A 44043-nucleotide genomic window follows, 5' to 3' on the forward strand; every position below is an offset into this window, starting at 1 on the left:
CCCCCAAAGATCTTCTCCACCACTAATACCTTCTTCATCTCTGCTCTGGTCAATGTCACTGTCTCCTGTCCCATAGTGACATTATCTCAGAACAGTTATAGGGTGACATTATCACAGCACAACAACATGGGAAATGAGCACCTTGACTGACATCTAAATTTCGGGTACATTAAGGATAGTTTTACCCGACAACCGAATAGATTTTGCCATCTTATCAAGAGCAGGCGGAGGGACTAGCCCTATGAAGCCCGGCAACCGACGTATTTATGATACGCACGGTGCTAAATCTTGCGGAAACGGTATCGTTTCTGACAGATGAGAGGGGCGCGCGTACGATTTATTACACGACCCTATCTCATTTGGGGTCGTTTTTTGTTGTACAATTCACTGCATTCGAGGAGGAATGAACATGCCGATCAAAGTGCCTGATCATTTGCCGGCTAAGGAAGTATTGGCGGGGGAAAATATTTTCGTGATGGACGAAAGCGTCGCTTACCATCAGGATATTCGCCCGCTGCGCATTGCGATCTTAAATTTAATGCCAACCAAAGAAACAACGGAAACCCAACTTCTCCGGTTAATCGGGAACACGCCGCTGCAATTGGAAGCGGTGCTGCTTCATCCGAAAACACATCTGTCCAAAAACACTTCCGCCGAGCATTTGGAAAGCTTCTATAAAACGTTCGAAGACATCAAGGAACAGAAATACGATGGGTTTATTATTACCGGCGCCCCGGTTGAACATCTTCCGTTCGAGGAAGTGACCTATTGGGACGAATTGAAGGAAATCATGGATTGGACAGTCGATAACGTAACCTCGACTCTTCATATATGCTGGGGAGCCCAAGCAGGATTGTACCATCATTACGGAGTGCCGAAATATCAGCTCGAGGAAAAGATGTTCGGAGTATACCCGCATGGCATTTCCAAGCCGAACACGAAGCTTCTCCGGGGCTTCGACGAAATGTTCTATGTCCCTCAGTCCCGCCATACCGAAGTGTTGCGGGAAGACATTGAGAAGATTGAAGGACTGGATATATTATCGGAATCCGAGGAAGCCGGCGTATATATCGCGGCATCTTCCGATGGCAAGCAGATTTTTGTCACCGGTCATTCCGAGTACGACCCTCAGTCGCTGAAATGGGAGTACGACCGCGATAAAGCGAAGGGGCTGCGAATCGATGTACCTAAAAATTATTTTCCGAACAACGATCCCGCGAAATTTCCCGTTTCCACCTGGAGGGCCCATGCCAACCTGCTTTTCTCTAACTGGTTGAACTATTACGTGTATCAAGCAACACCTTTCGAATTAGGCAAAGCAAATCAGTATTCGTTGCGATAGGGAGGCAATTCAACATTATGAACATCGAAAGCCGTTTGGCCCAAATCGGGTCGCAAAATGATCCGGATACCGGAGCGGTAAGCTTTCCAATCTACCAAGCGACCGCATTCCGCCATCCCCGTCTTGGTCAAAGCACGGGATTCGATTACGCGCGCACTAAGAGCCCGACACGGGCTGTTCTTGAAGCCGCGGCAGCAGATCTAGAGAGCGGCGACGCAGGCTTCGCATGCAGTTCTGGCATGGCCGCGCTGCAAACGATCTTCGCTCTGTTCAGCCAAGGGGATCATTTGCTCGTTTCCCTTGACCTCTACGGAGGTACATATCGGCTGCTGGAGCAAGTTATGTCCCGCTTTGGCATTACCGCATCCTATGTGGATACGAATGACATGGATGGATTGGAATCCCTCCGGAAGCCGAATACGAAAGCCGTGTTGATCGAGACGCCTACGAATCCGCTGATGATGGTTACGGATTTGGCAAAGGTATCGGCTTGGGCAAAACAAAAAAAGCTTCTAACCATCGTTGATAATACACTGTTGACGCCTTTTTTCCAACGTCCGATCGAGCTTGGGGCGGATATCGTCATTCATAGCGCGACCAAGTATTTAGGCGGCCATAACGATGTTCTCGCAGGGCTTATTGTATCCAAAGGAGAACAGCTTTCCAAGGATATCGCATTCCTTCACAACTCTATAGGAGCCGTTCTCGGACCGCAGGATTCCTGGCTGCTTATGAGGGGAATGAAGACGCTGGCGCTTCGTATGGAGCGTCATCAATATAACGCGACGAGGCTGGCAGCCTGGCTTAAGATCCATCCTGCCGTCGAAGAGGTTTATTATCCCGCGCTTCCGCACCATCCGGGGCATGATATTCAGAACTCGCAATCTTCGGGCAATACGGGGATATTCTCCTTTAAGATGAAGGACGCCCGGACGATCGAGCCGATTCTTCGACACATTCAACTGATCGCGTTCGCGGAAAGCTTGGGCGGAGCGGAGTCTCTGATGACGTATCCCGCAGTCCAAACGCATGCCGATATCCCGGAGGAAATTCGCCGCGCCATCGGAGTCGACGACCGCTTATTGCGGTTTTCCGTAGGAATCGAGCATGTTGACGATATTATGAACGACTTAAAGCAAGCGATCGAAGCCGCGGAGCGGGAAATTAACGGTTAACAGGTTGGAGGGAATGCAGCTATGAAGTATGATTTCGACAAACGGATAGATCGAACAGGCACGGCTTCTTATAAATGGGACCAATCGGAGAAACTGTTCGGTCGGTCGGACATTTTGCCGTTGTGGGTTGCGGATATGGATTTCGAAGCGCCTAAAGAGGTCGTTGAAGCGATTACCCGCAGAGCCGAGCAAGGGATTTACGGCTATACGATCCGTACCCAATCGTTTTACGATGCGATTATCGGGTGGCTGTCTAGGCGCCATGGATGGAATATCGAGCAACAATGGATTAGCTCGAGTCCCGGAGTCGTCCCAGCGTTAAGCCTTATTGTTCTCGCGTTTACGGAACCGGGCGATGGCATTATTTTGCAATCGCCGGTTTATTACCCTTTCTATGACGTGATCAAGATGAACGGGCGTACCGTGGTTGACAATCCATTGATTCTGGAAAACGGTCGCTATTCGATTAACTTCGAGGAGCTTGAGCGGCAGGCGAAGGACGGCGCAAAGATGCTGCTCCTGTGTTCGCCGCACAATCCGGGAGGTCGTGTTTGGAAACGGGAAGAATTGGAGCGTATCGGTGAGATTTGCATGAAATACAACGTATTAGTCGTCGCCGACGAAATTCATCACGATCTCGTATTTTCCGGCCATAAGCATGTGCCTTACGCTTCCTTATCGGACGCTTTCGCTCAAAGTTCCATTACATGCATCGCCCCGAGTAAAACATTTAACTTAGCCGGATTGCAAGCGGCATCGGTCATTATTCCGAATGACGAAATCCGACGTAAGTACAATGCTTTGCTCAAAACATTGTCGCTGCACATGGAAAGCTATTTCGGTCTAACGGCTATCGAAAGCAGCTATACGCACGGAGAAGAATGGCTCGATCAGCTGCTTCCGTATTTGGAAGGGAATTTGGATTATTTGCTCGAATTCGCGAACGATCATCTTCCCGACGTGAAGGTCATCAAGCCGGATGGAACCTACTTGGTGTGGATCGACTGCACGGCGATTTCCGATAAGCCGGAAGAGCTTAAGCGGCTTATGTTCGATAAGGCGGGCGTCGCGTTCAGCGAAGGCTCCGTATTCGGGAAACAAGGAGTTGGATACTTGCGAATTAATCTAGCGTGTCCTCGTTCCATACTGATCGAAGCTCTTGAAAAATTCGCCTCGGCAGTGAATTCAGCTATAAAATACAATAAGTAGTCGATACAACCGCGAGAATATTCAGAATTCTTGCGGGTTTTTGGTAAAATCGTCTATTGCGGCTTCTAGAATCGTGCTACAATGATTGAAACCTGCCCTTGACAAGGATGATGGAATCCCGTGAATTTTCAAACGCTGATCGATCGGTTTTCTCTGGCTTTAAAGATGTTATTGCCGGATCGTTCTTTGAAATATTTTCCTCCGGATTTTACGATTCGGCGTCCGATTGTTTCTTTGCTGAACAACCGCATTACTAGGGGCGTCGAGTGTTATTTGACGATATATCGGTTGGATTTCTCGCAGCTGCAGCAAGAGGTTCCAGAGGAAGTATGGGCACGATTGCAGGAAAGCAGCCGAAGGCACCTGCGTTTGTCCACGGTTAATACCATTGGTGAACATCAGATCATATTCATCGATCAATTTGCCAAGATGGATTTCGTGCTGTTGGTCGAAGGACAATTTCCTAAGGAACCAGGTTTAATGATTTCCGCCGAGTTGAAGCATCAGTTCGATAAAATCCGTTCGGATTTGGAAATCGGATTAGCCGGAAGTTTACCCGAATGGAGAAGTTGCTTGCGGGTTATAACCGCATCGGTACCAATAGCTGCCACGAAAACCGTTCATACAGAGCAATTGCTAATGGAAAGCTACCAATCCGCATTAGCAATGGCGACGGGGCTTATTACTCCGCAGATGGAAGCTTTGCGCGGCCAGATGGAACATTTGTTGGATAAAGGATCAATTTCGGTATTGGCACAGCCGATCATGAATTTAACGAGCGGTGACATATACGGTTGGGAAATTTTGACGCGCGGGCCCGAGGGTACTGTTCTGCATTTGCCGGATGAGCTGTTCCAATTCGCATCGCAGACACGGTTGCTGAGCCGATTGGAATTTCTTGTGGCGAAGCGAGCATTAGAGGAGATCGCCTCTCGAAAAATTCGGGAGCCCATATTTCTGAACGTAACGGCCATTACGCTGTCGCACCCGTTGTTTTTGTCCCATGTGCTGCAATGTCTGGAGCGGCATCCGCCGCTAAGTCCGCAGCAAATCTACTTTGAAATTACGGAGCGTCACCAAATTGCCGACATGGGCGCGATGATTGAAATATTGCAAACTTACCGCAAGCACGGATTCCGTTTCGCGGTGGATGACGCGGGCTCAGGTTATTCCGGTTTGCATTGGATCGGAGAGCTCGTTCCCGAGCTGATCAAGATTGATCGGTCCGTCATTCAGCACGTGGATCGAATTGCGATTAAGGAAACGCTGCTTCGCGCTATCGTCACCGCAGCGCGCGAGATGAAATGCGAACTCGTAGCTGAAGGCGTCGAACGCGAAGAAGAAGCGGACGTATTATTCCGGCTTGATGTCGGGATGGGACAAGGGTTTTATTTTGCCAGACCAAACGTTCTGCTGCATGAACATGAAAGAGATATGTTCGAGGAAACGAAAGTACGGATACAAAACCGCCGCGGACTTGTCGCCTCTTAGGTGACTACCGCGGTAATTTTATGTTACGATGGGATAAGCGATATAGAGGACTAAAGTCACGTAATAAGGAGGGTCCAGAGATGAGTCAAGTGGACCGGATTTTAGAAGGAGCGTTGCAAGGAAAACGACTGCAGTTAGAAGATGTCGTTGCCTTGTATGAAAGCGATGAGATAGAAAAGCTAGGTCACACGGCGAATTTGCTAATGTTAAAGAAACATCCTGAGCCGATTACGACGTTCGTAGTAGGGCGTAATATAAACTATACGAACGTGTGCGACGTGTATTGCCGGTTTTGCGCCTTTTACCGTGCGCCCGGATCCAAAGAAGGATATGTCCTTCCCGACGAAGTCATTTTCCAGAAAATTCAGGAAACGATCGACGTGGGCGGTACGGAAATTTTGATGCAGGGTGGAACAAATCCGGACTTGCCTTTTAGTTATTATTTGGATCTACTGAGAGCAATCAAAGCCAGATTTCCAGAAATTACGATGCATTCCTTCTCCCCGGCCGAAATTCGCAAGATGCAGGTTGTCGCAGGCAATATTCCGATCGAAGACGTCGTTCGTCAGCTTCACGAAGCCGGTTTGGATTCGCTGCCGGGCGGTGGAGCGGAAATATTGGATGATCGAACCCGGAAGACGATCAGCCGTCTGAAGGGCACGTGGCGCGACTGGATGGACGTCATGACGACCGCGCACAAGGCGGGGATGAACACGACCGCGACGATGGTTATCGGTTTTGGCGAAACGATGGAAGAAAGAGCGCTGCATTTGCTGCGCGTTCGGGATGCGCAAGATGAATGCATAAACAATAATTATCCTTCTCCAGGTTTCCTGGCCTTTATTCCTTGGACGTTTCAACCGGAAAATACGAATATGAAGCGAGTTAAGGCAACGCCTGAAGAGTACTTGAAGACGCTGGCGATTAGTCGGATCACGCTCGATAATATCGACAATTTCCAATCCTCGTGGGTTACGATGGGTCCGGATGTCGGCAAAATGTCGCTTTCCTACGGCTGCAACGACTTCGGAAGCACGATGATCGAAGAGAATGTCGTATCCGCCGCCGGAACGACGCACAAGGTCAATATCGAGCTTATACTTAAGCTCATTCGAGAAACAGGAAAGATTCCCGCTCAGCGCAATACGAAGTACCAAACGATCAAAGTTTATCATGAGAACGACACAGTTACTAAAGATTATGTGATGCAGAATTAATTCTTTTACGTAAAAGCTCCGCCCGGGATTCCGAGGCGGAGCTTTATTTTATTTACCAGTGGAAACAGCCCCCCCTAAACAAGGCTGCCTATTTTTCCAGTAATGGAGGGGGCTAGTACGGTGCGGTTTTTGCCCGAGCGTTTCGCTTCGTACAGTGCGGAGTCGGCACCTTGGAACAGCGTTTCCTTGCCCATGCCGGGAGTGTATTGATTTAGGCCGATACTTACGGTTACCGGCAATCCTTGCAGAGCTTCATGGTTCGTTGAAGCGATGGATTTTCGAATCTCTTCCACGAGATCATAAACCACCTGAAAGCTTTTGTCCGTGAACAGCAAAGCGAACTCTTCTCCGCCATATCGAGCAACGATATCATTGCTTCCCGTCTTCGAACGGGCAATCGTGGCTACCGTGCGAAGGACGACATCGCCAGCTTTATGTCCATAGGTGTCGTTAACCGACTTGAAATTGTCGATGTCTAGTAAGGCCAAATAAAGCGATATACGGCCATTGTCCGCTTGTTCGACGAGATTGTCCTTAAATTCGTGATAAGCCATATGATTGTAAGTATCGGTGAGCGCATCTGTCTTGGCCAGCTTGTCCATGAGGATCGTTCGAACGAGAAGCTCTTGGTTGGATTCATAAGAAGTGCGAAGATGCATGAGAACTTCCCTGCCCCGGGCTAATACGCCGAAAGCAATTCCGCTATAAACAAGAAGGATGCTTGTCATTGCGAGGAGGCCAACTGGGGGGAGGGCATCATGTATTTCGTTATCGTAGGTATGCAAGGTGAACAAAGCGATGCCCGTATTCAAGATGGCATACAGCAGTTTCTTGTACTGGAAATAAAATATGCTGATCATGATGGGGAAAAAGAGAAAGAATAGGAGATACTCCAATGAGGAATGAATGGCGGTTATCGTAATGGCGAGCAATGTTGCCGAAGTGATAAGCACGTAATCGTGGTGCTTAGGCAGCCAACGGACACCGCTTTCAGCCAGCAAAACGATAAAAGCCATAATGATGGTCGGTCTAATTATGTACAAGTTGACGAATTCATTCGCGGGAAGTTTGGTTACGAGTAGAAATGTGCATTCCACGATAATAGACAATACGAATACGGCCCAGAAACTTTGCAAAAGCAGGCGATTCCAACGTTCCTGATTTAATCCTAATGAAGGTAAAGACATAGTGACTTCCTTTCTAGATCAAACTTCATAAAATATACCATAACTAATAACCCATCGTATATCCCTTTTTAGGCCACCATATAGTAAGTATCAAGCTTAAAAGATGGAGGTGAGGATTTGAAGAAGGTACAATTCGTTGTGGAATACTTGCAGGATCATCCCTCGTTGGAACGACTGGCGGGAATGTTGAATCGAACGCTCGTAGGTACGGAAAACCCGGTGGATAGCGTTCAATGGGAATTATCCCGGGAGGATGGTTTTATCCGCTGTCAATTTCCGCTGGGGCCGGGTCCTCAAGATAAAAAAATCTATTGCGATCGCGTAGGGCGAGTGCTCGCGGAATATACGCTATCGGATCAGGAGCCTTCATTGCTCCGAAACCTATTTCAAATTCGGTTCGGCCTTAAGGACGCCGTTGAGACCGACGCTCTCATCGCGGAAGCCGTATCTTTATTAGACGGGGAGCCTGAAATGGGTGAATCTTGGATGGGCCGCGGAAGAGAACGTCGTTTGCAGAAGTTGGCTTCGCGATTTTCCCTGTACTTAGAAGATCATGAACATTTGCACTTGGACGGCTTTCTGCGATTCCGCTTAAGCGACTACCGCGCAGAAGTTCAGGAAGCCGCCGAAACCGCGATTGAGGAGAGGCTGATGGAGCGGCAATACCAAGAGTTCATGACCTTGCTTAAATCGATGGTGGAGTGGCAAGAGACTAGGACATCGGCCGTGCATGTCTTGCATTCGGGAGGGCACGCATTTCGATTGTTGGATGAGGAAATGCGCCCGCTTGAACAGGACTTCATGGATACCGACGATACCGACGACAAGGAAGTTTTTAAAGCCGAAGAGGAACAAGAAGAGGAAAGCCGGGTCGTGAGCAGGTTATTGGCGGCTTCCCCCAGGCAGTTGTACATTCACACCCCTGAGCCGGAATCGCAAGTGATTCGGACGATCATAGGAATATTCGGCGACAGGGCGGAGTTGTATCCCGATTTACCGGCTCATTGAGTCCGACACATTGAGTCTAACAGCTTGACTACAAACCTTTAAGACAGGTATAATGTACGATATTAATCCACATTCAGAAGCGATGAGAAAGACACCGATGCCCGACCTGGACGGAACAGAGAGAGGAACCTTGGCTGCAAGTTCCTTACGACCCCAACTGGCATTGACCCCTTTCGAGCTGCCGGGCCCAATTCGTGAGATCAGCTCTTGTGATACACGTTAGTATGCTCTGCCGGGTCATGACCGTTATCCATGCCAGAGAGCCGGTTGTTAGCTATTGCCGGTTGATGGAGGGTGGAACCACGGGCCGCATACAGAGCACCCGTCCCTTTCGGGACGAGGTGTTTTTTTGTTTCCCAAAAACTCAAGGAGGTATACGAAATGTCCGTTCAAGTTAAATTGCCCGATGGAGCGATCCGGACTTACGATGCTGGCGTAACGGTCGAAGACATTGCTTTTTCGATCAGTCCAGGAATCAAGAAAGTCGCGGTTGCCGGTAAAGTAGATGGGAAGGTTGTAGACGTAAGCACGCCTATATCCAGTGACGCATCGCTTGAAATTCTTACTTTGGATTCTGCCGATGGGTTGGAAGTTATGCGCCATAGCACCGCTCACTTGCTAGCGCAAGCTATTAAAAGGATTTATGGCGCTGACAAAGTGAAGCTTGGCATCGGACCGGTCATCGAGGACGGCTTCTACTATGATATCGATCTGGAACAGTCCATTACGCCGGAGGATTTAGCGATTATCGAGAAAGAAATGGACAAAATCGTCAAGGAAAATTTGCCGATCGTAAGGCGGGAAGTAAGCCGGGAAGAAGCCTTGCGGATTTTCGAAGAGATTGCCGATCCGTTAAAGCTTGAGCTGATCCGGGATTTGCCGGACGGCGTGGCGATTACCCTGTATGATCAAGGCGAATTTTTCGACTTGTGTCGCGGCCCGCATCTGCCTTCAACCAGCAGAATCAAGTCGTTTAAGCTGCTTAGCGTTGCCGGAGCGTATTGGCGCGGGGACAGCAAGAACAAGATGCTTCAACGGATTTACGGCACCGCGTTCGCGAAAAAAACGGAGCTGGACGAGCACCTTCATTTTCTGGAGGAAGCGAAGAAACGGGACCACCGCAAATTGGGCCGCGAGCTGAAAATGTTTACCTTCTCTCGCGAGGTCGGACAGGGATTGCCGCTCTGGTTGCCCTATGGCGCGAAAGTTCGTCAAACTTTGGAACGCTACATTGTCGATCTCGAGGAAAAACTCGGATACACTCATGTTTATACTCCTGTACTTGCCAACGTTGAACTATACAAAACTTCCGGGCACTGGGAGCACTATCAGGAAGACATGTTCCCTAAGATGACTTTGGATAACGAAGAACTGGTTCTTCGTCCAATGAACTGTCCGCATCACATGATGATTTACAAAAGCGACATGCGCAGCTATCGCGATCTTCCGGTCCGGATTGCCGAGCTAGGTACGATGCATCGTTATGAGATGTCAGGAGCTTTGACAGGTTTGCATCGGGTGCGGGCAATGACGCTTAACGACGCTCATATCTTCTGCCGTCTCGACCAAATCAAGGAAGAATTTACTCGCGTCGTTAATTTAATTCGTCAGGTGTACGAAGACTTCGGCATTAAAGATTATCGTTTCCGTTTATCTTACAGGGATCCTAAGGATACGGAGAAATATTGGCCGGACGACGAGATGTGGGAAACGTCGCAGCGGATGCTTCGCGAAGTCGTAGAAGAGCTTAACTTGCCTTTCTTCGAGGCTGAAGGAGAAGCGGCATTCTACGGTCCGAAACTCGACGTTCAAATTAAGACGGCGTTGGGCAAAGAAGAAACGTTGTCGACTGCCCAGCTTGACGTTCTGCTTCCTGAGCGGTTTCAACTGGAATACACCGGGGATGACGGCAAGAAGCATCGCCCCGTCGTCATTCATCGCGGAATCATCAGTACGATGGAGCGTATGACCGCATTTTTGCTGGAAAATTTTGCGGGTGCGTTGCCGCTTTGGTTATCTCCCGTACAGGCTAAACTCATTCCCGTTAATCCTATTTATGAGCCTTATGTTAAAGAGGTCGCGGAGAAGCTGCAAAGAGCCGGCGTGCGGATTGAATCGGACTTGCGCAACGAAAAACTCGGATACAAAATTCGTGAAGCTCAGTTGGAAAAAGTCCCATACATGCTCGTTATCGGAGAGAACGAATCGTTAAACGGAACCGTATCGGTGCGTCGCCGCGGCGAAGGTGATCTGGGTGCACAATCCGTTGACGAATTTATTGCTCGCATCACGGAAGAAATCACCTCTAAACGAGTCGATTAAATCTGCTGCTCCTTAAGCCGCCAAACTTAAGGAGCATTTTTTGCAAAAGCCAGCTTTCAATAACTTTGTCGCTTATTTCCTATTAAATGTAAAATATTCTCTTTTTCTCGCGTTTATGATAGAATAGGGTTACTTATAATAAGCATCCGTTTAGGAGTGGCTGGTACATGAACTTCCTCCGTGATTCTGATTATCCGGAAACATTCCGGTCAGAAGATGAAGTATTAGGCGAGCTTTATTCCCAGATGCTTAAAGTCGTTCGCCACAAGCTTTGGCACAAGAACGATGCGGGTGATGTCGTGCAAGAGGCTTGGGTGCGTATATTAGAGAAGAAGTCTACGTTGCGGCATAAGGATAAGCTCATACCTTGGGCAAAAGCCATTGCCTCGAACTTAGCTTCGAATGCTAATCGTGCAAGGCGCCACGAGAGGATCTACGACCATCTGGAAGACGAGTTCGCTGGATTAACGTCTGTATTCGAGCCGGAATCAATGATGGAACTGTCTGATTTGTTGGGGCGGTTGGATCCTGTTACAAGAACGCTCTTATTGTACAAGTTCTATTACGGGTTAAAAGACAACGAAATCGCAACGGCTTTGCAGTTGCCGGTCGGAACGGTCAAAGCCCGGATTCACCGCGGCAAAGCGAAGTTAAAAACGCAAGTCAAAGACGAAGAGCAACATACATAATCCAAAACCCCTCTGTCCATGCTATGTTATGGAGGTGAGGGAAGCAGTGGCAAAAAACAAAAAACAGAAACAGGGTAATGCAAACGCTTATCAAACCGAGTTTGCATCGGAATCGAACGTCAGTAACAGTACAGCTAATAAAGCTGCGCAGAAGAATTCTAATCCGTCCAATCGTTAGTCTCCATTAGTTAAAGATGTGCCATGTACATGTGAGATTTTCGGGTGAATAAAGGCTTTTTTAGAGGAGGACCCGTTAGGGTCCTCTTCCTTTTTGTCAAAACACGTTATATAATGTTAGGAAAAGTAACGTAATCGACAATCGATTTGTTGGAGTGATGAGAGATGGCGCAGTGGAGACGGTGGTTCATTTCTAAACCTGATAAATCAAGCGTTGTCTCACAAATTCCAGTCGCCTCAGTAAATGAAAATCCAGAAGCGCTCCGCCATATGGTAGAGGAAGCGGTCGTCATTTCGGATCGCCTTCAAGCTGCGGTGTCTGAAGTGGACTCAAGCATGAGTCAGCTAGATGCCATCGCCGACAGATCGGCCGATCAGGAAGAGAAGCTTCGCCACATTAGCAAGACAGCCATGGTTCGTTTAGAAGAAGCGTTCTCCTCTTTGCAAGAAGTATCGGCCGCTTCCCAAGAAATTCGTGGAGTTACCGAAGAGTTGAACTCGCAAAGCCAGAAGACCAGAGATGTCGTCATAGAGGTTTGCCGCTCGCTGAATCATACCGATGAAGTGATGAACGACCTATCCAGAAATCACGGCTCGATGGAAGAACGTGTGAATGACTTAATTGCCCAGGCGTCGAAGATCGGTGAAATCAACGAGTTGATCCAAGAGATCGTCACGCAAACGTCTCTTCTGGCGTTGAATGCCGCAATCGAAGCGGCCCACGCAGGGGAGCATGGACGCGGGTTTTCCATTGTCGCTCAAGAAATAAAGAAGCTAGCCGAGCAAAGCGGGGAAGCCGTTAAACGCTCGACGAGCATCGTTCAGAATATTGAGTCCGGCATTCGCCAAGTCGTTAGCTCCGTGGATCGCGAGAAAAATTCAGTATCTCTCGGTTTGGTTGAAATGAACAAAACGCGAGAAAAGATGGATATCATCTTTAATTCGTTCTTGAAGGTTGACCAGCATGTAAGTAAAACGTTGGAATTCGCCGTGGAGCAAGCGGATCGAACGACTGCCACCAGTTCCCTGTTGGAAGAGGTCGTGGAGTCCGTTAGCTTAACCATAAACAGCGTTGATGATACGTTAGCTCAGAATAAAAGGCAAAGAACGGAAATCAACAATTTAGGCCGTGTTTCCGAAGAGTTGAAGGAGTCCGCGGACGAATTAATTGCTGCGGTTCAAACTGCCGGAGGCAGAGATTGGGAAGGCGCGATCGCAGCGGATACGGCGCGTTGGTCAGATTTACTGCGTACGCTGGCTTCTGATCCGGCACTTGCGGGGATGGAGGAAGAGGCGCATCGCGAAGTGTTGGGGGGCTGGCTTAAACGTACTACGGGGATGGAAGCGATTTGGTCCAATCGAAGCGACGGCTCGTTCGTATTCTCGGAGCCTGAAGCTGGATTGTTAAATGCAAGGGGACGCGAATGGTGGAAGAGGGCTATGACTGGGGAGACATTCATCTCTGAAGTTTATATCTCGGCTATTACGAAACGGCCTTGTATGACGGTATCGATGCCGCTGCGAAGAATTGATGGCGCCGCTTTTGGCGTAATCGGCATCGATATTGTGGTTTCTTGACAAATTTATTCCCATAACCCGTTCTCAAAACGATAAAAATCCGGTATTATATAGTTAATGTAATAAAAGTTCACAAGAATTAGGCAGGTGATCTATCATGACGGAGCCTTGGGTTTCAAATTCGACTACAGCCGCTCCCCGACGCAAGACGGCAGAGGTTCACTCCCTCCTAGAGGCGCTTATCTCTAAACGAGAGCAGGAAATAACGGACATCGAACAGATGGTTGAGCGTTATGAACGGCGTATCCGATTTGAAGAGCAAGCTTATCGGTCGATGTCGACGCTTCGCCGCATGTTAACGGGCAAAAAGCCCGATCATCATTTAGCCGTTGAATACATTCATTACGTCAAGAAGCCGATGGAGAAAGTTCGTTCGCTGCGCCTCGAGGTTTCCAATTACCAAGCGATGCTCGAAGGTACCGTTCCCGCGGTTATTCCTGAAATACTATCATGACTTAAATTGATATCCATAAAGAGAAAGGTTGAGCAGCCACCCTGCCCAACCTTTTCTTTATGGATAAGTTTATTCCGATGGAAACCGAAGCTGCTCCATATCGAGGAAGTCGTGGTCCTGGCTATACGCGGGAACGCCATGTATGCCTACGTCAAGCCCGATCAGCTCCTCGTCCCGTGATACGCGCACCGGTTTGAATCGTTGAATCAACTTCAGTACGAACCATGTTAAGAAGAATCCCCAAATCGCCACGACGACTAGTCCGAGAGCCTGAATCCCAAGTAAATACCAACCGCCGCCATAGAACAATCCGGAATGTGCGGCCGCCCCCGGCATGGCGAATAGCCCGACCGCCAGCGTTCCGATGCTGCCGCTAATGCCGTGAACGGCGAATGCGCCCACGGGATCGTCGACTTTTCGTTTCTCAAGCCATTCGCTTGCAAGCACCATGACGATTCCCGATACCGCACCGATAAGGATAGCGGCAGCGTCGGATACGAAAGCGCAGCCTGCCGTAATCCCGACTAGTCCTGCCAATGCGCCGTTAATGACCATTGGAGGATCCGCTTTCTGGTAGCGCAACATAGTGAACAATATACAGGCCGCGCATCCCGCGGCGGAAGCGAGCATCGTCGTAACCGCAATATGCCCAATGCTCTCGTTAGTAGCGCTTAACGTGCTTCCGGAGTTAAAGCCGAACCATCCGAACCAAAGGATGAAGGCACCGACGGAAGCGAGCGGAAGGTTGGAGGGGGAGACAATGTTGATTTTACCGTCAGCCCCGAACCGCCCGATTCTCGGACCGATGAATATAGCGGCAGCAAGGGCTGCGAATCCTCCCAAGGCATGAATGGCCGCGGAACCGGCGAAGTCGATCATTCCTAATTTGGCCAACCAGCCGCTAGGCGACCATATCCAATGCCCTGAAATCGGATAAATAAGACCTGTCATGAATATCGTATAGATAATGTAAGCGCGAAAATGGATGCGTTCGGCAACCGCGCCGGACACGATCGATATAACGGCGATTACGAAGGCGCATTGGAACAACCAATAGGTATCGTGAGAAATATTCAAGACTAGATGTGTCAGATCGCCTCCCATGAAGAATCCGGTGAGACCTATCCATCCGCCTGCATCTTTACCGTACATAAATGCGAAGCCGATGGCATAGAACACAAGGGCGCCAAAAGCGATGTCGACGAATACTTTCATAATAATGCTGACAGCGTTTTTCTGACGGACGAATCCGGCTTCAAGAAGCGCGAACCCGCCTTCCATCAGTAAAATCATAGCAGCGGTTAGGACGACCCAAATCGTGTCCAAGCCTCTCGACAGTTGTGCAATATCCATTCTCTCAACCCCTAATGATGTTGTGAATATCTAACATATTAAGCGGAAATCCGACCTCATTATATAGTGGAGAGTTACCTAAGTCAACGAATAATGTAAAGATAGATAACATTAAATATGATCCAACTTTGTTTTATCAAGGTCATGGACGCGCCGCCTCGGTCTGCAGACTGAGGCAAACTTACAACCCGCGCCGCTGTTGTTCCCTGTTCAGGATTCGGTATACTGAGTACAGATAGAATTCAGCGTTAGTAATGGAGGATAGGGCTATGCATTCATCGATCGCGCACCGATTGCTATGGGGACTCGTAATCGTGACAATAGGAGTTGTTTTTCTATTAAATCAAACCGGAATTATAACCATTAGTATTGGGGATCTTTTCTCGCATTATTGGCCGGTGCTTATGATTGTATTCGGACTGCAGGGCTTATTGCTGCAAAGCGGAGGAGCCTACTGGTGGAACCTGCTGGTAGTTATCATCGGGTTTATGTTCCTGGGACGGAACATGGGGTGGATGGAGTGGGATTTCTCGGATATTATCCGTCTCATTGGCCCGATTGCCATCATTCTCATCGGGATCAACATGATTTTCAGAGGCAATCGTCCCCGTAAAAGGGATAAGCATGAGAATGGCGAACAGTGGAATCCGATTACGCCGCCGATACCGCCGGTTCCTCCAATGCCGCCTGGACCGCCGCCTGCACCGCCAGAATGGGATGAATTCGAACGCGAACTCTCCGGTGCCGCGAATAAACAAATAGATCCGGCTGCTGAGTCTACATCGGCCAACTCCACTTTTGAACAACAGTCGTCGCCTAGGACGAACGCTCAATTTTATGGGTGGAAACAGCGTCATGAACATAAAGACTGGTGGAAAGCGCACGACTGGAGCAATCCCAATCGGGACAATCATAGTCGTTTCATCGGGGATGTCCAGCTTGGCAAAGATTATTGGGAGTTGCGCCCTATGAGCATTTCTCATTTTATCGGGGATACGACTTTGGATTTAACTAAAGCGCAAATTCCTATCGGCGAGACGAGAATCTATGTATCTTCCTTCATAGGAGACGTTAAAGTCTATGTACCCAATGATCTTGGCGTAGGCATTCAGGTCATATCGAGCTGCTTGATTGGCGACGTAAAGGTGCTGGATCAAAAGCGGGGAGGCATATTCAACCAAATGTCAGTGGAGACACCGAGTTATTCGGATGCCGATAAACGCGTGGTGTTAGTCGTTAGCAGCTTTATCGGCGACGTTCGCGTAACGAAGGTAGGCTAACGGGATGATGAGACGGGTTCGAACGAGCAAATGGGAATCTTCCATTTATTCCGGTCTGACGACGCTTGCTCTAATGATACTGCTTTACTATGGATGGGTATCCCTTGCGGATAACGCTCCGAGCTTGAAATCCTGGATGAGCTGGACAAGCGTTCTTGTGCTCGGTCAGATGGCTATCTCTTATCGATTCGCGCAACGGACGCAGCGCAAGCTTGATCAGTTGCAGGTTGTGATGAAACAAGCTTCAGCGGGCAACTGGGATTCGCGATTGCCTGAAATCGAAGGGGATGCCTTTTCGGGGGTCAACCGGGAGTTTAACGTCATGCTCGGTCAATTGGAGTCTAGACTCAAGCTGCTTCAGCAGCTAGGCGAGCGAGACGTGATGGAAGAAGTGTCCTCCCAGGAAGCCGCGGTATTAGAAGAAAGAAAACGACTTGCGCGCGATTTGCACGACACGGTGAGCCAGCAATTATTCGCGTTGCATATGTCCGCATCCTCTTTGCCAAAACTGCTCGAACGCGATTCGGAGCATGCGCAGAAGGTCATGGAACAGTTAATCGCAATGTCATCCTCGGCGCAACGTCAAATGCGGGGTTTGATCGCCCAGCTTAGACCTATGGAATTGCAAGGACGAACGCTCGAAGAGGCGCTTGAGCGATGGTTCCCTGATTATTGCCGGCAGAATGGGATACAGGGAACGCTTGAAATTCAGATCAAAGGTTTAATATCGGATGCCAAAGAGCATCAGCTGTTCCTGATTATCCAAGAGGCAATGGCTAATGTGGTCAAACATGCGGATGCCCAGAGCGTCCGGCTGTTTCTTGGCGAGACCGATCGTCAAATCTCCTTGTTGATAGAAGATAACGGTTTAGGTTTTCGCGGGGAGCAAGTTAGAGCGGGCGCCTACGGTTTGTCTACAATGCGCGAGCGTGCCCAGAAACTGGGCGGCGAAGCTGAGATCGTTACGAAGCCGGGCTCGGGTACCCGGGTGCGGGTTTGGTTTCCGAAATTCGAAGAGATGAAAGCTTAGGAGCGGATGGTTATGACGGAGCCGGCAGGTTCTCCTTGGAAAGTGTTAATCGTAGATGATCACGAGATGGTTCGAATGGGTTTGCGTACTTATCTAATGCTGGATTCGAGGTTTGAAGTCATAGGTGAAGCCGCTAGCGGAAAAGAGGCTATTGAGACGCTCTCGAACGGCGGTTATCAAGGGAAGATGCCGCAGCTCGTTCTGATGGATCTAATGATGCCGGATATGAACGGAGTAGACACGACCCGTGCGCTGCTTAGTCAATATCCGGAGCTTAGAATTATTATTTTAACAAGTTTTCTCGAAGACGAGAAAGTCGTGGAAGCGATCGAAGCCGGTGCTGTCAGCTACATCATGAAGACCGTGTCCGCTGATGAGCTTATTTATGCGATGCAAGGGGCCATCAAGAACATGCCCGTCATGAGCAGCGATGTGTCCCAGGCGCTTACCCGCGGACTTCGCAAACGTTCCGCAAGCCACGAAGTGGAAGGGCTGACCGAGCGGGAACGCGAGGTACTGCTGCTGATCGCCGAAGGCAGATCCAACAAAGACATTGGCGATGAACTGCACATCAGCATTAAAACGGTAAAAACGCACGTGAGCAATCTCCTAATGAAATGCGATTTGGAGGATCGAACGCAGCTCGCCATCTACGCGCACCGAAAAGGGTGGGTCAAAGAAGCATAATTTACGATCCGAGGGATACTCTAGTAAGAAAAAAAGGGGGCATCCCCAAGATGTATTCCATTCCATCCTCATTAACTTCGCAGGTACAAGATTATTCGCTAACGAACAATGCATTATCGGAACATGGTTTTACTTTAGGCGGTAATTGGGACTATGATCATGGCTCCTTCGATTGCGCTTTGGACGAAGCGAACAAAGTGTGGCTGCGCTTGCCGTTCGATGTAACGGTCGGCAACTTGGACAGCGGGTCGCAAGAGAGCGATCTCAAGATTCAGTTCGGCCAGCCTTACGTACTGAAGCATGTTTATAATGATGGCTTGGATAAAGAAGCTCAACCTCGAGCTATGGGTGCTTTGATGGACCAGTTTTCCGATCCGGTCGATCCGGACGATGAAATCGAATCGCATTGGATAGAGCGAGCGAAGCAGAAGCTGAATAAGGTCGAATCGATGTATCCGGCTTGAATGGAGCGGCACGCAAGTGCCGCTCGCTTTATTTTGTTTAACAGCCATTTTTGCTAGGCTTTTACTTCGTCTTCATTTCCGTTTAAGATTGTTTTAAGGTAACGGGTTTAATATACAGATAAGAAATACAGAACGGCGCCAACCTAAATCGGCGCGAGGAGGCTAATTACATGGATGATCAAAACAAAAAGCCGGAAGAACAGCAAGGTTTCACGTATGATCAGGAGAAAAGGGACGATCCCTATGCGGACGTCCGCAGGGAATCCGAGCCATATACGTTCGGTCCATTCGGACCTAGTCAATCTTTCGGAGCGGGTGAGCAATCGAATTTGGAGCCGCATAGAACGGAAGTTATTCCTTCCAGCCCTCCCCGAGAGTATCGGCCCTTTACCGTATCCGGCGGCGCAGCGCGCAGCGATTGGGGGGCGAAACCTCCGCGCCGAGCTTCGTTTAGAGCTATGTTCGCGGCATTCTTGGTCGGAGTTGTTGCGGTAGGGGGATTGATGTTCGCGGCCGACCGGCAAAATTGGTTCTCTTCCGAAATGCTCGGAGGAAATTCGCAAGTACAGGATACTTCGGTCAAGCCCGCAAGCAACCCTGTTAACAATACGAGCGACACGGTCCGTCCGAACAATATCGCCAAAATTTTCGAGCTATCATCTCCTGCGGTCGTTAAGATCGAAACCTACGCGAGTGCTCAGCAACAAGATAACGGCAGCGGCATTCTAGGAGATGATTTTTTCCGTCAATTTTTCGGGGATGACTTCGGCGGGAACGGCGGCAATGGTGGTAATGGCGGCAATGGGGGTTCCGGAGGCGGAAGCGATCTACAGCCAAGCGGAATGGGGTCTGGGTTTATTTTCGACTCGACGGGCTACATTCTAACTAATCAACACGTTATTGCCGGCGCTAGCGAGATTAAAGTGACCATAGAAGGCCACGAAAAACCGTTTACGGCGAAATTGCTAGGCTCGAGTTTTGAATTGGATTTAGCCGTTCTGAAAATAGAAGGCAGCAACTTCCCGACTTTGAAGCTTGGTGATTCCAGCAGTCTGAACATGGGAGATTGGGTTGTCGCAATCGGAAATCCCTATGGCTTTGAGCATACGGTTACGGTTGGCGTCCTTAGCTCTAACGAACGTAAAATAAGTATTCCGGATTCGAACGGAACGCGCAACTACGAGCATCTGCTGCAAACCGACGCGTCGATTAACCCGGGCAACTCCGGAGGACCGCTTCTGAATCTGCAAGGCGAGGTTATCGGGATCAATACGGCCGTTAGTTCACAAGCTCAAGGCATCGGGTTTGCGATACCGGCCAGCACGATTACGGATGTGCTTCAGAACTTGAAGAGCAACACGAAGATTCCGCAAAAACCGGTACCGTTCATTGGCGCAACCTTGATGGATATGTCAGCAGACATCGCCAAACGTCTAGGCATCGATGAGACGATCAAAGGCGCTTTCGTAAGGGAAGTGCTGTTCAATACTCCGGCTTACAAAGCTGACTTGCGTCAATATGATGTTATCACAGGTATGGACGGTACAAACTATAAGACGAAAGAGGATCTAATAGCGGCTATCCAGAAAAAAGCGGTAGGCGATAAAGTTTCCTTGGACATCCTGCGCGGAGACAAGAAGATCCAAGTGTCCGTCGAAATAGGCGACCGCAACGAATATCAGACACAGACCAAATAATGCAAAGAGTAAAGCCGATATAATAGAAAACAAGACGGAGCGGGAAACCGGATACAGGTTGTCCCGCTCTTCGTTGCATGAGGAGGACGTTCTCTTTGAGGCCCCATATCGCGGTTATAGACGATGATGAGAAAATTACAGCCCTTCTGCGGCGCAGCTTGGCATTCGAAGGTTATGAAATTTCCACCGCGCCGGATGGAGCGGAAGGATTAAAGCTGCTAAGCCAAAGGCAAACCGATTTGGTTATATTGGATGTCATGATGCCGAAGATGGATGGCTGGGAAGTGTGCAGGCGGCTTCGGGAGGCGGGAATAACTTCCCCGATTCTACTGCTGACGGCAAAGGACGACGTAACGGACAGGGTTAAAGGTCTGGATTTAGGTGCGGATGATTACCTGGTGAAGCCTTTTGCGCTTGAAGAGCTTATGGCGCGCGTCCGCGCACTTCTTCGCAGGCGTCCTGATAAGACGGACGAAGCTGGGCACTTCCGTTACGAGGATCTTCTGCTCGACGTGGATGGACGGGAAACTTTGCGGGGAGACCGGCGTATCGATCTTACGGCCAAGGAATTCGATTTACTGCATCTGTTCATGCAAAATCCGAAGAGGGTACTTTCGCGTGATCTCATAATGGAGCGAATATGGGGGTACGATTACAGCGGGGAATCGAACGTGCTCGAAGTTTACGTTGCCATGCTCCGCCAGAAACTGGAGGAAAGCGGAGAGAAGCGTTTGATCCAGACGGTTAGAGGAGCAGGATACGTTCTGAAGGGAGAAGGCTAGCATGTCTATCCGGCTACGATTAACCTTGTGGTATTCGGGGCTATTCGCTGTTGCTTTCGTTGCTTTCGGGTTAATCGTATATAACATCATTTACCATAATACGATGAACGAACTAAAGAATCGAATAACGCAGGTGGCTGCGAGAGTAGAAGCAACGAGAACGGGATTTTCCAATGAATTTAATCTGAATTCCTCTGATCCGGGTTTTAATGCTGCGATCATCGGAATTCAACTCATAAACTACACAGAAGACCCTAAAGGGAATGTTGCGGGAAAATCGAATAATTTAGTCCGTGGCAATACTACATTTCCATTTCCTGAATATAACGAAGTTCATAGGCGGTTTGTCTTACAGAAGGTAGAGGACGTCCCTTTTTACATTTATGAACAGCCGATCAAAGCGCAAGGCAATACAATTGCGTTATTGCAAGTCGGTGTGCTTACGGAACGGGAAATGAATTTATTTTCTCAGTTAAGAACCATCTTGTGGATTTCCGGCATCGCTGGCGTTATAGCGGCGTTTTTCCTGGGAATGTTTCTATCCCGCAAAGCTTTGATGCCGATTAACCGGGTGACGGAAGCGGCGGAACGAATTCAGAGCGGTTCTGGGCTAGGCTTAAGAATCCCGAGGGAGAAGTCGAATGACGAGATCGGGCGACTGACCGACACTTTGAACGGTATGTTGTCCGGATTGGAACGTGCTTACAAGAATTTGGAGGATTCCAATATTGCTCAACGACGGTTTGTGTCCGATGCTTCGCATGAGTTGCGAACGCCGCTAACGACGATACGCGGGAATGTGGACTTACTGGAGAAAATATGGCTGGATGACAAACGAAGTAACGGCAGCGAGGAGTTAAAGGGTCACAGCGAACACGAGCCTAACGCATTGTCGGTCATCGATAAGCAGCAAATGTCATTGGAGTCGATCCGGGACATTGCCGACGAAGCGCGCAGGATGAGCGGGCTTGTCAATGATTTATTAGCCTTGGCGAGAGCGGATGCAGGATATTCCATCGATATGGAAACAGTGTCTTTGCGGCCGCTAACGGAAGAGGCGGCACGTCGCGCCTCGTTCCTTCCCCGGAAAGCGGAGTGGGCGGTAGGCCCTCTTGATGCGCTTGAAGGAATAGAGGTACGAGGGAATCGAGACTACTTGCTGCAGTTATTGTTCATTCTCATTGAGAACGGGTTTAAGTATACCCCTTCCGGCGTTGTTCGGCTTTATGCGATGCGGTCGGGAGAGTTTATCGGCTTGACGGTTGCGGATACCGGTATCGGTATAAGCGCTGAGGAAGTGCCTCATATTTTCGAAAGATTTTATCGCGTAGACGTTTCGCGCGGTGAAACCTCGGGAACAGGGCTCGGACTCTCGATTGCCAAATGGATTGCCGATATGCACCACGCCAGATTCGATGTGAGAACCCAGCTTGGAGAAGGCACGGCGTTTACCGTATGGCTTCCCATCGCAACTAAGACGTATACAGCAGGTTAACCTTTCTTTTGGGCGACCGGATCACTTTCTTAACAAGTGGATCGGTCGCCTCTGTGTTCGTGCCGCCTTTTCCCGTTAGGGTTAATACGCTATAATAGAATGAGAATCGGCACGCCCAAGATCTTCATGGAGAAAAGTGTTCCTATACCGGGCGAGAAAGCAGGTGCGTATCATGGAAGTCGTTAAAATATCCCCTAGGGGTTACTGCTATGGCGTGGTGGATGCGATGGTGCTCGCGTTGCAGACGGCGCGCAATCTGGATCTTCCGCGCCCTATCTATATATTGGGCATGATTGTTCATAATAGCCATGTAACGGAAGCCTTTAAGGATGAAGGGATCATTACGCTGGATGGTAATGACCGGCTGGAAATATTGGAACAGATCGAACAAGGAACCGTTATTTTCACCGCTCACGGGGTCTCTCCCGAAGTTCGCAGAAGAGCTAAGGAGAAGGGATTAACGGTAGTGGATGCGACTTGTCCCGACGTAACCAAAACCCATGATCTTATCCGCGAGAAAGTGGCAGAAGGATACGAAGTCATCTATATCGGCAAGAAAAATCACCCTGAACCGGAGGGGGCAATCGGAATTGCGTCCGGCCATGTCCATCTGGTGGAACGGGAAGAGGATATCGTGAAACTGGAGCTTGCCACAGAACGTATTATAATAACGAATCAAACGACGATGTCTCAATGGGATATCAAGCATCTCATGAAGCTGCTGCTAGCGGCATTTCCGACTGCAGAAATTCATAATGAAATATGCCTTGCGACTCAGGTTCGCCAAGAAGCGGTCGCGGATCAAGCGGGAGAAGCCCAGTTGTGCATCGTGGTTGGCGATCCGCGGAGCAATAACTCCAATCGGCTGGCGCAAGTATCGCAGGAAATCGCGGGCGTTCCGGCATACCGGGTAGCGGATGTTTCCGAGATCCAGCAACAATGGCTGCACGGTCTTGAGCGAGTGGCGGTGACGTCCGGAGCCTCAACGCCTACCGCGCTGACCAAAGAAGTCATTGCTTATTTGGAGCAATATGATTCGAATCAACCTCACACATGGCAGATTAAGAGAACAGTTAATCCGAATAAACTGTTGCCTAATGTGAAAATAAAAGCGGCAGAAGCCAGTAGTTAATTGCTTGCGTCATCCAGTGGAAGGAGCAACACATGCATCGGATTCGATTGTTACGCCGTTGGCTGAAATATAAATATATGTTGTTGATCCGTGCCAAGGGCGGAGCTTCAATGGTAGCAATGGGGTTTGCTATCGGCCTTGCGATCGAGATGTTCACGTTGCCGACTTTGGGATTTGCTTTCGTACTCATCTTTCCGCTCTGTTATATGTTAAGAGGCAATTTGCCTGCTGCACTAATTGGTTTCGTAGTCGGTAAAATCATCTATATTCCCATGATGTATCCCAATTCCAAAGTGGGCGGTTGGATTCTTCCGAAGCATCTGAGATTCCATTTGCCCGTCGTTCCGGAATGGTTCGATCATCTCTTGGTCGCTAACCTCAAGCTGATCGTCGGAGGGATGGTGGATGGAGTCATTCTAGGTTTGCTTTGTTATTTTCCAATTAAACTTAGCATCAATGCCTATAAAGCGAAGCGTAAGGATAAACGGAAGTTAAACCGTGCGCCAGCGGAAATGTAATGGTTGCTGGCTGATGAGTGACAGAATAGTAGAAACGAACTTTAATCAAAGCGAAAAGACCATCAAGGCAATTGCCTTGATGGTCTTTGTGTATGTAAGGGCAATATTAAATTTGAACAAATGATAATTCCATAGGTTTACAATTTATTGAAAAGTATAACAAGAAAATGGAGTTTTGTTTGTTGATCGTTAAGTAACTGTTAAATGCGAGTAAAATAGCGAATAGAATTGTTATTTTTATGTTATGTATTCTGTCTTTTTGCATGCAATGAACCCGGGCGCTTGGTTTACAGCATCTGTTTCGTCCGTTATATTGAAAATGTGATTTTACATTTGATAATTCAAAAGTTTACAAAATGTAATATTATTCTAACGAGTATTAGAAATTATGTTCAGAAACCCTTGGAGGGAAGTGAAAATCTGACAAAACGAAAGCCGCTATCAGCTGGCTTTGGCGGGCACACTGATAGACGGCTTGAGGGCTTCTTTAACTATGGGCTTTGGTCCCATTAATCGAGAAACCTTATTTAATGTACCACATTTTGGATTCATACGAAATAATATTCATTTCGATTGCTACATCACAATAATTGTTTTCATGTTCTCACTTCTAAGATGGTTTTGCGAAGATGATCCGGAGGTGTTCACGAAAAATGGAAAGAACAATAGATAAGAACAAAAAGTGGTTCAGTCTCGTGATGGCTGTCGTAATGATGGTAGGAATCGTATTGCCAAATGGGTGGACTCCTAAAGCTAAGGCAACTGGAGCACCGGTAATACTGGCAAAGTGGGATTTCGAAAAAGCAACTCCCGACACAAAACCTACGATTGGAACCGAGGCTAACTTAACTAAAACAATTTCAACTACCTCAACAGGAACGTTCACTTATACAACAGACAAATCCATATCCAATACAGGTTGGGATAACGGACAAGATATTAAATATTGGATGATAGATATTGATGCTACGGGATACAGCAATTTGACGCTTTCATCCAAACAAAAAGGTTCAAATACAGGACCAAAAAATTTCAAAGTGCAATATAAAGTTGGATCAGCAGGAGATTGGACAGATCTTGCAGGTGCAACGAATATTGTCGTGGCCAACGATCCTTATGTTAGCGGCGTTATAAGCAATGTGAGCTTGCCGACGGAAAATCAAAGCCAAGTATTCATTCGTTGGATAATGACATCCAATATTGCAATTGGTACGGGGAATGCAGGTGCAGCGGGCACGAGCAGAATCGATGACATCGTTGTTACAGGTGTAGCGATTGACGGAGGAAATCCTGTACCTCCGGCAAAATCGGCTAATCCAGTTGCGGATAAAGTTCAGTTTTTAGATGATTATACGACCCTCATAGGTGTGGCAGGGGCTGTATATGGCAACGCCGATGTAAACGTCTATTTTCAGGATAACTCATCGGTAGGATCAACGACCGCGCAAGCCGATGGCTCCTTTAACTTGACGATCGCTAATCCTGCCAAGAATACGTCTTTATGGGTGTCTGCAAAAGAAAGCGGAAAGGAAGAAAGCGACAAAACGACCGTATCCATTCCCAAAACGGTCAAGCCGGACGCCAGTAAAATTACTTTTACCAACTCAGTCACGGTAACGGGAGTTCCGGGTGCTGTCGCGAATAACGCGGCGGTAACTCTATATTTCGACGATAATTCGGTGGCAGGAACCACGACCGCTCTAGCGGACGGTTCGTTTAATTTGAATATCGCCAATTCTGCAGCTAAAACCGCGGTTTATATCTCCGGCAAAGAAACCGGGAAGCTCGAGAGTGACAAGACTATGGTTAACCTAGCGGTTGCAGTAGGCGCCTTTCAGCCTGGCGATGTCGTGTTTAACCAGATTTATGTAAACGGCGGCAACGCTGGCGCGATTTATAAGTATAAATTTTTCGAGCTCTACAATACAACGGATCATGACATCAATTTCAACAATCAATGGGCTATTATTTATGTCGGATCCACTGGCACAAGCTTTGGCGCGGGCACGAAGTTGACCGGTACGATTAAATCGCACGGGTACTATCTGATAAAAGGCGCAGCAGGAGGAACCACTTGCAGCGGCAACCCATGTGGCTTGGATCTCCCGGTATCAGTAGATCAAACCACTACCATTGGCCCAAGCGGATCTACAGGAGGGATTCTAGCCCTTGCTTCTGCGACTACAGGTTTGACTAGCCAAGATGATCCCAATGCAATCGATATCGTAACTTTTGGTAACGGGAGCAACCTTAGCTTCACCACAAAAACCGATCATTGGGGTTCCCCGTTTTATGCGACAAACATCGGAGCCGGAACCCTCCTGCGCAAAACGGCCATAGGTTCTGATCCAAGAGTTAGCTTCGGTTTAGGCAGCGGATTCTTTTCTAAAAATCCTGCCAACGATTTCGTGTTGAATGCCCCTAGCAATGCAAACAATCCGGAAGAAATCAAAATAAAAAATATAAATTACATGCGTTCTCCCGATGCTGTGCGAATCGGACTTGCAAAATCGGGCGGCAATGCGCTCGTCACAGGAGCAGCCGGTTCAGTGCCTTCATTATCGACCGTCAAGGCGTACGTGGAATCTGGTGGAGCTATTAATTTGGCAGCACAAGCAAGTGCATTTGCTGACGGATCCTTCGTTTTGAATTTTACGGATTCTACTAATAGTCAGCAGGTATATTTGACTTTTACGGATGAAACCCAACCGTTGGTCAAAGAGAGTGTTTACTCGAGAGTAGACTTGAATGTCGATCCAAGTGCTGTAATTCCAATCGCTCAATTGCGCAAAAACGATGCGAATGGGCTATCCGTGAATATAGGGTATAAGACGACGATCGAAGGAGTCGTGACTACCGCTAACAAAGCGATAGGAAACGAAAATACAAGCTTCTATATTCAAGACGCCACGGGTGGAATTGCCGTCATCGGGGGCCAAGCTCCTTCCGCAGCTATTGTGCCCGGCAATAAAGTGAAAATGACAGGAACTTTAGCTTTCACGGCAGGAAGTTTACAATTTGTTCCGACCTCTATGACGGATGGAGGCTCCGATATTAATCCTAATGCGGCAAATATTACGCTGAATTCATTGGGAACTCACATATCGGCGGAACCGTTGGAAGGAAAGTTGGTTACCTATAAAGCTAAAGTAACGAATATTCCCTCGACAGGTCCGGACTATAATATAACGGTTACGGATGCATCGAATAATACTGCGGTTGTTCGTGTCTTGGCATCGTCTGGAATTGACGTTGCCGGTGGAGCCGTCGCGCTTGATGAAACCTATAATTTTACGGGAATTATCTCGCAATCCAAAGCGGTTTCTCCTTATACAAGCGGATATTATCTGCTGCCAAGAAGCGCTTCCGATATTAGAGGAGATTTGCAACTAAACCATATCCGTTTAACCAAAGCATATAAAGATGTTGATGTAGCGTTCAAAGCGACTGCAAAATACGCGGATACGGTTACTCTGAAGTACAATTTCGACGGCAGCGCAATTTACGCGTCGATTCCGATGCTCGCTGCAGACCAATTAAATTATAATGCCCAGATTCCCAAAGGTACTGTCGGCAACCAGCAAAATATCCATTACTACATTGAGGCCATAAGCAACGGGGTTACTTTGTCTGAGGGCAGTGCCGCTGCTCCGATTAGCATCCCTGTTGTCGCGGATCACGACGGCCCGGAAATGATCAATATGCTTCCTCTCGACGGAGATGAAATAGAATCGAAACACCCGATCATTTCTGTGAATATGGACGATCCTTCCGGAGTGGATATTTCATCTGCAACCATAAAAGTGGACAATGTTGATTTCACATCCAAAGCCGTCATTTCGGAAAGTGAAATCAAAGTAACATTAGCGCCTTCCGACGATCTAGCTGAAGGGAGTCACATCGTCACGGTTTATGCCAAGGATAAACTCGGCAATGAATCGACCAAAACGTGGACATTCAAAGTGCTGCCAAGATTTACGGGCGGCAACCATTACTATGGAACGACGCACAATCATACGAACATTTCGCATGATGCTGCCGGCGCTCCTGAAGATGCTCTGTTGGCTGCGAAACAACACGATTATGATTGGTTTGCCTTTTCCGACCATTCGCACGATATTGATTCAAGTTTAAGAGGTACGGACTCCGTAGATCATAAGGGCATGAAGGAACGTACAGGAGGAGCAAGTTGGCAATTAACTAAAGACTTGGCTTCTCAGTACACGAATAATGGAAATTTCGTCGTATTCCCGGCTTTCGAAATGACTTCGACGACATGGGGCCATTCCAATGTTTTCGGAACTTCGAACTTTATCGATCGGGTGCAGGATGGCGGCCAGTATCAAAAATTGCAAAATTATTACGCTTGGGTTCTGACCTACGACAACATCGTTGCGCAGTTTAATCATCCTGCGATGTCGGCGAACGCATTCGATAATTTTATTCCGTACGACAAAAATGTAGATAAGCTCTTTACAATGCTAGAGGTCGGTAATGGATCGGGAAAATATTCTTATGCCAATGCAGAGAATAAATTTTTCGGCGCACTCGACCTCGGCTGGCACGTAACGCCGACATATGGTGAAGACAATCATGATGCGACATGGGGGCAAACGAAGCAACGGACTGTTATTGTCGCTGACAATCTTAGCCAAGACGCTTTGTTTGACGCGATGCGCAAAAGACACGTTTATTTCACCGAAGATCCGAATGCCAAGTTGGACGTAGCGGCAAGCGGTTGGTACATGGGATCAGTTGTAGACACCAAGTCATTAAATTTCAATATCCAATTTAGCGATAGCATAACGGAATTGAAAACCGACCCCAAGTATAGCTATCTTAAGACCACATCTAACGATAACATTGCAAAAGCAGAACTGATCACCAACGGCGGAAGGGTTGTCGATAGCTATACGCCATCAACGGATACAACTACGTTGACTTCCACAGATTGGAATCCTGTATACAATGTTATCGGCGGACAACAATGGTTCGTTATACGCATTACCCAGAAGGATGGAGACCGAATTTATTCCGCTCCGATCTGGTCGCAAGTCGAACCGGTTTCAGTGAAAGTTAGCAACGTGAATGCGGCGGATGGGGCAATTGTTGGCGGAGTCGCGGCAACATTGCAGGCGGGAATCAGTAATCTCGGTACAGTAGATATCAAGGATATAACGGCTCATTTCTACTACGATCAAGAAGACTCCGGGCACTTTGTCGGTGATGCCGCAATTCCGTCACTTAAGGTTAGCCAATCTTTAACAGCCAGTGTCGTTTGGACGAATCCTATTCCAGGCGATCATAAGATCATCGTGGTTCTTGCTTCGACAACTACAAATTTAGGCACAAATAAATACGAACAATTATTTAAGATAAAAGCACCTTTGGGAAAAACGATCATGATCGACGCTTCGAAAAATAATGAAAACACCACGAAAGACAGCGGAACCTATAAAGACAATCTGAAGCTGTTCACCGTTATGATGAGACAGCAAGGATATACGGTAGTCGAGAATTCATTGGCTATTACAAGCACTGTACTGAATAAGGCAAACGTGCTTTATATTTCACACCCTTCCTCAGCATACAGTGCTGCCGAGATTACCGCGATCAACAGCTTTGTTGCTGGCGGCGGATCATTATTGCTTGCCGAGAAAAGTAATTTTGGCGGATCGAATCAAAACCTAAATCCTATTTTATCGGGAATTGGTTCGAGTATTTTAGTGAACGATGATGGCATCTTTGATGAGACGGCGGACGGAAACTTCTGGACTACGCCTTTATCTTCGAATTTCTCCGTGAGGGCGCATCCGAAGCCGGTAAGCAACGGGTTAACCGATTTTGTGTCTACAATCGAGTATTACAGCGGATCGAGTTTAGCTATGAACGACGGAACAGGCAACAAAGTGGCCCTTGCCGATAGCGGCAAAGTGTCGATACTCGTTCGGGGAAATGAGTCGACGTTCCAGGATTCTACCCAAGTGAAGCCAGGTTCGGCGGTGTACAATGTTCATACTTCGAAGAAACCGGCAGGACCGGCATTGACGGATGTAACAGGAGGATCCAGCATTCCGATGGTTGCCTCCGAGACGATTGGAAGCAATGGCGGTAGAATCGTTGTAACGGGAATGAACATTTTTAACGATAAGCAGATGGATCAGACTTATAATCCTAAAGGAAATGATCCATTTGCCCTGAATGTAATGAATTGGTTGACGCATCTCGAACCGCAGATTGTCAAGATCGGAGATGCTCGCAAGCTCCCTGAGGGAACGTCCATTGTCATTCAAGGGAAAGTGACCACTGCTGCGGGCGTATTTTTCGATGCGGCATATGTGCAGGATGATACCGGCGGAATTATGGCGTTTAATGAAGTGCCGGAGGGATCGTTGAATTACGGGGATATCGTACGCGTCTACGGACATATCAAGACTTTCGAGAATAATAAAGAACTCGAGTTCGATAAATTCGCCAACAGTATCGTGAAAATAAGTTCGGGAACGCCAGTTGAACCAAAAGCTGTGAGTACCGGAGATTCTATTTCCGATGCTTATCAAGGTCAACTCGTCAAAGTTACGGGTACCGTTATTGCGAAACCGGACAGCAACTCGTACATCATTAATGACAGTACCGGCGATGTTCTTGTATTCGTAGACGGATACATCGCAAATCAGAGCGGCCCGGTTCCACAACTGCAAATCGGCGATACGTTGGAAGCTGTTGGCCTTTCGGGAAAATTCTCTGAAGGGGATCGGATTCGTGTCCGAGATACCAAGGAAATGAAGAGCGTCGCACCAAAAACGGCGGCTGATGTAGCGGCAGAAATTACATCGATAGCGACACCGCTGCAAGACGCGACGAGCTTGACGTTGCCGACCGTATCAACAGGATTTACGGTAGCGATCAAGAGTTCGAGCAATACGACGGTAATCGGAACAGACAGGACGATAACGCCGCCGAGCGCTGAGACAACTGTGACGCTCGTGTTGGAAGTAACGCGATTGTCCGACAGTAGCAAAGCAGATACGTCCGCGATCCAAGTGGTCGTTCCTGCGAAGAGCGTCGCACCAAAAACGGCGGCTGATGTAGCGGCAGAAATCACATCGATAGCGACACCGCTGCAAGACGCGACGAGTTTGACGTTACCGACCGTATCAACAGGGTTTACGGTGGCGATCAAGAGCTCAAGCAATACGGCGGTAATCGGAACAGACAGGACGATAACGCCGCCGAGCGCTGAGACAGCTGTGACGCTCGTGTTGGAAGTAACGCGATTGTCCGACAGTAGCAAAGCAGATACGTCTGCGATCCAAGTGGTCGTTCCTGCGAAAACGACTACAGGTACCAATCCTCCAGATAATTCTGGTGGTAACACAGGCAACACAGGCAACACAGGCAACACAGGCAACACAGGCAACACAGGCAACACAGGCAACACAGGCAACACAACAGAGAAACCAGGAGTCGTAACGGTAACGCCGGATAAGATAGTGGATAACGGAAGCGGCAAGAAGGTTATCGAAGTTCCGGGTAATACGACTGAGGTCAAATTGCCGGTTAATACTGTTGAACTTTTGTCGAAGAATACGTTTGAAGTGAAGTCTGATCATGTGGCTCTCGAGGTTCCAACAGGTTTGTTTAAACAGTTGGAAAATAAACTAACCGCGGCCGAATTGAAGGACAGCTCGATTTCCCTGAAAATGAGTCCACTCTCCACCCAGGATGCGAGCGATTTAGTTGCTAAGGGAGAGAATTCATCGCAAACAAAGATCAAGGTTTCAGGTCAGATATACGAGTTTAGCTTATCGATTACTTCCGCGAACGGTAAAGTCGTTAACCTGACGCAGTTCGATCAACCGATTACGATTCGACTTAAAGTAGATCCGAACGTGAATCCCAAATTGGCAGGCATTTATTATATTTCCGACAGTGGAAAGCTTGAATACGTCGGTGGGGAATATCTTGGTGGTGAAATGGTTGCACAGATTAGCCACTTTAGTAAGTATGCTGTTCTTAACATGACCAAAACTTATAGCGACGTTACCAATAAGTATTGGGCATTCAATGTTATTCAAGAACTTGCAGCTAAACAAATCATTAACGGAACGAGCGCAACGACCTTCGATCCTAATCGTTCGATTACGCGTGCAGAATTTACCGCATTGTTAGTGAACGCGTTAAAACTCAATGTGGAAGGGGAAATTGTATTCTCCGACGTAGCTGCAGGTAAATGGTATGCCCAAGCAATTTCAATTGCTTATCAAGCAGGAATCGTTAAAGGTAAGAGCGCGGCGATCTTCGATCCGGACGGCTCAATCACTCGCGAGGAAATGGTTACAATGCTAATGAAGGCATTCGAAGCGGTGAAAGGCAAGAAGCTGGACAAGTATTCTGGAGAACTGTTCTCGGATATGAATAAGGTTTCGCCATGGGCAGCGAATTACGTGAAAGCAGCAGCAGAGCTTAATCTAATTCACGGCCGCGCTTTTGCTAAATTCATCCCGAATGGGATTACAACCAGAGCTGAAGCGGCGCAAGTTATCTACAACTTAATTAATAGCAAGTAGAATCTCGGAATTGCTAGTAGAGGGATGCCGTTCGCGGGAATGGCATCCCTCTTCTTACACTCTAGCTTGGAGGATGTTCATGTTCATGATAAACACAAGATCAATGATTCTCCGAGTCAGCTTTAGTCTTGTGGTCGTTCTTCTATTGCTGGCAGCTTCATTAAAGCAGGAGGCTGCTGCCCACGCTTATAGCGCTAGCTATACGAAACTTGATCTAACAAAATCGGTAACCTTGATGACCTATACATTAGATGAATTGTCCGCGATAGAACTCGTAGGAGGCGATGAGGACGGTAACGGAATGTTCGATCAGGGAGAGTTCGATGCGGTGAAAGAACAGTTGGCTGCTTTGCTGAATGATCATTTAATATTGAAAATCGGAGTGGAACCGAAGTCTTGGTCACAATTAAATAGCTTTGTTCTCGAGCGGAGAGGGGACGAGTCGAAAGTCATTTTAACGGTTCAATATCCGCCGGTCTCCAATATGCTTCCGCTTTCTTTGACGGATACGTTATACAATGACGATAAAAAAACGAACTATGTGGATTTATTGACTATCCATTATGGACAGCAAAAGAGCACGGCGGCTTTATCGGCGGGAAATCGTACTTGGGCTATCGCTTTGTCGGGTGAAGAATATTCCGCTTTGTCCCAGGATATGTCGCAGCAATCTCTTCCGTATGAAACCGAAGGTACCTCGAAAACTCAAGAGACTCAGGAGCAGCATAGTCAAAAAGAAACAACGCATGTAACATCCAGTTGGCTATCGTTTCTGAAGCTAGGGATGAATCATATTTTGGGCGGATACGATCATTTACTCTTCTTGTTTTCTTTACTCATTGCACGGCAGACGTTTAAGCAATACGCGGCCATGATTACTGCGTTTACGATTGCGCATAGCGTTACGTTGTCATTAACGGTTCTTGGATTTATCAATATTTCTCCGACAATCGTAGAACCGCTCATCGCGCTTAGCATTTGTTTTGTCGCCGCGGATAATATCATGCGCCCGAACGTAAGTCGCCGTTGGATGCTCACCTTCTTCTTCGGATTGATACACGGCATGGGTTTTGCCGATATTTTGAAAGAAATGGAGCTTCCCAACAATCAACTGGCGGAAGATCTGATTAGCTTTAACATCGGAATCGAAATCGTTCAGCTCGTCATTGTCTTAGCCCTTGTCCCATTATTATATAGGCTTCATCGATATAAATTTTCTAGGCAAGTTGTTATCGGCGGATCTGGGTTAGCTCTTCTGATGGGAGCGATTTGGCTTATTGAACGATTGAAATAGCTTCTAATACTAAGAAGGGGATGACGATGTCAAATATTGCGGTTAACAAGAAGCAGCAAAAATCGTATGCCAATCTGGCAGCTATTGTTTGTTTGGCATTTATCGCGGCGATGTACTTTTTGTCCAACCATGCTCCCGCTACGATATTGAACAACCCTAAGCTGCAAATATTCAAAACGATCTTCTTGAGCATCATCATGGAAACGATGCCGTTCTTATGGATAGGGGTATTCATATCCGCTTTGTTGCACGTGTTCGTATCCGATCAGGCGATGAAAAAAATGATTCCGAAAAACCCGGTTTTAGGCATCCTTACGGCAAGCGTTCTGGGAATCGTTTTTCCGCTTTGCGAGTGCGGCATGGTTCCGGCTATTCGCAGGCTTATCAACAAAGGAATGCCATTATACGTGGCGACTACCTTCATTTTAGTTGGACCTATCTTAAACCCTATCGTATTTTGGTCTACTTTCACGGCTTTTCGCGGTCGCCCGGAAATAGCCTACGGGCGCATGGGTTTGGCATTTGCCGTCGCGCTTGCGGTCGGGTTAATCATTTATCGATTTGTTCATACGAATCAATTGAGAGTTCAGGTGCATGCTCATGGCCACTCTGCCGTCAATCAACATGATCACGAGCATCATTCTCACGAAAACAAGCTTGTTGCCGTTATGGGTCACGCAATCAGCGAATTTTTCGATATGGGGAAATTCATCGTTTTCGGGGCTTTTCTAGTCGGCATGCTGCAAACGTTCGTTTCCCAAGATAACTTGGTGTCATTAGGGCAAGGACAAGGCAGCGCGAATGCCCTTATGATGGGGCTTGGATTTATATTGTCGTTATGCTCGACTTCGGACGCATTTGTCGCGCAATCGTTCGTTACGACATTTTCTACAGGATCGCTCATTGCGTTTATGGTATTCGGGCCTATGATGAACCTGAAAGGACTGCTGATGATGTCGGCGGTATTCAAAACAAGGTTTGTTTTGTTGCTAAGCGCTCTAGTTGTCGTGTTGGTTTATGCCGGAACCTTATTGCTACAATATTTTTTCCTGAAATGAGGCGGATCGACGGATGAGCAGAAGAAGTTCTGAGCTACTCCACCATTTAGTCAGAGCGGTTATCCTTACCGGATTTGCCGGTCTTATGTTTAATCTGATGGTTTCGGGTGATATGCTTCTGTATATCGCTCCGCATCTTATGATTTACGCCCAACTGGCGACCGCATTTCTGGTTATTGCGACGGGATTCCAATATTATATTGCCGTTGCATCGATGAAACGAAAAGTTGTAGTTTGCAATTGCGATCACGAACACGGACATAATCATAGTCACGATTCTGATCATAATGACTCATCCCGTTCTAGTTGGCGAAGTTCTGCCGTATACGTCGTTTTTATAGTACCGCTCCTTTTCGGAGCCTTTCTGCCGAATGACGCCCTTGCCGGATCGCTGGCGCAGAAAAAGGGAATGAACCTCGGTAGAGCGGCAATGGTAGGAAAGCCTTCATCGGCCGATTTCGTTGAGATTGACGGGGATGAAGATCCGGCGCTGAAGGAACAATTCAAAACAAACGTCTATAACAAGGACTACGCCAAATTGGGCATGCTTCTGTATAAGCAGGACTTGATCGAGATGAAGGACGATTGGTTTATAGAGAAGCTTCAAGCGCTCAATACATTTGTTAACAACTTCCAAGGCAAGCAGATACGGATATCGGGGTTCGTCTACCGGGAAGAGGGACTTACGGGAACGCAATTTATAATCGGAAGAATGGCGATGACCCACTGCATAGCGGATATTTCTCCTTATGGAATCATTGCCGAATCGCTTGATGCCGAGCAATATGCTAATGACACATGGATTACCGTTACGGGAACGATCGGACAAGCGATTTACCACGAACAAACGGTTATTAAATTAAACATTGAGAGTATCGAGCCTGCATCGCCTGCGAAAATTCCTTACGTCTATCCGGATTGGAACTTTGCAGCAAAGCTCTAACAAACTATTGCTTGTTCAAGGAGGTGTCGTCCATGCTGCTTAATATCGGTAGCTTGATCATGATTGTGCTTGCCACGGGGTACTCCCTATTTATATTGCATAGACGGAAAGACCTTATGTCCACAAGAGCGGGAAAGTTCGATGCCACGTTGCTTGCGGTAATAGCTGGTTTGGCAATGGGTATCGTAGCTGTGCAGACTCTCGAATACAATCAACCGCAGGCGATGGGAGTCGCTGTCCCTCTTGCTGCGGTTTTGGGTTATTTCGCCGGAAAGAGGTTCAGTCACCTATTCTCCATTCATTCTGCTCTTACCGGGTGCTTGAGTGCCTACGCCGGAATCGTGTTTGGAATGAGGTTTTTCGCATCCGATAATGTCGTTTTTGCGACTGATGTTGTATTCATTGTCTTTCTCTTCTTATTCTTGCGATCGGTAGAATGGCAGTCGAATGTTGAGCATAACAAGAAAACTCAGGTGAAGAGGAAAAAGAAGCATTCTGATAAATCAGGTTACGCTACTGTTGTTATGTATGGGATTGGCACCGCGGCATTGGCAACCGTTATCTGGTTGTGGGGAAATTCGGTTCCGATCGGACAGATTGGGCAACCGCAGTCGCAGCAATCCGAATACGATGAAGAGAATGACCTCCAAGTTGCCGTCATTGAGGTGAACGCAGCCGGATTCAGTCCTTTAAATACTAATTTCAACAAAGGCGGCATGATAAAGGCTGTTTTCCACGTTTCCTCTTATGCCAAAGCGAACTTAACATTGGTGTCTGCCGATTTGAATGTTAACGCGCAGTTGAAGCAGGGGGATAACGTCTTTCTATTCAACAACCCACAGCCTGGAACCTATAAGTTCATTGTCGGCGAAGAAACTTCCCTCTGCACTTTCACTGTAAAGTAAACCATTATCCGGGTTGACACAGCACTTTTTTTCATCTATATTTACTTTAGTGCTTAAAAGCGTGTAAGCGTTTAAGCGTATACGCGTTAAATCAACCGGGAGCGTGAATGTCATGATCGTTATTACTTCCCCGCACATTGCGGAAGAACGCATTGCCGAAATCGTCCGCCATATTGAACAAACCGGCGTGCAAGCGCACGTTTCTCGCGGTACTGACCGCACCGTCATCGGAATCATCGGCAAAGCGGAGCCGTCGTTGGCGGAACATATCCGTTCTATGCAAGGCGTAGAGAACGTGATCAAGATTTCCAAGTCTTATAAGCTGGCAAGCCGCGATTTTCACCCTGACGATACGATCATCGAAGTGAAAGGCGTAAAGATCGGCGGAGACAACCTGGTTGTCATGGGTGGACCTTGCGCGGTGGAAACGCCTGAGCAAATCCACGAAATTGCTCGTCTAGTTAAAGCCGCAGGCGGACAGGTATTGCGAGGCGGCGCGTTTAAGCCTCGTACCGGTCCTTACAGCTTCCAAGGCATAGGCGTCGAAGGATTGAAGTGGATGAAGGATGCGGGCGACAAATACGGCTTGCTGACGATTACGGAAGTCATGGCGCCTGAGTTCGTCGATGTATGCGCCGAATATGCGGACATCATGCAAGTCGGTACTCGGAACATGCAGAACTTCGATCTATTGCGCAAGCTGGGTACGATCAAGAATCCGGTACTCCTGAAACGGGGATTCAGCGCCACTTATGACGAATGGCTGAATGCGGCCGAATACATTTTGGCGGGCGGCAATCCTAACGTAATGTTGTGCGAGCGCGGTATCCGTACGTTTGAAACCTACACGCGCAATACGTTCGACTTAACCGCTATTCCCGTCATCCAAGGATTGTCCCATCTTCCCGTCATTGCGGATCCGAGCCATGCGACAGGACGTCGCGAGCTAGTCGAGACGATGACTAAAGCGTCTTTAGCCGCTGGGGCAAACGGTTTGATCATTGAGATGCATACCGATCCGGACAATTCGGCGACCGGAGATGGCGTTCAATCGCTATTCCCAGATCAGTTCGCCAAATTGCTCAAGGAATTGGAGCAGCTCGCTCCGCTTCTCGGCAAGAAGTTCGATACGCAGAAGGATCCGGCGGAAGCATTCGCGACGTGGGTTAAATAATCTGGAGTAATTGCTGGATAGGGTAATCGCGTTGACACCATTAGCTTTCCGCGCTACAATCATAACAAGTTAATATTTCGTGATGGAGAACAAGGAGAATCACATCGATTGCTATCGGTATACCGACTGGCAATGGTGTGATTCTTTTTTTGGAGGTAAAAAAGAATGCCATTCCATAATCAACAAATATTGCCGGCAGTTCGCAAAATGAAAGATCTCGAGAAACTCATCTCGTCCTCCTATGAATATTTGGTGTTATTGGACAGTCATGTCAGCCAACTGAAGAGCATCGTCGACTTGGCGAAAGCTCATCACAAGAAAATGCTGCTTCATGCGGATTTAATCGAAGGTTTGAAAAACGACGAATATGCGGCTGAGTTTCTATGTCAAATGATCGGGCCGGCCGGCTTGATCTCCACTAGAGCCAATGTCATTATAAAAACGAAGCAAAACGGGCTGTTAGCCATTCAACGTCTGTTTCTGCTGGACACGAACGCATTGGAGAAAAGCTATACGCTGCTTGAACGCACGAAGCCGGATTACATTGAAGTGCTGCCAGGCGTTATGCCGCATATTATCCGTGAAGTTCATGAGAGGACCGGAATTTCAATATTCGCGGGCGGTTTGATCCGTACGGTTCAGGACGTCGAAAATGCGGTTGCGGCTGGAGCTACGGCTGTTACGACATCGAGATCGGAACTGTGGAAGCATTACGCGCCTTGAATTTCGTATTCGGAAGGAGTAATACATGAAGGAATCCTATATCTTATCGTTGGATCAAGGCACGACGAGCACGCGGGCAATCGTATTCGATCGCCAGGGGCATTCGGTTGCGATACACCAGAAGCCAATACGGCAAATTTATCCGAAACCGGGATGGGTGGAGCACGATCCTGTGGAAATATGGGAATCGGCTCGTGAGTGCATAGATGGCGTTCTATTATCGGCTGGCATTGAAGCGACCCAGATCGAGGCTATCGGAATTACGAACCAAAGGGAAACGGCGGTTATATGGGACAAACATACGGGCGAACCGATTCACAATGCGGTCGTTTGGCAGTCCCGGCAAACGGCGGATATTTGCGACAAGCTGAAGCTCGAAGGACATGAAGATGTTATTCGCGAGCGCACGGGATTACGGATAGATCCTTATTTTTCCGGAACGAAGGTCACTTGGCTATTGGATCATGTGGCGGGGGCGAGAGAACGCGCGAGTAAAGGCGAATTGCTCTTCGGAACGATCGATACATGGCTGATCTGGAATTTGTCCGGAGGGCTTGTTCATGTTACAGATTATTCCAATGCCTCCCGAACGTTAATGTACAACATATTCGAACGAAGATGGGATAGTACCTTGCTGGGATTGCTTGACGTACCTGCTGCGTTATTGCCCGAAGTCCGTTCGTCTTCCGAAGTTTACGGTCATACGGATCCTTCATGCTGCGGAGGAGTGGCCGTACCGATCGCAGGAGCGGCGGGAGATCAACAGGCGGCTTTGTTCGGGCAGCAATGCTTTGAACCGGGCATGGCCAAAAACACATACGGCACGGGATGTTTCATGCTCATGAATACCGGCAGCGAAGCGGTCCGCTCCAAACATGGGCTGCTTACGACAATCGCATGGGGCGTGGACGGAGAAATCGAATACGCGCTGGAAGGCAGCGTCTTTGTTGCAGGATCCGCGATCCAGTGGCTGAGAGACGGGCTTGAGATCATCGAAACGGCTGCCGAGAGCGAAACATTCGCCGCGCAGATCGATTCGACCGACGGCGTTTACGTGGTGCCCGCATTCGTTGGATTAGGGACTCCTTATTGGGATAGCGACGTAAGAGGAGCGGTATTCGGACTGACGCGGGGGACAGGGAAAGCGCATCTAATACGTGCGACCCTAGAGTCGATCGCATATCAGACAAAAGACGTAGCGGAGGTTATGGTAGAAGATTCGGGCATTAACATCACTAAGCTGCGAGTGGACGGCGGAGCCGTAAGAAATGATTTTCTCATGCAATTCCAAAGCGATATGCTCGGAGTGCCGGTCGAACGTCCGACGCTGGAGGAAACGACAGCGCTTGGAGCCGCTTATTTGGCGGGACTGGCCGTTGGATACTGGAAAGATAAGCAGGATCTTGGCGGACAGGCGAAGGTGGAGAAGCGCTTTGAACCGACGATGGACGAAGAGCGCCGAAGCGAATTGGTCAAAGGTTGGAAAAAGGCCGTTATTGCTGCAGCAGCTTTCAAATAAGGCACTTATGGCGTATAATACACATATAAGTTAATAGTTAGGTTGGAGAACGGGAGACAACCACGACTGCTCTTGCGGCATTTTGCCGAGGAGCTAGTTCGTGGTTTTTTTTGATTCGAAGGAGGAGTTTACGATGAACACACTTTTCTCAGCTAGCAGCAGAACCGAAAGATTGCAGAGTATGGCGGAGCAAACATTCGACTTGATCGTAATCGGAGGAGGGATTACCGGAGCGGGTATTGCTCTGGATGCCCAAACACGTGGAATGAAGACGGCGCTTGTGGAAATGCAGGATTTTGCTTCGGGAACGTCCAGCCGCTCGACGAAATTGGTGCATGGCGGATTACGATATTTGAAACAGCTCGAAATCGGAGTCGTCGCGGAAGTCGGCAAAGAACGGGCGATCGTCTACGAGAACGGTCCCCATATTACAACGCCTGTCCGTATGCTGCTCCCCATCTATAAGGCAGGGACGTTCGGCAGGTTCAGCAGCTCGATCGGGCTGGCGGTTTACGATTTCCTTGCAGGCGTGAAGAAGGATGAGCGCCGTAAAATGCTAAGCAGGGAGGATACGGTTCGCAAAGAGCCGCTTCTAAAAAAAGACGGTTTGCTTGGCGGCGGCTATTATGTGGAATACCGCACCGACGACGCGCGTTTGACCATTGAAGTCATGAAGAAAGCGGCGGAGAAAGGCGCGCTTGCCGTGAATTACACGAAAGTAACGAGTTTTATTTATAAAGAAGGTCAAATCGCAGGGGTCACAGTCGAAGACCAAGTAAGTGGTCAAGAGTATCGGATTCATGCGAAGGCCGTCGTGAACGCCGCCGGCCCTTGGGTCGATACGCTTCGCGAGATGGACGGCTCCAAAAAAGGTAAAACCCTCCACTTGACCAAGGGCGTGCATTTGGTTTTCGACGGCGCTCGGTTCCCGCTGCATCAAGCGGTATACTTCGATACGCCGGACGGCCGAATGGTATTCGCCATTCCTCGAGACGGTAAAACTTACGTAGGAACGACGGACACGAATTATAACGCGGATAAAGCAAGCCCACGGATGACGGAGGAAGATCGGCGATATTTGCTGGACGCGGTGAACCCGATGTTTCCCGATGTGCGTCTGACTGCCGAGGATGTCGAGTCCAGTTGGGCCGGCCTGCGCCCGCTTATCCATGAGGAAGGCAAAAAGCCTTCGGAAATTTCCCGGAAGGATGAAATATTCCATTCAGAGACTGGGCTTATTTCCATAGGTGGAGGAAAGCTGACAGGTTATCGTAAAATGGCGGAAACGGTCGTGGATCGCGTGGCAAATGTTCTTGGCGGTGAAGGGTTGAAATTCGGGGCGTGCCTGACCCGGAACATGCCTCTTTCAGGCGGGGATGTTGGCGGTTCCGCATCATTCGCCGCCTTTATCGATCGCAGCGCTGTTGAAGGACGGCGTGCTGGCTTGCCGGAATCGGTTGCGGTTGAACTGGCGCGCAAATATGGCGCGAACGCCCCGCATATCTATGAAGCGGCTGCGCGTTCTATGGAAGCGACTAAGTTAAATGAAATGCCCATAGAATTATATGCGGAGCTCATATTCGCCATGGAGGAAGAAATGACGGTAACGCCTTCGGATTTTTTCGTTCGCCGCACGGGTATGCTGTTTTTTGACATTAGCGGGGTTCGGGATTGGAAGGATGAGGTAATAAGCGTCATGGCTGAAAAATTAAATTGGACCGCAGAAATCCGGGAACGTTACGAGGCGGAGCTGGATTCCGAAATTGCTGCCGCTACAATCCCTTATAGGGGATAAAACCTATTTATGAATTTTTCATGAAGAGTGTAAGCAATGCTCACACACCCACAAAAAATACCTGACATATCTATTGACGCTCCTATACGGTAGTTTTATAATAATTTCATAAGTTCGGTGAAAAGTTGAACAATCGATCGGTTTCACACACTTAATGTTCGGAAATGGGGAGGAAATTCAAATGTCTGCACAGCAAGTTTTGGATTTGATCAAGGAAAAGAACATCGAGTTCGTTGATTTCCGTTTTATCGACCTTGCAGGTCGCGCTCATCACATTACTTTACCGGCTACCGAAGTCGAAGCGGAAACGTTCGTTAACGGGGTAGCATTCGACGGTTCATCCATCCACGGTTTCCGTGGTATCGAAGAATCCGATATGGTTATGATGCCGGATACGGATTCCGTATACGTGGATCCTTTCACAGCTCACTCGACATTAATCGTAATCTGCAACATCCATACGCCTGACGGCCAACGTTATGAGCGCGATCCTCGCTCTATCGCTCATAAAGCCGAAGAATACTTGCAAAAGTCCGGCGTAGGTACGACTGCATTTTTCGCGCCGGAATCCGAATTCTTCATCTTCGACGATGTTCGTTATGAGTCCACAATGAACTCTTCCTCTTTCTTCGTAGATTCCGAAGAAGCGGCTTGGAACACGAACCGCAAAGAAGAAGGCGGCAACCTTGGCTTCAAAGTCGGCGTCAAAGGCGGTTATGTACCGGTTGCTCCCGTTGATTCCCAACAAGACATCCGCAGCGAAATGGTTCGCCTCATGCAAGAAGCGGGCCTTCGCATCGAGCGTCATCACCACGAGGTGGCGACTGCAGGCCAAGCGGAAATTAACTTCCGTTTCGATACGCTTACGACTACCGCTGACAACCTGATGAAATATAAATACATCGTGCACAACGTAGCCCGCCAATACGGCAAAGTGGCAACGTTCATGCCTAAGCCGCTTTTCGGCGATAACGGCAGCGGTATGCACGTTCACCAATCGATCTTCAACGACGGCACTCCTTTGTTCTATGAAAAAGGCGGATATGCCAACCTGAGCGAGATGGCGCTGCACTATATCGGCGGTATCCTGCACCATGCTCCAGCGTTGATCGCTCTTACGAACCCGTCCACGAACTCGTTCAAACGTCTCGTGCCTGGTTACGAAGCGCCGGTTAACTTGGTTTACTCCAAAGGCAACCGTTCCGCGGCAGTACGCATTCCGGTAGCAGCGGTTACGCCTAAAGGCTGCCGCATCGAGTTCCGTACGCCGGATTCCACGGCTAACCCGTACCTTGCTTTCGCAGCGATGCTGATGGCGGGTCTGGACGGAATCAAACGCAAAATCGATCCATCCGCTCTTGGTTATGGTCCTTTCGACACGAACATCTACGAGCTGTCCGACGAGCAGAAGAAAGAAATCCGCAGCGTTCCGGGAACTTTGGACGAAGCGCTTGACGCTCTGGAAGCCGATTCCGAATTCTTGACCGAAGGCGGCGTATTCACGAAAGAATTCATCGAGAACTACGTTAGCGTTAAACGCGGCGAAGCTAAAGCGGTCGCTATCCGCATTCATCCTTATGAGTATGGCCTCTACTTCGACTGCTAATCGGTTAAAACTTAAAGAGCTCCCTTCGTGGGAGCTTTTTTTACATATAAGAAAGTATAAAATCAGTACCCTATTTCAACATATAAGACTTACATGCCGCTACGCGGCACCACTGATGAATGAAAATATTGTCCATACTGGTTACTGGGGCTGGCGAAGGTAGGTCGTC

The 44043-nt window shown here is 48.3% G+C and carries 31 protein-coding genes and 1 riboswitch; of the genes, 29 read left to right on the plus strand and 2 right to left on the minus strand.

What is annotated here, in order from left to right:
* Window positions 1-208: 208 nt before the first annotated feature.
* A riboswitch (SAM riboswitch) is annotated at window positions 209-322 on the plus strand.
* An 87-nt stretch (window positions 323-409) separates the two neighbouring features.
* The 5 genes from metA (at window position 410) to mqnC (ending at window position 6434) form a co-directional block, all read left to right on the plus strand.
* Entirely contained in the window at window positions 410-1342 is a 933-nt protein-coding gene (gene metA, locus K7P76_RS32360; RefSeq protein WP_232190228.1) for a homoserine O-acetyltransferase MetA, read from the plus strand.
* Between the two features lie 17 nt (window positions 1343-1359).
* A complete protein-coding gene (locus K7P76_RS32365) occupies window positions 1360-2517 on the plus strand; it encodes an aminotransferase class I/II-fold pyridoxal phosphate-dependent enzyme (protein ID WP_232190229.1) in 1158 nt (385 codons plus the stop codon).
* 21 nt (window positions 2518-2538) lie between these two features.
* A complete protein-coding gene (locus K7P76_RS32370) occupies window positions 2539-3726 on the plus strand; it encodes a MalY/PatB family protein (RefSeq protein ID WP_232190230.1) in 1188 nt (395 codons plus the stop codon).
* Window positions 3727-3846: 120 nt separating this feature from the next.
* On the plus strand, window positions 3847-5217 hold the full coding sequence (locus tag K7P76_RS33575; RefSeq protein WP_232190231.1) for an EAL domain-containing protein: 1371 nt from the start codon (window positions 3847-3849) through the stop codon (window positions 5215-5217).
* Between the two features lie 80 nt (window positions 5218-5297).
* Window positions 5298-6434 (plus strand): cyclic dehypoxanthinyl futalosine synthase, encoded by a 1137-nt coding sequence (gene mqnC / locus K7P76_RS32380; protein ID WP_232190232.1) that lies wholly within the window; start codon window positions 5298-5300, stop codon window positions 6432-6434.
* A 74-nt stretch (window positions 6435-6508) separates the two neighbouring features.
* Here the strand turns inward: mqnC and K7P76_RS32385 are convergent, their stop codons facing one another.
* On the minus strand, window positions 6509-7621 hold the full coding sequence (locus K7P76_RS32385; RefSeq protein WP_232190233.1) for a GGDEF domain-containing protein: 1113 nt from the start codon (window positions 7619-7621) through the stop codon (window positions 6509-6511).
* A 117-nt stretch (window positions 7622-7738) separates the two neighbouring features.
* Between K7P76_RS32385 and ytxC the strand changes: the two genes are divergently transcribed.
* The 5 genes from ytxC (at window position 7739) to K7P76_RS32410 (ending at window position 13849) form a co-directional block, all read left to right on the plus strand.
* A complete protein-coding gene (gene ytxC, locus K7P76_RS32390) occupies window positions 7739-8629 on the plus strand; it encodes a putative sporulation protein YtxC (protein ID WP_232190234.1) in 891 nt (296 codons plus the stop codon).
* Between the two features lie 381 nt (window positions 8630-9010).
* Window positions 9011-10951, plus strand: coding sequence for a threonine--tRNA ligase (gene thrS, locus K7P76_RS32395; protein ID WP_232190235.1), 1941 nt, complete (start codon window positions 9011-9013; stop codon window positions 10949-10951).
* Between the two features lie 167 nt (window positions 10952-11118).
* Window positions 11119-11640 (plus strand): RNA polymerase sigma factor, encoded by a 522-nt coding sequence (locus tag K7P76_RS32400; protein ID WP_232190236.1) that lies wholly within the window; start codon window positions 11119-11121, stop codon window positions 11638-11640.
* A gap of 342 nt (window positions 11641-11982) precedes the next feature.
* On the plus strand, window positions 11983-13395 hold the full coding sequence (locus K7P76_RS32405; RefSeq protein ID WP_232190237.1) for a methyl-accepting chemotaxis protein: 1413 nt from the start codon (window positions 11983-11985) through the stop codon (window positions 13393-13395).
* Window positions 13396-13492: 97 nt separating this feature from the next.
* Entirely contained in the window at window positions 13493-13849 is a 357-nt protein-coding gene (locus tag K7P76_RS32410) for a hypothetical protein (protein WP_232190238.1), read from the plus strand.
* A gap of 69 nt (window positions 13850-13918) precedes the next feature.
* Here K7P76_RS32410 and K7P76_RS32415 read toward each other — a convergent pair whose 3' ends face one another.
* Window positions 13919-15202, minus strand: a complete 1284-nt coding sequence (locus K7P76_RS32415) for an ammonium transporter (RefSeq protein WP_232190239.1) — start codon at window positions 15200-15202, stop codon at window positions 13919-13921.
* Window positions 15203-15471: 269 nt separating this feature from the next.
* On the opposite strand from K7P76_RS32415, the gene liaF reads away from it, so the two are divergent.
* The 19 genes from liaF to glnA all read left to right on the plus strand — a co-directional run bounded on the left by liaF (window position 15472) and on the right by glnA (window position 43874).
* Window positions 15472-16482, plus strand: a complete 1011-nt coding sequence (gene liaF, locus K7P76_RS32420; protein ID WP_232190240.1) for a cell wall-active antibiotics response protein LiaF — start codon at window positions 15472-15474, stop codon at window positions 16480-16482.
* A 4-nt stretch (window positions 16483-16486) separates the two neighbouring features.
* On the plus strand, window positions 16487-17512 hold the full coding sequence (locus K7P76_RS32425) for a HAMP domain-containing sensor histidine kinase (RefSeq protein ID WP_232190241.1): 1026 nt from the start codon (window positions 16487-16489) through the stop codon (window positions 17510-17512).
* A 12-nt stretch (window positions 17513-17524) separates the two neighbouring features.
* Window positions 17525-18199, plus strand: a complete 675-nt coding sequence (locus K7P76_RS32430; protein ID WP_232190242.1) for a response regulator — start codon at window positions 17525-17527, stop codon at window positions 18197-18199.
* Window positions 18200-18249: 50 nt separating this feature from the next.
* Window positions 18250-18663: a YugN family protein gene (locus tag K7P76_RS32435; protein WP_232190243.1), complete on the plus strand. Its 414-nt coding sequence runs from the start codon at window positions 18250-18252 to the stop codon at window positions 18661-18663.
* A 170-nt stretch (window positions 18664-18833) separates the two neighbouring features.
* The gene (locus tag K7P76_RS32440) at window positions 18834-20360 is read left to right on the plus strand and encodes a S1C family serine protease (RefSeq protein ID WP_232190244.1); all 1527 of its coding nucleotides are present in this window, start codon (window positions 18834-18836) and stop codon (window positions 20358-20360) included.
* 95 nt (window positions 20361-20455) lie between these two features.
* Window positions 20456-21142, plus strand: coding sequence for a response regulator transcription factor (locus K7P76_RS32445; RefSeq protein WP_232190245.1), 687 nt, complete (start codon window positions 20456-20458; stop codon window positions 21140-21142).
* 1 nt (window position 21143) lies between these two features.
* Window positions 21144-22637, plus strand: coding sequence for a sensor histidine kinase (locus K7P76_RS32450; RefSeq protein WP_232190246.1), 1494 nt, complete (start codon window positions 21144-21146; stop codon window positions 22635-22637).
* A gap of 172 nt (window positions 22638-22809) precedes the next feature.
* Entirely contained in the window at window positions 22810-23769 is a 960-nt protein-coding gene (locus K7P76_RS32455) for a 4-hydroxy-3-methylbut-2-enyl diphosphate reductase (RefSeq protein ID WP_232190247.1), read from the plus strand.
* A gap of 32 nt (window positions 23770-23801) precedes the next feature.
* Complete coding sequence (locus tag K7P76_RS32460) at window positions 23802-24287, plus strand: DUF2062 domain-containing protein (protein ID WP_232190248.1); 486 nt, start codon at window positions 23802-23804, stop codon at window positions 24285-24287.
* Window positions 24288-24940: 653 nt separating this feature from the next.
* Window positions 24941-32857 (plus strand): S-layer homology domain-containing protein, encoded by a 7917-nt coding sequence (locus K7P76_RS32465; RefSeq protein WP_232190249.1) that lies wholly within the window; start codon window positions 24941-24943, stop codon window positions 32855-32857.
* Window positions 32858-32942: 85 nt separating this feature from the next.
* The gene (locus tag K7P76_RS32470; protein WP_232190250.1) at window positions 32943-34151 is read left to right on the plus strand and encodes a HupE/UreJ family protein; all 1209 of its coding nucleotides are present in this window, start codon (window positions 32943-32945) and stop codon (window positions 34149-34151) included.
* 26 nt (window positions 34152-34177) lie between these two features.
* A complete protein-coding gene (locus K7P76_RS32475; protein ID WP_232190251.1) occupies window positions 34178-35209 on the plus strand; it encodes a permease in 1032 nt (343 codons plus the stop codon).
* Between the two features lie 13 nt (window positions 35210-35222).
* Window positions 35223-36152 (plus strand): TIGR03943 family putative permease subunit, encoded by a 930-nt coding sequence (locus K7P76_RS32480; RefSeq protein WP_232190252.1) that lies wholly within the window; start codon window positions 35223-35225, stop codon window positions 36150-36152.
* 32 nt (window positions 36153-36184) lie between these two features.
* A complete protein-coding gene (locus tag K7P76_RS32485) occupies window positions 36185-37057 on the plus strand; it encodes a cupredoxin domain-containing protein (RefSeq protein ID WP_232190253.1) in 873 nt (290 codons plus the stop codon).
* 112 nt (window positions 37058-37169) lie between these two features.
* Window positions 37170-38231 (plus strand): 3-deoxy-7-phosphoheptulonate synthase, encoded by a 1062-nt coding sequence (aroF, locus tag K7P76_RS32490; protein WP_232190254.1) that lies wholly within the window; start codon window positions 37170-37172, stop codon window positions 38229-38231.
* Between the two features lie 165 nt (window positions 38232-38396).
* Window positions 38397-38954, plus strand: coding sequence for a glycerol-3-phosphate responsive antiterminator (locus tag K7P76_RS32495; protein ID WP_232190255.1), 558 nt, complete (start codon window positions 38397-38399; stop codon window positions 38952-38954).
* Window positions 38955-38979: 25 nt separating this feature from the next.
* Window positions 38980-40473, plus strand: a complete 1494-nt coding sequence (gene glpK / locus K7P76_RS32500; RefSeq protein WP_232190256.1) for a glycerol kinase GlpK — start codon at window positions 38980-38982, stop codon at window positions 40471-40473.
* A 133-nt stretch (window positions 40474-40606) separates the two neighbouring features.
* Window positions 40607-42268: a glycerol-3-phosphate dehydrogenase/oxidase gene (locus K7P76_RS32505; RefSeq protein ID WP_232190257.1), complete on the plus strand. Its 1662-nt coding sequence runs from the start codon at window positions 40607-40609 to the stop codon at window positions 42266-42268.
* Between the two features lie 181 nt (window positions 42269-42449).
* The gene (glnA, locus tag K7P76_RS32510; protein WP_232190258.1) at window positions 42450-43874 is read left to right on the plus strand and encodes a type I glutamate--ammonia ligase; all 1425 of its coding nucleotides are present in this window, start codon (window positions 42450-42452) and stop codon (window positions 43872-43874) included.
* Window positions 43875-44043 lie beyond the last annotated feature (169 nt).

The sequence above is a fragment of the Cohnella silvisoli genome, assembly GCF_021190915.1.
Taxonomy (GTDB): domain Bacteria; phylum Bacillota; class Bacilli; order Paenibacillales; family Paenibacillaceae; genus Cohnella; species Cohnella silvisoli.

Bases quoted from the DNA above. Each gene is read 5' to 3' on its own strand.
- metA (WP_232190228.1), top strand. From the start codon at position 410: ATGCCGATCAAAGTGCCTGATCATTTGCCGGCTAAGGAAGTATTGGCG.
- K7P76_RS32365 (WP_232190229.1), top strand. From the start codon at position 1,360: ATGAACATCGAAAGCCGTTTGGCCCAAATCGGGTCGCAAAATGATCCG.
- K7P76_RS32370 (WP_232190230.1), top strand. From the start codon at position 2,539: ATGAAGTATGATTTCGACAAACGGATAGATCGAACAGGCACGGCTTCT.
- mqnC (WP_232190232.1), top strand. From the start codon at position 5,298: ATGAGTCAAGTGGACCGGATTTTAGAAGGAGCGTTGCAAGGAAAACGA.
- K7P76_RS32385 (WP_232190233.1), bottom strand. From the start codon at position 7,621: ATGTCTTTACCTTCATTAGGATTAAATCAGGAACGTTGGAATCGCCTG.
- thrS (WP_232190235.1), top strand. From the start codon at position 9,011: ATGTCCGTTCAAGTTAAATTGCCCGATGGAGCGATCCGGACTTACGAT.
- K7P76_RS32400 (WP_232190236.1), top strand. From the start codon at position 11,119: ATGAACTTCCTCCGTGATTCTGATTATCCGGAAACATTCCGGTCAGAA.
- K7P76_RS32405 (WP_232190237.1), top strand. From the start codon at position 11,983: ATGGCGCAGTGGAGACGGTGGTTCATTTCTAAACCTGATAAATCAAGC.
- K7P76_RS32410 (WP_232190238.1), top strand. From the start codon at position 13,493: ATGACGGAGCCTTGGGTTTCAAATTCGACTACAGCCGCTCCCCGACGC.
- K7P76_RS32415 (WP_232190239.1), bottom strand. From the start codon at position 15,202: ATGGATATTGCACAACTGTCGAGAGGCTTGGACACGATTTGGGTCGTC.
- liaF (WP_232190240.1), top strand. From the start codon at position 15,472: ATGCATTCATCGATCGCGCACCGATTGCTATGGGGACTCGTAATCGTG.
- K7P76_RS32425 (WP_232190241.1), top strand. From the start codon at position 16,487: ATGATGAGACGGGTTCGAACGAGCAAATGGGAATCTTCCATTTATTCC.
- K7P76_RS32430 (WP_232190242.1), top strand. From the start codon at position 17,525: ATGACGGAGCCGGCAGGTTCTCCTTGGAAAGTGTTAATCGTAGATGAT.
- K7P76_RS32435 (WP_232190243.1), top strand. From the start codon at position 18,250: ATGTATTCCATTCCATCCTCATTAACTTCGCAGGTACAAGATTATTCG.
- K7P76_RS32440 (WP_232190244.1), top strand. From the start codon at position 18,834: ATGGATGATCAAAACAAAAAGCCGGAAGAACAGCAAGGTTTCACGTAT.
- K7P76_RS32450 (WP_232190246.1), top strand. From the start codon at position 21,144: ATGTCTATCCGGCTACGATTAACCTTGTGGTATTCGGGGCTATTCGCT.
- K7P76_RS32455 (WP_232190247.1), top strand. From the start codon at position 22,810: ATGGAAGTCGTTAAAATATCCCCTAGGGGTTACTGCTATGGCGTGGTG.
- K7P76_RS32460 (WP_232190248.1), top strand. From the start codon at position 23,802: ATGCATCGGATTCGATTGTTACGCCGTTGGCTGAAATATAAATATATG.
- K7P76_RS32465 (WP_232190249.1), top strand. From the start codon at position 24,941: ATGGAAAGAACAATAGATAAGAACAAAAAGTGGTTCAGTCTCGTGATG.
- K7P76_RS32470 (WP_232190250.1), top strand. From the start codon at position 32,943: ATGATAAACACAAGATCAATGATTCTCCGAGTCAGCTTTAGTCTTGTG.
- K7P76_RS32475 (WP_232190251.1), top strand. From the start codon at position 34,178: ATGTCAAATATTGCGGTTAACAAGAAGCAGCAAAAATCGTATGCCAAT.
- K7P76_RS32480 (WP_232190252.1), top strand. From the start codon at position 35,223: ATGAGCAGAAGAAGTTCTGAGCTACTCCACCATTTAGTCAGAGCGGTT.
- K7P76_RS32485 (WP_232190253.1), top strand. From the start codon at position 36,185: ATGCTGCTTAATATCGGTAGCTTGATCATGATTGTGCTTGCCACGGGG.
- aroF (WP_232190254.1), top strand. From the start codon at position 37,170: ATGATCGTTATTACTTCCCCGCACATTGCGGAAGAACGCATTGCCGAA.
- K7P76_RS32495 (WP_232190255.1), top strand. From the start codon at position 38,397: ATGCCATTCCATAATCAACAAATATTGCCGGCAGTTCGCAAAATGAAA.
- glpK (WP_232190256.1), top strand. From the start codon at position 38,980: ATGAAGGAATCCTATATCTTATCGTTGGATCAAGGCACGACGAGCACG.
- K7P76_RS32505 (WP_232190257.1), top strand. From the start codon at position 40,607: ATGAACACACTTTTCTCAGCTAGCAGCAGAACCGAAAGATTGCAGAGT.
- glnA (WP_232190258.1), top strand. From the start codon at position 42,450: ATGTCTGCACAGCAAGTTTTGGATTTGATCAAGGAAAAGAACATCGAG.